This window comes from Pseudomonas sp. IPO3774 (genome assembly GCF_013386835.1).
Lineage (GTDB): Bacteria > Pseudomonadota > Gammaproteobacteria > Pseudomonadales > Pseudomonadaceae > Aquipseudomonas.
Map to the genome: position 1 here is coordinate 1 of NZ_JACAQY010000030.1, position 49,066 is coordinate 49,066.

Genomic DNA, 49,066 nt, shown 5'->3' on the forward strand with positions numbered 1-49,066 from the left:
CGTTTTGCTTACTTTTGCGCTCTTCAAAAGTGAGCCGCTGTAAGAGCGGAACCATAAGTGGCCGTTACCTAAATAACGGATATACACCCAACCCCTGCGGGCTACTTCAAATTCCCACTCAAAAACTGCTGCAACCGCTCGCTCTTCGGATTACCCAGCACATCCTCCGGCGCACCCTGTTCCTCCACCAACCCCTTGTGCAAAAACAGCACCTGGCTCGACACCTTGCGCGCAAAGCTCATCTCATGGGTCACCATGATCATCGTCCGGCCTTCCTCAGCCAAACCCTGGATCACCTTCAACACCTCACCCACCAACTCCGGGTCCAGCGCCGAAGTCGGCTCGTCAAACAGCATCACCTCTGGCTCCATCGCCAGCGCCCGGGCAATCGCCACCCGCTGTTGCTGGCCACCCGACAAAAACGCCGGATATTGACCGGCCACCCGCGCCGGCAACCCCACCTTGTCCAGATACCGGCGAGCGCGATCCTCGGCGTCCTTCTTGCTGCAACCCAGCACCCGGCGCGGCGCCATGGTGATGTTCTCCAGCACACTCATGTGGCTCCACAGATTGAAATGCTGAAACACCATCGCCAACCGCGTACGCAGGCGCTGCAACTCAGCATCATCCGCCACGCGCATCCCATGGCGGTCACTGACCATGCGAATCTGCTGCCCATCCAGCGTCATCGCGCCATCATTGGGCTGTTCAAGAAAATTGATACAACGCAAAAAGGTACTCTTGCCCGAGCCACTGGCGCCGATCAAGCTGATCACATCACCGGTCCTGGCCTTGAGCGAGACACCTTTGAGCACCTCATTGTCGCCATAGCTTTTATGCAGGCCTTCAACGGTCAATTTGTACATGGGGCGTGCATCCTCAAGGCGAAAGTAGGTAGCCGCTGCGATAGGCTTCAGTGCCTGCGACATGGGCAATGACCATCCCGGCAGTGGCCATGCGCCGCAGCGAACGAGCGTAAAGCAGCCCGGCATTGCGGCAATGCACTGGCGTTACGCGGTCGGAAATGGGGTCGATGATTTCGGCGATCAGTTGCCCGGCGTCCACGTATTCCCCAGGCAGCGCGCTGAATACCAGCAAACCGCCCACGGCTGTGGCCACCGGCTCGACGCCCGCCAGCGGTGTGGCGGGGTAGGGCAATTCCGGTAGCGGTGCCGGCTCGCCGCTGATTGCGCCGAAGTGAATCAGGTAATCGATGATCGCCTGGCAGTCGAGGCTGGCCAGGCCGTGGTTGACGTCGCCCTGGCCGCGCAACTCGACGGTCACCGAAAAGCTGCCCATCGGAATCGGGAAGCGCTCGCCAAACCGTTGTTGCAATTGCCACCACACCAGCGTGAAACACTCATCGAACGACTGCCCACCGGAATCGGTAGCCAACAGGCTGGCTTCCGAACCGATATAGCGCGCCAGCGGCTCCACCTGCGGCCACGCCTCGGGGGTGGTGTACAGGTGTGCAACGGCTTCGAAGTCGCAGTGCAGGTCCAGCACCATGTCGGCATCACACGCCAGTCGTTGCAGCACCAGGCGTTGGGATTCCAGTTGTGTGACGGGCGTTTGCGCCGCCAGGGCCATGGTCAGCGCATCGCGGATCAGTTCGACGTTGTGCGCAGGATCATCTCCCAGCAGGCCTTCGACTTGATTGCCAACCTCGTCGGACAGGTCGACAAACAGGCGGTTGAAGTTCTGCCCGCTTTCCAGCTCATAGCGGCCCAGGGGGATGTCCATCAACACCTGTTCCAGGCCGGTCGGGTTGGCGATCGGCACCAGCACGATCTCGCTGCGCAGGCGGCCGGCCGCAGCCAGCTCCGCCAGGCGCGCCTTCAAGTGCCAGGCCACCAGCATGCCCGGCAATTCGTCGGCGTGCAGTGACGACTGGATGTAGACCTTGCCTTCGGCCTGCTCCGGCTCGAAGTGGAAACTGTGGATTTGTCGCTCCGTGCCCGGCACCGGCGCCACAAGTGGATGAATCTGATGACGCATGAAGGCTCCTTAGTGGCTGGGGCCGAGAAAGGCCAGCCAGCGACGCTCCGCCAGACGAAACAGACCGACCAGGGCAAAGGTCACGGTCAGGTAGATCAGCGCAGCGATACCGAATGATTGAAAGGTCATGTAGGTGGCCGAGTTGGCGTCCCGGGCGACTTTCAGGATATCCGGGATGGTCGCGGTGAAGGCCACCGTCGTCGAGTGCAGCATCAGGATCACTTCATTACTGTAGTACGGCAGCGAGCGGCGCAGGGCCGACGGCATGATCACGTAGGCATACAGCTTCCAGCCGCTGAGGCCGTAGGCTTTCGCCGCTTCGACTTCGCCGTGGGCCATGCTGCGGATCGCGCCGGCAAAAATCTCCGTGGTGTAGGCGCAGGTGTTGAGGGCGAAGGCGAGAATCGTGCAGTTCATCGCATCACGAAAGAACGCGTCCAGCACCGGCTGCGCGCGAACCGCCGCGATGCTGTAGATCCCGGTGTAGCAAATCAGCAACTGGATATACAGCGGCGTGCCGCGAAACAGGTAGGTGTAGAACTGCACCGGCCAGCGCACCCAGCGATTGCGCGACACCCGCGCAATGGACAGCGGGATCGATACCAGGAAGCCGATGAAGATCGACGCGCTGAGCAGCCACATCGTCATGGCCAACCCGGTGATGTGCTGGCCGTCGCTATATAGGAAGGGGCGCCAGTATTGCTGGATAAGTTCGATCATCGCACTGCCTCCCGGGAGCCTGCGGAGTAGCGCCGTTCGAGGCGGCGCAGGACGAAGTTGGACGCGCTGGTGATCAACAGGTAGATAAACGCGGCGATCACCAGGAAATAGAACAGCTGATAAGTACTCTTGCCGGCATCCTGCGCGGCCTTGACCAGGTCGGCCAGGCCGATGATCGACACCAGGGCGGTGGCCTTGAGCATCACGCACCAGTTGTTGTTAATGCCCGGCAGGGCGAAGCGCATCATCTGCGGGAAGGTCACGAAGCGAAACCGCTGGCCACGCGTGAGCCCGTAGGCCGTGGCGGCCTCCAACTGGCCACGGGGCACGGCGAGGATCGCGCCGCGAAAGGTCTCGGTGAAATACGCACCGTAGATAAAGCCCAGGGTGATGACCCCGGCGCTGAATGGGTCGATCTCGATGTAGTCCCATTCCATAAAGTCGGTAAAGCTGGTCAGCCAGATTTGCAGGCTGTAGAAAATCAGCAGCATCAGCACCAGGTCGGGCACGCCGCGAATCAGGGTGGTGTAGATCTGCGCGGGAATCCGCAGGAACGGCAGGCTGGACAGTTTGGCGGTAGCCCCGAGCAGGCCCAGCAACACGCTGACGGCCAGGGAGAACACTGACAACTTGACGGTCATCCAGGTGCCTTGCAGCAACAGCGGGCCGAAACCCTTCAAGCTGAAGGCACTGAGCCCCAGGGTTTGCAAAAGATCTTCGAACATAAATCAGGACCTATGGCGATAAAAAAGCGCCCCTCCAGAGGAAAGGCGCCCCAGGCATTATTTGCCGCTGTACAGGTTCAGATCGCCAAAGTGTTTCTTCTGGATGGTGGCGTAGGTGCCATCATCGTGTAACGCTTTGATACCTTTATCCAACAAGGCCTTGAGGTCTTTGTTACCTTTTTTGATACCGACCGCAGTTTTGGACGGCAGCAGTGGATCGTCGATGGCCTTGCTGACTTCGTAGTCAGCACCGGCTGGCGACTTCAAAAAGCCCAGTTCGGCTTGCAGCATGTCCTGCACGGAAGCGTCCAGGCGGCCGGAAGTCAGGTCGGCGTACACCTGGTCCTGGTTGGCGTAGGCCTTGGTGGTGACACCGGCCTTGTCCAGTACGGCCTTGGCGTAGGCTTCCTGGATGGTGCCTTGCTCGTAGCCAACGCTTTTGCCCTTGAGGGACTCAGGCGTGGAGTAGTTCGCGCCCTTTTTGAACACCAGGGAAGTTGGGCCGGAGAACAGCTCGTTGGAGAAGTCGATCGCCTTTTCACGGGCTTCGGTCACGGTCATCGAGGAAATCACGCCGTCAAACTTGTTGGCGTTGAGGCCTGGAATCATGCCGTCGAAATCACTTTCGACCCACTTGCACTTGACCTTCAGCTCGGCACAGATGGCATTGCCCAGGTCGATATCGAAGCCCACCAGGCTGCCGTCAGCGGCTTTAGACTCAAACGGCGCGTAGGACGGATCGACACCAAAACGCAATTCCTTGTATTCCTTGGCCAGCGCGGAACCGGCGGCCATGCACAGAGCCAGTGCAGAAAGGGTCAGCAATGCTTTTTTCATTATGTAATCCCTGGAAACCAAGATAAGCGCTTGTGGCGCGGTTAGGACTGTTACTGAACGGTGTCAGACCGGACTCAAGTAGCAATTTCTGCACCATAGTTCCGAATGGTCGTTTTAAAAGGTGAGATTAAGGAGTTGTGCCAGTAGGAAATGCCCGAAAATGGGCATTGATCAATCTATGCATTATTTTGGGGCGTGTGAGGTTTTCAAATGTGGGAGCGGGCTTGCTCGCGAATGCGGTGGATCAGTCGGTACATGTATTGACTGACACACCGCATTCGCGAGCAAGCCCGCTCCCACATTGATCGGTGGCGTTCGTGAGAGGCGTGTCAGGCCAGTAAATCCTGCAGGGTCGCCAGGTTGTCGGCTTCCTCGACGGCCTTGTCCTGGCGCCAGCGCAACATCCTCGGGAAACGCACCGCAATCCCGCTCTTGTGCCGCTTGGACAGGGCAATCCCTTCAAAACCCAGTTCAAACACCATGCTCGGCGTGACGCTGCTCACCGGGCCGAATTTCTCCACGGTGGTCTTGCGCACGATGGCGTCGACCTTGCGCATTTCCTCATCGGTCAGCCCCGAATACGCCTTGGCGAACGGCACCAACGTACGCTCAGTACCGGGCGGGCCGTCCCACACCGCAAAGGTATAGTCGCTGTACAGGCTGGCGCGCCGGCCATGGCCGCGCTGGGCGTAGATCAACACCGCATCGACGCTGAACGGGTCGACTTTCCACTTCCACCACACGCCCATGTCCTTGGTCCGGCCCACGCCGTAGAGCCCGTCCCGGGCCTTGAGCATCATGCCTTCCACGCCCAGGCTGCGGGACGCCTCACGCTGCTCTGCCAAGTCTTGCCAGCTATCGCCGATCAGCACTGGCGACGTGCGCAACGTTGGCTGGTCGCAGTCGCTGACCACCAGCTCCAGTTGCGCCCGGCGTTCGGCCTGGGTGTGGTTGCGCCAGTCTTCGCCGTGGTGTTCCAGCAGGTCATAAGCCAGCACGGCGACCGGCGCGTCTTCGAGGATTTTCTTGCCCAGGGTCTTGCGGCCAATGCGCTGTTGCAGCAGGGCGAAGGGTTGCACCGAGTCCTTCCACACCACGATTTCGCCGTCGATCACCGTGCCATCGGGCAGGCTGTTTTCCAGGTCATGAAGCTCCGGAAAGCGCTCGGTGACCAGTTCTTCGCCCCGAGACCAGACCCACAAGCGGCCTTCGCGCTTGACCAGTTGTGCGCGGATACCGTCCCACTTCCATTCCACTTGCCAGTCAGCAGGGGAGCCGAGCAAGGCATCGAACTGCTCCACCGGCTGGGCCAGGCCATGGGCCAGGAAAAACGGATAAGGCTGCCCGCCACGCTGGGCGTGTTCGTCGGACGATTCGGCGGCAATCAGCTTCAAGTAGCCTTCGGCCGTCGGACGGTTCGACAGGTCGGTGTAGCCCACCAGCCGCTGGGCCACGCGTTTGCTGTCCAGCCCGGCCATGGCGGCCAGGGCGCGGGTGACCAGCAACTTCGACACACCGACCCGGAAGCTGCCGGTGATCAGCTTGATGCAGAGCATCAGGCTCGGCTGATCCAGCTGTGCCCACAACGCGGGCAGGCGTTCTGCCAGTTCTTCTGGCGGCAGGCCACGCAAGGGCAGGAGTTTTTCTTCCAGCCACGCGGCCAGACCATCGTCCGAGGTGTGGGGCGATTCCGGTAACAGCAGGGAAATGGTTTCCGCCAGGTCGCCTACCGACTGATAACTCTCTTCGAACAGCCACGGCTCAATGCTCGCGGCTTCGGTGGCCATGTCCCGCAGCAACCGGGTGGGCACCAGTTGTCGGGGCCGGCCTCCGGATAAAAAGTACACCGCCCACGCAGCATCTTCCGCGGGCGCCTGTAGGAAATAAGCCTGCAAGGCGGCGAGCTTGGCGTTGCTGGAGGTGGTGGCGTCGAGGTTGGCGTACAGCTCGGCGAACGCTTTCATGACGTGGCCTCCTCTTCGTCATCGCCGTATTCGGTGGTGAATCCCTGGGCATCCAGGCCCTTTTCCCGCAGGTGCCTGACCAATACGCCCACAGAACCGTGGGTGACCATTACCCGCTCGGCACCGGTTTGCTCAATGGCCCATAACAGTCCGGGCCAATCGGCGTGGTCCGAGAGCACAAAGCCGCGATCCACGCCGCGCCGCCGCCGGGTGCCGCGCAGGCGCATCCAGCCGCTGGCGAAGGCGTCGCTGTAGTCGCCGAAGCGGCGAATCCAGGTGCTGCCACCGGCGGAGGGCGGGGCGATGATCAGGGCCTGGCGCAATAAAGGGTCGGTCTTTTTGAAGTCGCCGGCGTAGAGGGTTTCAGGGATATAGATGCCAGCTTCGCGGTACACCCGGTTCAAGGGTTCGACCGCGCCATGGCTGAGGATCGGGCCGATGCTGGCGTCGATGCCGTGGAGAATCCGCTGGGCTTTGCCGAAGGAATAACAGAACAATACGCTGGCCTTGCCGGCGGCGATATTGGCCTGCCACCAGTCGTTGATCCCGGCAAAAATCTGCGCCTGGGGCTGCCAGCGGTAGATCGGCAGGCCGAAGGTCGATTCGGTGATAAACGTATGGCAGCGCACCGGTTCGAACGGCGCGCAGGTGCCGTCGGGCTCGACTTTATAGTCGCCGGAGGCGACCCAGACTTCACCCTGGTATTCCAGGCGCACCTGGGCGGAGCCGAGGACATGGCCGGCGGGGTGGAAACTCAAGGTGACGCCGTGGTGGCGCAGGCTTTCGCCGTAGGCCAGGGTTTGCAGGTTGATGTCCTGGCCGAGGCGCGAGCGCAGGATGCCTTCGCCGGGGGCTGCGGCCAGGTAGTGTTGGTTGCCGGTGCGGGCGTGGTCGCCGTGGGCGTGGGTGATGACCGAACGTTCCACCGGGCGCCAGGGGTCGATGTAGAAATCCCCGGCGGGGCAGTAGAGGCCTTCGGGCCGGGCGATAACAAGGTCCATGGGCGTGCCGTGGAGGTGGGCTTGTTAATTATGAGGCGGGGGCGGGTGGAGAAGTTCTATCGGAATGCATGCAATCAAATGTGGGAGCGGGCTTGCTCGCGAATGCGGTGTGTCAGTCAATAGCTCTGGTGACTGATCCGCCGCTTTCGCGAGCAAGCCCGCTCCCACATTTTGATCCGGTTGAGTCAGGGAAACCGGGTTACTTGCCCGGCACCAGCGTCAACCGCGTCTTCCCGTACACCCCGTCAAAGTTCTGTGGCTGCATCGGGAAGCTCAGGTATTGCGCCTTCAGCCACGGGTCGATGCCATTGGCATAGTTCGGGCTGGCCGGGTTGCCGGATTGGCCGATGCCGCTTTGGCCCATCATCGGTTCCGCCAGGCCGAAGTCGACAATCATCCGCAGCGCCGGCACCTGGGTCGTGTCGAAACTCTGGCCCCAGCTATACGGTGCGCTGTTCAGGGTGTTGTGATCGCCGCCCGCGGCCAGTGGGCCACGAATGGCCTGGCCGCTGGTGTTCTTCCAGGTGTAGCTGTGCAGTTTGCCCCACTGCCAGGCCTTGTGATCGGCGCCCAGCGCGCTGTCGCCTGCGGTGATCGCGGCGGCCAGGCTGCGGGCGAGTATCGCCGGCTTGTCGGTTTTCTGCCCGGTGCGGGCGTCATTCCAGAACGGGCTGTCTTCGCGCCCCAGCAAGTGGTCGGCCACCGCCGAGTACGACAGGTTGGCGTTACCGATAAAGGCTTTCCAGGTGGCGCTGTTTTCCGGACCGAGTTCGTCGAGGAAAATCTGCTTGGCGCTTTCCTGCAGGAACAACTCATAAATCGCCGCGTCGGCGGAGGTGGGTGCCAGCCGACCGTCGAAGGCCATCAGGCGGCTCAGTGCTTCCCGCGCCTTGGCCTGGTCTGCCACCGGCAATCCATCGATCGCCTGTTTCAGCGGCTGGGCCATGCCCGGCGCCTGGAACATGCTCTTGAGCTTGGCGGCAAACGTGGTGGTCTGGTCGTACTGCATGGCAATCATGCTGCGGCTGTCATGCTTGCTGCTGCCGGCCAGTTGCGCGATACGTTCGGCGCGTTCCGGCGCGGCCCACGAGTTGGACAGTTGCATGCCGTAGCCACGGGGAATGGTGCGCTGGTTGGCCGTGCCGATCCAACCCTGGGCCGGGTCCTGATCGTAGGGGTGCAGCATCGCGTCGGCGTAGCCATCCCAGTCGAAACGCCCGTCCCAGCCCGGCGATGGCACCAGGCCTTCGCCTTCACGGCGGTTGGGGAACCGCCCGGTCACTTGCCAGCCAATGCTGCTGGCGTCGGCGAAGACCATGTTCAAGGCAATTGCGCGAATTTCCCGGGTGGCGTCAGACGCTTTACCGGCGGTTTGCGCACGTGACAGGTCGAAGAACGCGTCCAGGCTCTTGTCGTCCTTGAAATCGGCGGTTTGCAACGCCAGGCCGTAGCCGCTGGTCAGCGACTGGGCACTGTTGAGCAGCGGCCCGTGGCGGGTTTCGTACACCGCTTCGCGAATCGGCCGCTGGCCCTTGGCGAAGTAGGTTTCATTGCGCACGATGGCGGGCAGCCATTTGCCGTTGTTTTCGTAGTACAGCGCGTTGCCCTGGCGCTTGACCTTCTCCAGGAATACGTCCTGGGTGTCACCCGAGACCTGGCTCATGCTCCAGGCCACCTTGCCGTTGAAGCCGGAAAGCAGGGTTGGCAAACCGGCGATGGACACACCGGCGGCCTGGTATTTCGGCGAGCGGATCTGCACGTAGTTCCACAGCGACGGGGCCTGCATCGAGGTCGACAGGTCATTGGCCAGCAGGCTCTTGTTACTGCGGCTGCGCTGCGGGCCGATCGCCCAGTTGCTGGAGCTGGACGTGCCCAGGGTGTTGAGGGTGTCGAGGTGCTCGCTGAGGCTGGTCAGCGCAGCGAGGCCCGGGATCTGGCCCAGGTTGATGCCCTTGAGCTTGTCGGACTCGGCCACTGGCAGCGGTTCATCCGGGTAGCTCGGGGTCAGCCAGGCGAGTTTGTCGGCACCGACTTTTTGCGCGAGCACCAATGACGACAGCTCTTCCTGCAAGTTGGTCGACTCGCTGAAATTCAGCAGGCAGAACAGCAGCGCCGAATCTTCCGGCTTCCAGTATTCAGGCTTGTAGCCAGTCTGGGCCAGGTCTGGCGGCAGCTTGTCGCGGTAGCGGAACAGGTAGGCGTTGACCCCGCGCGCATACACCTCAAAGAAGCGCTTGAGGCGCGGCGACGAGGCGTTATATAGCTCGCCGGCGCTTTTGCGCAGGTTGACCGCCCGCATGAAACGGTCGACATCCAGCACATCCGGCCCGGACATTTCCGCCAGGCGGCCCTGGGCCAGCAGGCGCAGGGTGACCATCTGGGTGATGCGGTCGCTGGCGTGCACGTAGCCCAGGGTGAACAGCGCATCGTGGAAGGTGCTGCTTTCAATCAGCGGGATGCCCTGGCTGTTACGGCGCACCGAAACGTTCTGCGCCAGGCCCTTGATCGGCTGTACGCCGGAAACCGGAGGCAGGGTGTCTTGGGTGCTCTGTAACTGGCAACCGGCCAGGCCCAAGGCACTGGCAATTGCCGCGGCAACGCCGAACCGGGGAAGAAAATGTGAGAGGGCTGGCGAGGCCATGGCAAAGCTCCTGCGGGGGGTAGCGTCAGTAAAGGCGCTACGTTAGTGAGCGCGGCGAAACGACGCAAGCGGGAGGCGATGCTTATTTCAGGATTTGCGTAAGGTTTCTAGTCGGGCACAAATCAGTGTGGGAGCGGGCTTGCTCGCGAATGCGGTGTATCAGCTAAAAGAGTTGTGGCTGATCCACCGCATTCGCGAGCAAGCCCGCTCCCACATTTTGATCCCGTTGACCTTCAGGATTTTGGCGGATTGACCTTCTGCACCAGCTCATAGGCACGCACCGTCGCCGGGCGTTGCTTGATGTGGTTGAACCAGCGTTCTACATGTGGGAAGTCTTCCAGCTTCTGGCTCTGCCACTTGTGGGAAACGATCCACGGGTAGATCGCCATGTCGGCAATGCTGTATTCCTCGCCGGCCACGAACGTGCGGTCGGCCAGGCGCCGGTCCAGCACGCCATACAGGCGGGCGGTCTCATCCACATAGCGTTTGATCGCGTAGGGAATCTTTTCCGGGGCGAACTGGCTGAAGTGGTGATTCTGGCCGGCCATCGGGCCCAGGCCACCCATTTGCCAGAACAGCCATTGCAGCGCTTCCTGACGACCACGCAGGTCCTGGGGAATGAACTTGCCGGTTTTTTCCGCGAGGTACAGCAGGATCGCACCGGATTCGAACAGGGAAATCGGCGCGCCGCCGTCGGTCGGGTTCTGATCGACGATGGCCGGGATGCGGTTATTGGGGGCGATCTTCAGGAAGTCGGGCTTGAACTGATCGCCCTGGCCGATGTTGATCGGGTGTACCTCGTAAGGCAGGCCGGCTTCTTCCAGGAACAACGACACTTTGTGACCGTTGGGGGTGGTCCAGTAATACAGGTCGATCATGAAGCTCTCCAAGGGTGGTGACGCTTGAGCGAATGCCTGTAGGTATAGGTGATGTTAGGGTGACGAAAATTCAATGAAACATTTGGGTCTATCGATATGGAAATTCGTGCGGGCGCAGCGTTGATTCTGATTGACCAGCAAAAAGGCATTCATCATCCCAGGCTGGGACGGCGCAATAATCCGCACGCCGAGGCGCGCATGCTGGCGTTGCTGGCGCATTGGCGGCGCGAAGGCTGGCCGGTGATTCATGTGCAGCATCTGTCCCATTCACCGGAATCGGTGTTCTGGCCGCAGCAGTCGGGGGTGGAGTTTCAGGATGCATTTATTCCGCAGGCGGGTGAGCAGTTGATCCAGAAACGGGTGCCGGACGCATTTTGTGGGACGGGGCTGGAAGCGAGGTTGCGTGAGGCCGGGCTTCGGCAAGTGGTGCTGGTGGGCGTGGCCACCCATAACTCGGTGGAGGCCACGGCCCGCAGTGCCGGCAACCTGGGGTTTGAGACGTGGGTTATCGAAGATGCCTGCTACACCTTCGACAAGGCGGACTTTTTCGGGCAGATGCATTCGGCGCAGGCGGTACATGCCATGTCGTTGGGCAACCTGCACGGCGAGTACGCCACCGTCATCTCTTCAGAAACCCTCCTCCCGTAGGGAGGTCAGGTTACGGCGCCGTCCACCAACACCTGCAACGTTTGTTGTGAGCATCGCTCGATGCGTACCCGCACACCATAGACTTCGGCAAACAGCGCCGTATCCAGCACGTCATCCGCCGCGCCACTGGCGTACAGCCGGCCCTGGCGCAGCACCGCGATATGGTCGGCATAGCGCGCCGCGAGGTTGATGTCGTGCAGCACCACCACGGCGATCAGGTTGTGTTCCCGCACCAGGTCGCGCACGCAATCCATGACCTTCAACTGGTAGTTCAAGTCCAGCGCACTGGTGGGTTCATCCAGCAGCATCACCTGTGGCCGACGCGCAATCAGTTGCGCCAGGCTGACCAGTTGCCGCTGGCCGCCGGATAACGTGCTCAATAGCTGATCCGCCAGATGAGCGATGCCAATCCTTTGCAACGCATCAAAGGCCTCGCGCATGCACGCGTCGCTTGAAAGCGCAATGCCCTCGACGTTCGCCACCCGCAGCGCCGCGATCACGCTTTCCATCACACTCAGGCTCAAGCCCGGCGGAAGGTTTTGCGGCATATAGGTCACACGCCGGGCGCGTTCACCGACGGACATTTTCGTCAGGTCCAGGTCACCCAATCTGACAACGCCCTGCATCTTTTCCAGCCCCGCCACCGCCCTCAGCAACGTCGACTTGCCCGCACCGTTCGGCCCGATCAACGCGGTCAGGCTGCCGTGGGCCAAGGTTGGCAAACTCAGGTCATGCACAATCTGGCGCCGGCCATAGCTGACCTGGGCGTTCTGAATCGACAGCCCGCTGCTCATAACTGCCTCCCGCGCTTGAACACCAGCAACACGAAAATCGGCACGCCCACCAGCGCGGTGACGATACCCACGGGTACGATCACCCCGGGCATGATCAGCTTGCTGGCGATGGATGACAGCGACAACAGTAACGCGCCGACAAGCGCGCTGGCCGGCAGCAGGAAGCGCTGGTCTTCACCCACCAGAATCCGCGCGATGTGCGGACCCACCAGGCCGATAAATCCGATGGTTCCCACAAACGCCACGGCGGTGGCCGACAGCAGGCTGATGCGCAACAACGAGAAAAACCGCAGGCGCTTCACATCGACACCGAAGCTTTGCGCGCGGTCTTCGCCCATGCGCAACAGGGTCAGGCGTGGCGCGGCCGCGAAGGAAAAGGGCATGACCACGGCGACCACCAACGCGAGGATGCCGAGCTTGTCCCAGTTGGCCCGGGTCACGCTGCCCAGGGTCCAGAACACCAGTTGTTGCAGCACATCTTCGGTGGCGACCAGTTGCAACAGGGCGACCACCGCGTTGCAACTGAACACCAGGGCAATCCCGAACAGCACCAGGCTTTCCACCCCGGCTCCGCGCAGGCGCGACATGGCCTGCAGCAAAAAGACCGAGGCGGCGGCAAACACAAAGGCTGAAATGGAAATCGCCGTATTGACCGACACCCACAGCGTCGTCACCGGAAACACAATCACCAGGGACGCGCCCAACGCCGCCGCCGAGGAAACCCCCAGGGTGAATGGACTGGCGAGCGGGTTGTTAAGGATCGCCTGCATCTCGGCGCCCGCCAGCGACAGCGCACAACCGACCAACACCGCCATCAAGGCGTAGGGCAGGCGCACGTTCCAGATGATCACCTGGTCGGTGGCGCTCAGGTGGGCCGGGTGCAGCAAGCCATCGAGCAGGGCGCCAAGGCCCATGCCCGACGGGCCGCTGGCCAGGTCCACGAGGATCGCGCACATCAGCGCGCCACCCAGCAGGGCCAGCAGCCAGCAACGACGCGCGAGCAGGCGGCGATAGCCTTGGCTGGCGGTGGCGAGGTCGAGGGTTTGAGTGGTCATTGGATTACACAATCTCGAAAACGATGGAGATCAAAATGTGGGAGCGGCGGTGCGACGATTCGACTTGCTCGCGAATGCGGTGCACCCGTCAGCGAATATGTCGACTGATACACCGCATTCGCGAGCAAGCCCGCTCCCACACTTACCGTGTTCCTACAGAAGAATTACTTGGGTTTGCCATCAATCCAGTAAGCACCCTGCAGCGGCATGCCGAGGAACTGTTGGTTCATCGCTTCCATGGTCGCCTTGGGATCCAGCTTGGCGAACAATTCCGGATGCACCCACTTGGCCAGCGCTTCAATCGCCAGCAGGTTGTACGGCGAGTTGTAGAAGTCATGCCACAGACCGTGGGAATTGCCCTCACGAATCGCCCGAAGGTTCACAAACTCAGGGCGGGCCAGCACGGCGTCAAACGCGGCACGCGCGTCTTCGTTGCTCACGCCAGCACCCAGAATCAACCCGGGCTTGTGATTGCCGGTGGCCACATACACATCCGGGTCAGCTTTCAGCGCGTACTCGACACTGATATCTCCCAGCGCCCCCGGCACCACGTCGGCGGCGATGTTACGCCCGCCCACCAGCTTGATCACTTCACCCATGCCGCTCTTGCCAGTGGTGTGCCCCGGTGCCTGCCAGGCGCCGGCGAGCAATTCCAGGAACACGCTCGGGCGCGGCCCGGCCGGCAAGGTGGCGACGGCGTCGGTGATCACCTTGATGTGCTGGTCATAAAAGTCGAGGAACGCCTTGGCCTGGGTTTCCCGGCCCAGGGCCTGACCCAGGGCGGTCATGCTGGCGTGGGTGCCTTGCACCGGGTTGATGCGGAAGTCGACGAACAACACTGCAATGCCCGCCTTGGCCAACACGTCCGCCACCGGGCTGTGTTCAGTCGGGCCATGGCCGGAAATGCTGAACACCGCCAGGTCCGGTTTCAGCGAAAGAATTTCCTCGGCGCTGACGCTTTGCTCCGACGCCTGGCCAATCAGCGGAATGTCTTTTACCGTCGGAAATTTCGCCACGTAGGCGTTATAGGTGTGGGCGTCCAACAGTTTCAAATCATTCTGCCAGCCGACAATCCGTTGGAATGGCGCGTCCTTGTCCAGCAAGGCAAAGGCCGAAATCAGCCGGCCTTCGCCGAGCACCACGCGCTGCACGTGGTCTGGCACCTCGACCTTGCGGCCCAGCACGTCGGTGACTTCATGGGCGGCGGCGGTTTCGGCGTGGCCGAGGATCAGCACGGCAAACAGCGCGCCCAGCTTGAGGAAGTTGCGGGGTTTCAGCATGGCGAGAACTCCAGGTGAAGGCGGCGCATCAGACATCGCTCCAGCGCCGCAAAAGGTTGTGATAGGCGCCGCTCAGTTGCAGCAACGCGTGGTCGTCGGCGTGTTGCGCGGTGAGGCGTTGAATAGCCACGTCCATGTCCAGCAGCAGTTGGCGCTGGCTGTCTTCGCGCACCAGGCTTTCGACCCAGAAGAAACTGGCGATGCGCTCGCCGCGGGTGACCGGGTTGATCTTGTGCAAACTGCTGCCGGGATAAATCAGCAGGTGCCCGGCGGGCAGCTTCACCGCGTGCTCGCCGAAGGTGTCGCGGATCACCAGTTCGCCGCCGTCGTAGCTGGCCGGATCAGCCAGGAACAAGGTGGCGGAGATGTCGGTGCGCACCCGTTCGCGCACGCCCTTGAGGCCGCGAATCGCATTGTCGATATGCCAGTCGAAGGCCTCGCCGCCGCTGTAGCGGTTGAACAGCGGCGGGTAGATTTTCTTCGGCAGGGCGGCGGACATGAACAGCGCGTTGTCCGACAGCCGAGACAGAATCTGCTCACCCAGGCGAATCGCTACCGGCGCATCTTCCGACAGCTGCCGGTTGTTTTTCGCCCTGGCCGAGCGTTGCCCGGCGGTGACCTTGCCGTCGACCCACGGTTGATCGAGCAGGGTGGCGACGGCCACCTCGACTTCTTCGGCACTCAACAGGCCGGGGATTTCGATCAGCACGGCTTAAAACTCATAGTCGACACTGGCGGTGAGCGTGCGCCCGGCGCCCGGAATGCCGTAGAGCTGGAAGCCGTCCAGGGACGCGCCGATCTGGCTGTAGTAGAACTTGTTAAACACGTTGTTCAGGTTGAGGTTGACCGTGGTTTGCCTGGTCACTTTGTATTGCGCAGCCACGTTGTTGAGCCAGTAGCCGGGGGCCTTTTCGTGGTCACGGGTGTAGATCGCGTACACGCCGGACGGGCCGGTGGCGTAGCTGCTGTTGTTGTTCAGGCCGCCGACGTATTTGTTGTCGCTGTAGCGGCGGCGTCCTACGTATTGCGCGCCGTAACTCAGGCTCAGGTCGTCGGTGACGGCGTAGGTGGTCCACAGGTTGGCGGTCAGGTCGGGAACATTCTTGGCTTCCTCGCCTTTGTTGGCCCCTTTGGTCTGGGTGCTTTTCAGCGCGGAGAACCCGCTGTACACCGTCCAGCGCGGGCTGATATTGCCTTGCAGGCCCAGTTCCACACCGTCTACGCGCTTGGCGGGGAGGGCGCGTACCGGAGCGCTTTCGCCGTCCTGGTATTCCCAGGAGTTGTCCAGTTCGGTGCGGAAGATCGCGGCGGTGACGTTCAGCAGGTCGTGGGCAATGTCCCACTTGGTGCCGATCTCGTAGGTCTTCGACTTGGCCGGGGTGTAGTTGCTGGTGCTCGCGGCGCCGTAGATCTGGTTGTTGGTCGACGCGCCCAGGGCTGACGGTTGTGCCGCTTCGCTGTAGGACACGTAGATGCTGCCGTTAGGCAACGGCTTGTACACCGCGCCGACCCGGCCGCTCACGGCACCGTCGGTGCTGTCGATGGACGCTTGGCCACGCTGGGTGGTTTTGGCCTGCCAGTTGTCGTAGCGCAGGGAGCCGAGCACTTGCCACTGTTCATTCAGGGTGATGGTATCGCCCAGGTAGATGCCGGCGTTGTCGATCACTGAGCGTGGCTGGCCTTCACCCTTGGTCACTTCGGTGCTGGCGAAGCTGTGGTTCGGGTCGTTCATGTCGAAGAACAGATCGCCGGCCGGCACTTCGGCGTTGCGTTTCAGGCCGCCGTAGGTCTCGTGATAGAACTCGAGCCCGCTGACCAGCGCGTGTTCCAGCCCGCCGGTATTGAGCTTGAAGGCGAAGTCGGTCTGGTTGTCGAGGATGGTGTAGCGCGTCGACTGACCGAAGTCGCTCCCTCGCAAAATACCGTAGGCGGTGTTACCGCTGTTGGCGTATCCCGGGTAGGCATTTACCGTGCTGCCGGGCACTTGGCTGATCGGTCCTACGCCGGTGTAGCCCAAGGTCGCACAGCGCGTGCCGGTGCAGGTTTTTTGGCCATTGCCGTTGGCGGCGAAGAAGCGCGCGGGCGAGAGCACCGCGAAGTTGTCGGTACGCTCCCACTTGGTCTGGTTCTTCAGGGTCGCTTCGTTCCAGTCGAAATCATGCTCGAAGCGGGTGGTCAGCGAAGTGGTTTTGGTCTGCTGGGTGTACAGGTGCGAGTCGCCATACCAGTTGGAGCGCTTGACTCCCGGCATGCGGTCGCCGTCGGTGCCGCGCTGGATCGGCACACCGCCGTCCGGCGTGTTGTCGTCCTTCTGGTAGAAGGTGTCGATAAACAGGCGGGTGTCGGTGCCCAGGCCGAAGCCGAGGGAGGTCGCGATGCCCCAGCGGTCGTAGTCCACGTCGTCACGCTCGGCCACCTGGTTGTAGTGCTTCATCAGGTTGATGCGCAGGGCGGTGGTGTCATTCAGTTGTTGGTTGAAATCGCCGGTGAGGCGGCGGTAGCTGTCGGTGCCGATGCCGGCCGAGAGTTTGTTGGCATCCCCCAGGTGCGCCTCTTTACTCACCAGGTTGACGCTGCCGCCTACCGCGGAAACGCCGGATTCGATCGAGCCGGTGCCCTTGAACACTTCTGCCTGTTGCAGGTTGAAAGTGTCGGTGCGGGTCGATTGGCCGGCATCGCGCACACCGTCGACGGTCAGGCTCTGCTCCGAGGAAAACCCGCGAATCGAAAACAGGTCGCCCCAGCCCAGGTTGCCTTCGCCGGACATGAAGGTGATGCCCGGCACGTTGCGCAACACTTCCTGCAAGGTCTGCGCGTTTTGCTCCTTGAGCACTTGCTGCGGGACGATGGTTACGCTTTGCGGGGCATCAAGCAGCGGCTGGCTGATTTTTGCCGAGGTCACCCGGTCGACTTTAAAGGCGGAAGTGGCTTCACCGTCGATCTTGATTTCCGGCAGGCTCAGCACTGAATCATTCGACGCCGCCACCGGCGCATCGGCCCAGGCGGTGGGAGAAACGCTGCCGGCGGCAAGCAGGCCGAACATCGGCGCAAGGGTAGATTGCAGCGACAGGGCGCGAGGGGTAGGCAATGGCATTCGGAGTGACCTAGGCTAAATTACAATTAATCTCATTTAGATTCGGTAGTCTAAAGACCGATACCGGCCGCCATGCCGTGGCTTTGTAATGTGGATGCGTGATTACCGCTTCCCACAACATTCCATTACATTTGCGCGTACTCCTGGCTGAAGTTTCGGCTATCTCCTGCCTTTTGAGTTTCGGACGAATTGCCCCATGGCCAAGCAAGACCACCTGCTGATCGTTGATGACGACCCGCAAATCCGCCAATTGCTGTGCGACTACCTGAGTGACGCCGGCTTCCAGGTGTCCACCGCCGGCGACGGCAAGGAAATGCGCCGCCGCCTGGCGCTGAATGTCATCGACCTGATCGTCCTCGACCTGATGTTGCCCGGCGAAGACGGCCTGAGTTTGTGCCGCGAATTGCGCGTCAGCTCCAACACGCCGGTGATCATGCTCACCGCCAAGGGCACGCTGATCGACCGGATCGTCGGCCTGGAAATCGGCGCCGACGATTACCTGCCCAAGCCGTTCGACCCGCGGGAGTTGCTGGTGCGGATCAAGGTGGTGCTGCGCCGGGTGCAGAGTTTTCCGGACCGGGCGCGGCTCGATGAAGCACCGAGCATCAGCTTTGCCGGCTGGCAGCTGGACACCCGGGCCCGCCAATTGCTTTCGCCGGAAGGCGTGGTGGTCAGCCTCGGCAACTCCGATTACCGGGTGTTGCGCCTGTTGTTGCAGCATCCCAACCGGCCGCTGAGCCGCGACTTTTTGCTCAACCACGTGTTCGACAAAGACAGCACGCCGTTCGACCGCTCGATTGATGTGTGCGTCAGCCGACTGCGCTCGCAGTTGCCGGCCGGGTTGATCAAGACCGTGCGCAACGAGGGTTACATGCTCACCGCCGACGACGTGGCGCTGCAATCGTGAAACTGCTGCCGCGTTCGCTGTTCGGCCGGCTGGTGCTGATCCTGGTCAGCGGCATGCTCGCGGCCCAGGCCCTGACCAGCAGCATCTGGTACGACATGCGCCACGGCCAGGTGCTGGAAATCCCCAGCCGGCTGATCGCCACGCGGCTGGCGGACGTGGTGCGGCTGGTACACAGCGATCCGGCGCAGGCGGATGTGCTGATCAAGCTGCTCGATACGCCGCGCTTTCGCCTGACCCTGAGTGACCAGGCCAGTGATGTGACAAGCAGCATCAGCGACAGCGACCAGGCCACCGAGCGCTTGCTGAATAAAGTGCTCTCGGAGAAAACCGGCTACACCCAGAACCTGCATCTGTTGAGCCTCAAGTTGCTGGATGCCGAGGGCCAGCATGCCGGGCTGTCGACTCTGCTCAGCTCCAGGCCTGTGGTGGGGCAATTCCTGATTGACCTGCGTTTGCCGGACGGGCGCTGGCTGCAAGTGCAGGCCACCGAGGAACAAGGCTGGACCAGTACTTCGCCGATGGACTTGCTGTTCGATTACGTGATGCGCATTTATCTGCTGCGGGTATTGGTGCTGGTGATCATTGCCCTGGTGGCGGTGCGCCTGGCCATTCGCCCGCTCAACGCCCTGGCCAAGGCTGCCGAAGCCTTGGGCCGGGACATCCAGCGGCCACCGCTGGCCCTCGATGGGCCCACCGAAGTGCGCCGCGCCGCCCAGGCGTTCAATGCCATGCAGCAGCGGCTGATCGCCAATATCGCCGAGCGCACGCGCTTCCTGGCGGCGATTTCCCACGACCTGCGCTCGCCCATTACGCGCCTGCGGTTACGTACAGAAATGCTCGACGACAACCGCACCAAGGAACGTTTTCGCAGCGACCTGGAAGAAATGGAGCACATGGTTTCCAGCACCCTGGACTTCGTCAGCAGCGGCGAAATCAACGAGAAGCGCCAGAACATCGACATCAACGCCTTGCTGCAAAGCTTGCAGGCGGACCTGCAGGACGTGGGCGAGACGGTGACGATAGAAGGGCGGGCCAAACAGCCATTGCCGGGGTATGCCCGCAGTCTCAAGCGTTGCGTGCAGAACCTGCTGGAGAACGCGGTGCGTTATGGCTCCGAGGTGGTGGTGCGGGTAGAGGACAAGGCGGACAGCTTGAAGATTGTCATCAGCGACCGTGGGCCGGGGATTCCCCAGGAACAACTGGAACAGGTGATGGAGCCGTTTTACCGGGTGGAAGGCTCACGCAATGTGGAAACCGGTGGTTACGGGCTGGGGCTGAGTATCGCGCATACGATCGCCAGTGCCCATGACGGGCGGTTGGGCTTGAGCAATCGGGAGGGTGGGGGATTGGAGGTGGTGTTGGAGTTTCAGCGCAAATCCTGGCCTTGAAATGCAGGCTAAATGTGGGAGCGGGCTTGCTCGCGAAAGCGGTGTATCAGTAACAGAGAGGTTGACTGACACTGCGCTTTCGCGAGCAAGCCCGCTCCCACATTTGGATGTGCAGTGTTTCGAGAATCGGGTTTCTTAACTCAAGCCCCGTGGCACTTCTTGAATTTCTTCTCGCTGCCGCACGGGCAAGGATCGTTACGACCCACGTCCTTCAACGTATTGCGCACCGGCTCCTGGTGAGCGTGGCCGCAGTTCGGGCCGTGGACATGGCCGTGGTCGTGATCATGATGATCGTGATCGTGGTTGCAGTCGGGACCATGGACATGGGGTTGCTGAGTCATCGATGTCGCTCCGGAATATAATCGCCGGGGATTATCTCGCCATTGCGCAACACCTGCACGTCGTTCCCGATAAATAAACCGGTTTTCAACTCGCCTTCAAGACGATAGGGCACGGGATCGCGCGGATTTTTCAGCATGTCGACCACATCGCGGATCTGCGGCCACAGGTTGGTGCGCACCGATACCCGGAAAAAAGCGTGGCTGTGGGGTGGCACGGTCAGCCATTCGTTGGACTCGCCTTCGGTCAGCACCATCGTGCCGAGGCTGACCTTGTAAACCAGGCCGCGTACGGTCAGGTCGTTGTCGTCACGGTTATCCACGCGGAAATACAGCTTGAACTTCTGCTCCAGCAACTTGACCCGCACGGGGTCGACCTTGACCAGACGCACCTCGGGGGCGGGCGTATCGTCGGCGAACCACGACGCGCAGCCGGAGAGCCCCAGCATCAATGCCAGCAGAAGGCTGTAAGTCCTGAATACCCGCGCCTGAGAAACCATGCCGTTACTCCGTGTGAAGAGTCAGCATAGCAAGCGAGAGCCTGTCGGGTATCAATGAATGTCAGAGGTAGCCGGAACAGCACTTCTTGAATTTCTGCCCGCTGCCACACACGCAGGCGTCATTACGCCCGGCCTTCACGTCCACTGTCGGGTCGATAAAGTACCAGTGCTCATTGTTCTGTACGAAAGATGAGCGCTCGCGGTGGCTGTGTTCGCCGGTGCTGTCATGCCAGCGAGCGGTAAAGGTCACGAAGGCGTGTTCCGGCTGGCCGCCGAACACCTCGGAGCTTTCCACTGAAAGGCCCAGCCAGGTGCTTTGGGCGCTCCAGGCGCCGATGGCGGCCGTGTCCAGCCCGGCTTGCTGCGCAGGCAGGGTGGTTGCCACCAGGTAGTCCACCAGGCCCAGCACATAGGCGCTGTAGCGCGAACGCATCAACGCTTCGGCGCAGGGGGCCGGGTGGCCGGCGTGATAATGACCGCAGCAGGCATCCAGCAGGTTGCCGCTGCCGCAGGGGCAAATGGATGTACTCATCGGGTTACCACCAATACTTTCCGAAATTTTGCGGGTTGGCCCAGAAGCGGGCGTTCAGCCAATCCGGCACCTGTTTATAGTCAAGCAGATCATAGGTAAACAGCGTCAAAACCTGATCGTCGCGCTGGAAACGCTCGCTGGCTTGCAGGGCCAGGGAGAAGAAATCGGTGTCTTTCCAGTGGCAGGCCTCCAGGTCCACCAGCACCGCAATGCGACTGGCATTGAGGTTGCGGATGCCCCCCAGCAGGGTCAGGCCCGCAGGTTTTGACAGGTGTTCCAGGCAACCGACCGCCAGTGCCAGGTCAAAACGCTGGGCCGCGAGGTCGGTGGGCAAGGGACCGGGCTCGGCGAAGGACACCACGGTATCCGGGTGTGCTTCCTTAAAGGCATCCAGCGCCGGGAACTGGCTGGCGCCCAATAACAACAGGCGTTTGGGCGCGTGAAGATCAAGCAGCGCAGCGAGCGCTTGCTGGGGTGTACGGGAAGAAATACCGGCAGTCATCGAAGATCCTCACATCAGGACCGTAGAGACTAGCCTGCCTGAGCGTGCGGGCCTAGAGCGGGCGGCGAGAATAAACCGCTCGGCCCAATGAATACTGGGGTGTGACACGCTGGCGCAGATGAAAAGAGCCGTCTTTACTCCACTCGTCGGCCCCCGCCGATCCCCTCAGGAGAAAGTCAGATGAGCATCATGCGGACAGCTCTACCCTTGGTTCTGCTAACCGGAGTATTGACAGGTTGCGCAGGCTTGCAAAAAACCGACTGGCCCACCTGTGCCGCCGTCGGCGGTGTGACCGGTGCTGCCATTGGTGCGACCCAAAGCTCGTCCTATGCAGGCTACGGCGCACTGCTGATTGGCGGCATGGCTGGCGCCTATTGCTGGGTGCATGGCGACGGTGACGAGGACGGCGATGGCGTACCGGACAGCCGCGACAAGTGCCCTGGCACGCCAAAAGGCGTGCAGGTCGACGCCAATGGCTGCCCTCCGGTGCCGGTAGCGGTGGTTCAAGAGGAAGTGGTGGTGGTCAAGGAAGAAACCATCGTGATTCGTGACGTGCACTTCGAGTTCGACTCCGCGACGCTCACGGCTGCCGACAAAACCAAGCTCGACGTGATTGCCACCCGCCTGAAAAAAGAGGCCCCGAGTGCGCAGCTGCGCGTCAGCGGGCATACCGACAGCGTCGGTAAAGATGCCTACAACCAGAAACTCTCTGAACGACGCGCTCATTCGGTGACCGACTACCTGGTCAGTTCCGGCATCCCGCGCAGCAGTTTTGTCTCCGTGACCGGCGCCGGCGAAAGCCACCCCGTAGCCGATAACAAAACCGCTGATGGCCGCGCGCTGAACCGCCGCGTGGAAATTCAGATCAACCGCTGACCCCGCCTCAAGGCCCCTGTGGAATCCCCAGGGGCCCCTTCATCAATTTTTTAATCCTTCACTGGCACAACGCCTGTAGAAGTCGTTACTGTGCGCCCAAAGAATAATGTGCAAGGGGAGCGTGCGGGATGAAGGTGTTTTGGGGGCTGGGTAAATTCTTGACGTTGCTGTTCTGGGTCGTGGTGGTGGTCAACCTGATCACACCGCTGATCAACCCGTTCCACCTGTTGGTCAACCTGGCCGGCAGCCTGTTGTTGCTGACCCATGTTCTGGAACTGCTGTTGTTCAACGGCAGTGTGAAAACCCGTGCCCATCCCTGGCGTGACCGCTTACAGATCCTGCTGGTGGGTATGTTCCATGTGCAGAGCTTTTCGACGCCGACACCGACTAATGATGTAAACAAGGAGGCCAATCATGCGTAAGGTTTTTCTGTTGGCCCTGCTGGTCAGCCCCATTGCCCTGGCCCAGAGCGTCAGCGTCGAGACCAACTCCTTGATGCGCCTGCCCAACAGCAGTGGTGTGTTGCAACTGGAGCGACTGGACGTGGCGGATTACGGCACCTTGCTGATTCCCGCCAATATCACCCAGGTGACCGTGGATGAACTGCACCTGGGCCGCGACGCGCGAATCGCCATCGTGCCCGGTAGCACCACGTTGCAACTGCAGGTGCGTCAGGCGCAGCTGGAGCAGGGCAGCCAGATCACCTCACGCGGCGCTCCCGGTACCCATGAGCGCCCGGCCAAGGCGGGGCGTGACCTGGTGTTGCGGATTAACTCGCTGACGGCCGATGAGCTGTCGGTGGATGCCCGCGGTGGCGCGGGTGCCCAGGGTTATGCCGGGCTGGATGGTGCCAACGGCGAAGACCCGGGCTGCACCTGGGGTTCGGCCGGGCGCGGTGCCAATGGCGACAACGGCGGCGACGGGCTGCCGGGCGCGGCGGGCGCGCAGGTTCGTGTGGAATTGCCGCAGGACTTCCCGGGCGAGAAAATCAAGGTCTGGGTGGACGGCGGAGCCGGTGGTTTGGCGGGCACGGCGGGCAAGCCGGGTAAAGGCGGGCAGTCCAAGGGGTGCCTGGTGTACCGCGCGGATGGCGGCGAAAAGGGCCGGGCCGGGTTGGAAGGGCAGCCGGGGCCAGCGGGGCCTGCGGGTGCTGTGACCATTCAGAGGCTCTGAGGCGACTGGCCTGACGCTTTCGCGAGCAAGCCCGCTCCCACATTTGAAACGCATTCCAAATGTGGGAGCGGGCTTGCTCGCGAAAGCGGTCTACTAGGCGCTTTAGAACATCGGCCGTGCCGAAGCAATCGCCACCAGCACCAACCCCACTATCAAGTTAATCCCCACCAATTTACGAATCTGCCCCAAGGCCGCAGCCCCGGCCGGCCAATCCTCAGCCGCCACCGCCACGCGCAGCTCCGGCAACTTCAGCGCCTGAATCCGGATAAACAGCGCCGTCATCACCACATACAACCCCATCATGACCTGTACATAACGCGGCGCGGTCTCAAACCCGCTGAAGCGCAGTTGCAGCAGGCCGACACCGCTGATCGGCAACACCAGCACCGCCACCCAGACCCACACGAAAAAACGTTGAAACACATTTACCCAGAGTTTCAGCCGGGCCGGCCCGTCCAGCGCGGCCATGGCGGCGGGGCGCAGGATCATCCAAGCGAAAAACATACCGCCGACCCAGATCAGGGCGGCCAGTACATGCAGGGTGTAAGCGAAGCTAAAGACGGTCATTGGGGTACTCCGTTCTGCGCGGGATTAATTAGCGGGGTATGATAGCGGCCGATCCGAACCACTGAAAATTTATCCAGCGTTTTTTGCGCCCGACTATCCATGATCAGCACTGAACTCAAAACCACGATCCAGGGCGCCTACTCGCGTTTTCTCGAAGCCAAGAGCTTGAAACCGCGGTACGGCCAGCGCCTGATGATCGCCGAAGTCGCCAAGGTCCTCGGGGATATCGACACCGACGACGAAGGTCGGCGCAGTGGCGACCCCGCCGTGGTGGCCGTCGAGGCCGGCACCGGTACCGGTAAAACCGTGGCCTACAGCCTGGCGGCGATCCCCACCGCCAAGGCCGCCGGCAAGCGCCTGGTGATTGCCACCGCCACCGTCGCCCTGCAAGAGCAGATTGTCTACAAAGACCTGCCCGACCTGATGCGCAACAGCGGCCTGAATTTCACCTTCGCCCTGGCCAAGGGCCGTGGGCGCTATATGTGCCTGTCCAAGCTCGACGTGCTGTTGCAGGAAGGCCACGCGCAAACCGCCACTGCCTCGCTGTTCGAAGAAGAAGGCTTCAAGATCGAAGTCGATGAGGTCAGTCAGAAGCTGTTTACCAGCATGATCGAGAAACTGGCGGGCAATAAATGGGACGGCGACCGCGACAGCTGGCCCAATGCCCTGGAAGACGCCGACTGGGCACGGCTGACCACCGATCACAGCCAGTGCACCAACCGTCATTGCCCCAACTTCGGCCAGTGCGCCTTCTACAAGGCCCGGGAGGGCATGGGCAAGGTCGACGTTATTGTCACCAACCATGACATGGTCCTCGCCGACCTGGCCCTGGGGGGCGGCGCCGTGTTGCCCGACCCGCGCGACACACTCTACGTGTTCGACGAAGGCCATCACCTGCCCGACAAGGCCATCGGCCACTTTGCTCACTATACGCGGCTGCGCTCCACCGCCGACTGGCTGGAAACCACGGCCAAGAACCTCACCAAGTTGCTCGCCCAGCACCCGCTGCCGGGCGACCTGGGCAAGTTGATCGAGCAGGTGCCGGAGCTAGCGCGGGAGATCAAGACCCAGCAGCAATTCATGTTCAGCGCCTGCGAGCAGGTGGCAGACTTCAAGCCCGGCGAAGATGTGGAAGGTCGCGAACGGCCGCGCCATCGTTTCGTTGGCGGGCTGATCCCCGAGCACATGCGCGAAATGGGCGTCGAGCTGAAAAAGGGCTTTTCGCGCCTGACCGACTTGTTCACCCGTCTCACCGATTTGCTCAAGGAAGGCATGGATGGCGAGGTCAATATCGGCATCGCCAGCAATCAGGCTGAAGAATGGTACCCGCTGTTTGGCAGCCTGCTGTCCCGGTCCCAGGGCAACTGGGAGTTGTGGACCGCCTTTACCGTCGAAGACCCGGAAGACAACCCGCCCATGGCCCGTTGGCTGACCCTGTCGGAAAGCGGTGCGCTGTTCGATATCGAGGTCAACGCCAGCCCGATCCTGGCGGCGGAAATGCTCCGACGCAATCTGTGGAACGTGGCCTACGGTGCCTTGGTCACCTCGGCTACGCTGACGGCCCTGGGCACCTTCGACCGCTTCCGCATGCGCGCCGGGCTGCCGAAGAAGGCCGTCACCGCCGTGGTGCCCAGCCCGTTCCATCACGCCGACGCCGGTGTGCTGCGGGTACCGGACCTCAAGGCCGACCCACGGGATGCGCCGGCCCATACGGCGGCGATCATTCGTGACCTGCCATCATTGGTGGAGGGCTCACGGGGCACGCTGGTGTTGTTCTCGTCCCGCAAACAGATGCAGGACGTGTTCGACGGCCTCGACCGTGACTGGCGCAAGCAGGTGTTTATCCAGGGCAACCTGTCGAAACAGGAAACCCTGAACAAGCACAAGGCGCGGGTGGATGGCGGCGATTCCAGCGTGCTGTTCGGCCTCGCGAGTTTCGCCGAGGGTGTGGATTTGCCCGGTGCCTACTGCGAACACGTGGTGATCGCCAAGATCCCGTTCTCGGTGCCGGATGATCCGGTGGAAGCCGCGTTGGCCGAATGGATCGAAGCCCGGGGCGGCAATCCGTTCATGGAGATCTCGGTGCCGGACGCTTCCTTGAAACTGGTCCAGGCCTGCGGCCGCCTGCTGCGTACCGAAGAAGATCGCGGCACCATCACCTTGCTTGACCGGCGTCTGGTTACCCAGCGCTATGGGAAAGCTATCCTGAATGCTTTACCGCCGTTTCGGCGGGAAATTTCTTAAGGCTCAGTGGGCGAATTCGCCCACTTTGTGGTCTATCTCACCATCGCTTCACGTCATCAGGCCAGTCACCGGCCGTTTGGGAGAACCTTGTTCACATGATTCGCACGCTGCCCGCTGTTTTTGCCCTGTTGTTTGCCGCGCCATTGCTGGCTGCGCCTGCCGGGCAACAAACCTTGTTCAACTTTGTACGGCCCGCCGATGTGGTCAAGGTGGCGACCCAGGACGCCAGCCTGCCGCAATACAACGCCGAACAAACCGCTGAAGGCGAAGTGCTGCGCCGTATCACCTTCAACCCGGCGGCCGAACCGAGCCTGGTGCTCAGCCCGCAGACCGGCGCCTGGGACTGGTCGCAATCCGGTGCCATGAGCCTGCGTATTCAAAGTGCGATGGACTGGGCGCTGACCCTGTACGTCAAGGTGCAGAGCAATGACGGCCGAACGCTGTTCAGCCGTATCGACCTGCCAGCCGGTCCCGCGCAAACGCTGTTGATTCCGCTGCAAGCCAACTCGCCGCTGAGCCAGGGGATGAAGGCCGGCCCGCCGATGCCGATCACCGTCGATGGCCAGCGCGTGCTGCTGGCCAGCAGCGAAGGGGAGATCGACCGCAGCCAGATCGTGTCGGTGACCCTGTCGATGATCAAGCCGAACGTCGCCCAAAGCATCTTGCTCGAACGCTTTGGCGTGCAGGACATCGCGCCGGTACTCAAGGCTACCTACAGCGATCTGGTGGACGCCTATGGGCAGTCCACCCGCGCCCGGTGGCCGGAGAAAGTCAGCAGCGACGAGCAGTTGAGGGCCGCAGCGGTCAAGGAACAGCAACAGCTCAAGGGCTGGCTGGCCGAGCGCGACAAGGCCTCCCTGGACAAATTCGGCGGCTGGAACAAGGGCCCGGCCTTTGACGCCAGCGGCTTCTTCCGCACCGAGAAGCGCGACGGGCGCTGGTACCTGGTGACACCGGAAGGCCATCCGTTCTACTCCCTGGGCGTCAACACCGTCGCCCCGGACAACAGCCAGACCTACGTAGCGGGCCGCGAATGGATGTTTGCCGCGCTGCCCAAGGCCGGCGAGCCTTTCGACAAATACTACGGCAGCGGTGACAGCCGCAGCGGCAATGGTGCCGATCAGGGGCGCAGCTTTAATGTCGGCCGCTGGTACGACTTCTATGGCGCCAACCTGCAGCGTACCTATGGCCAGCCGTGCGTGCCGCCGGCACCTTGTGCTCCGGAAGGTTTCGACCAGAAACGCTGGGTCAGCCACACCCTCGACCGCCTGCGGGCCTGGGGTTTCAATACTGTCGGCAACTGGAGTGCGCCGCAGCTGGCGACCGCCGACCGCGTGCCTTACACCTTGCCACTGTCGATCGTCGGTGATTACGCGAGCATCAGCACCGGCACCGATTGGTGGGGCGGCATGCCCGACCCGTTCGACCCGCGCTTCGCCATGGCCACCGAGCGTGCGGTGGCAATTGCCGCCCGTGACCATCGCGACGACCCGTGGCTGATCGGCTTCTTTGCCGACAACGAACTGGCCTGGGCCGGTCCCGGTGATGATGCGAAATCCCGCTACGCCCTGGCCTACGGCACCCTGCGCATGACCACCGACGTGCCGGCCAAGCGCGCGTTTCTCAAGCAATTGCGCGACAAGTACCGCAACCAGGAGGGGCTTTCCAGGGCCTGGGGCATCGAGCTGCCCGCCTGGGAACTGATGGAAGACCCGGGCTTTGTGCCGCCAATGCCAAGCCCGGAGCACCCGGAAATCGAAGCGGACTTCAAGTACTTCCAGAAGACCTTTGCCGACGCCTACTTCAAGACCATCTCCGATGCATTGAAATGGCATGCGCCCAACCAGCTGTTGCTGGGTGGCCGATACGCGGTCAGCACGCCGGAAGCGGTGGCGTCCTGCGCGCAATATTGCGATGTGCTGAGCTTCAATATGTACACCCTCAAGCCTCAGGACGGCTACGACTTTGCGGCCCTGCGGACGTTGGACAAGCCGGTGCTGATCACCGAATTCAACTTCGGCTCGGCGGACCGCGGCCCGTTCTGGGGCGGCGTGACGCAGTTGGCCCGGGAAGAGGATCGTGGGGTTGCCTACGCCAACTTCCTGAAGCAGGCCATGGCCGAGCCGTCGATCGTCGGCGTGCATTGGTTCCAGTACCTGGACCAGCCGGTTACCGGCCGTTTGCTTGACGGCGAAAACGGCCACTTCGGCCTGGTCGGCATCACCGATGTGCCGTTCCAGGGGTTTGTCGACAGTGTGCGCAAAAGTAACCTGGCTGCCGTCGATCAGCTGGGCAAGGAGGCCGAAAAGGCCAAGGCTGCCGCAGCGGTCCACGCCGGTGAGGGCGGCAAGCCCGGGCGTGAAGGCAATGCAGCAGCGCCGGGTGCAGAGCATTCCGGCGGGCATTCCGGCAAAGGTCATTGATGGGGGCTGATCGACGAGAGCGGGTTCACAAATCGCTCAATGGCTGGAACAATGTCGGCCACTTTCTGTAGTACTTTTCCAAGGGGGCTTAGGTGCAGATTCAGGGTCATTACGAGCTTCAATTCGAAGCGGTGCGTGAAGCCTTCGCCGCGCTGTTCGACGACCCTCAGGAACGTGGTGCCGCGCTGTGCATCCAGATTGGCGGCGAAACCGTCGTCGACTTGTGGGCCGGTACCGCCGACAAGGACGGTGCCGAGGCCTGGCACAGCGACACCATTGCCAATCTGTTCTCCTGCACCAAGACCTTTACGGCCGTCACGGCGCTGCAACTGGTGGCCGAAGGCAAGTTGCAGCTGGATGCGCCGGTCGCCAAGTACTGGCCGGAGTTTGCTGCCGCGGGCAAGGAAGCCATCACCCTGCGCCATCTGCTCTGCCACCAGGCCGGGTTGCCGGCCCTGCGTGAAACGCTGCCCGCCGAAGCCCTGTACGACTGGCAGATGATGGTCGACGCCCTCGCCGCCGAAGCGCCATGGTGGAAGCTCGGGGAAGGGCACGGTTATGCGGCGATTACCTATGGTTGGCTGGTGGGCGAGTTGCTGCGCCGCGCCGACGGTCGTGGGCCGGGCGAGTCCATCGTGGCCCGGGTTGCACGGCCACTGGGCCTGGATTTTCATGTGGGGTTGGCGGATGAAGAGTTTTATCGAGTTGCCCATATAGCCCGAGGCAAGGGCAATGTTGGCGATGAGGCGGCACAACGTTTACTTCAAGTAACGATGCGCGAGCCGACGGCGATGACTACCCGTGCATTTACCAATCCACCGTCTATTCTGACCAGCACTAATAAACCCGAATGGCGGCGTATGCAGCAGCCAGCGGCAAATGGTCACGGTAATGCGCGAAGTCTGGCGGGTTTTTATAGTGGGCTGCTCGACGGTAGTTTGCTGGAAGCCGATATGCTCGAAGAGTTGACCCGCGAACACAGTATCGGCCCGGATAAAACCTTATTGACACAAACCCGGTTCGGGCTGGGTTGCATGTTGGATCAACCGCACGTGCCAAACGCCACGTTCGGCCTTGGCCCACGGGCCTTTGGGCATCCCGGGGCCGGTGGTTCGGTGGGGTTTGCCGATCCGGAACATGATGTAGCCTTTGGTTTCGTGACCAATACATTGGGCCCTTATGTACTTATGGACCCGCGGGCGCAAAAGTTGGTAAGAATATTGGCCGGTTGTCTGTAAATAGCTTGCTGTCTTGCGTTTTTTTGTTACAAAGGCACATACAAAAAGACGCTAGGCAAAATGTTGTAACTTTAATGTTCCAAAAGCGTCTGTTTAACGGGTCATTCAGGCCCCTGGTTTTTTCTCATTTTGTGGATATCTCATGTTATCGAACAAGTCCTTGGCACTGGCGCTATGCCTCACTATTACTGGCTGTGCACAAACCCCACAAAATGATGCCGAGGGCGGGCATTGGTGGTCATTTGGCTCCGATAAGGCTGCTACCAAGGACGCAGTGAGCCAGGCCGACACCAAACCGGATGCCAAGCCGGCGGTCGCGGCCAAGGCGCCAGCGCCGGTAGCACCGGCTGCTGCACCTGCACCTGCACCGGTTGCGAAGGCGGATACCGGCTCGAGCTGGTGGCCGTTCTCGTCGAAAGCCGACGACGCCAAGGCAGACCTGAAGGCCGACCTCAAGGCGGCAACGCCTGCCTCCGGCGCCCCGGCTGATGCACCGGCCGCTGCACCTGCCGTTGCCAAGACGGATACCGATACCAAATGGTGGTGGCCGTTCGAAAGCAAGCCAAAGCCATTGGCCAAGGTCGACGTCGCCAACATCCCGATGCCTGATCCAAAAATCACCCAGGCCTGGCTGGACGACTACGAGCCACGCCTGCGTCTCGCGATCAAGGACAGCAACCTGCAACTGGAACGCCGTGACAACGTATTGGTGGTGATTGCCCCGGTTGATGGCTCCTACAACCCGAAACGCCCGGCGATGTTGCTGCCCGTGACCCTGGGTCCGTTCACCCGTGTTGCCAAGGCCGTTGAAGGCGATCCGAAGACCGCCGTACTGGTCCTGGGCCATGTAGATACCTCGGGTGCCGAGCCGGTGAGCCAGGCCCTGACCAAGGAACGTGCACAGTCCATCGCTTCGATCTTCAGCCTCAGCGGCCTGAAGCAGGACCGCCTGATGCTGCGTGGCATGGGTGACCTGATGCCGCGTGCCGCCAACGACAGCAACCAGGGCCGCGCCCTGAACCGTCGCATGGAAATCATGTTCACCCAGCGCACCACCATGCTGGCCTTGTTGAGCAAGTACAACTCGGCCAATCCGCCGAAGGCTGAAATGGTCGCTGTGCAGGACGTTCCTGCTCCAGCCGCTGCTCCGGTCAAAAAAGCTGCCGCTCCGGCGAAAAAAACCGTCGCCAAGAAAGCTGCCGCCAAGCCGGCTGCCAAAAAGGCCCCGGCCAAGCCTGCTGCTAAAAAGCCAGCACCTGCCAAGGCCGCCGCTCCAGCTGCTACCAACGACCAGGCGAAGAACTGATTATTTGAGCAAGAAGGATAAAGCCGCATGACCCAGGCACTGGCCGATATGCGCCGTGACTACACACGGGACGGTTTGAGCGAGGCCCAGGCCCCGGATGAACCGTTTGCCTTGTTCCACCAGTGGTTCGCCGACGCGGTGAAAACCGAACAGCCACCGGTGGAGGCCAATGCCATGACCCTGGCTACGGTGGACCAGGACGGTCGCCCGCACTGCCGGATTCTGCTGCTCAAGGGCCTGGATACACAGGGCTTTACCTTCTTCACCAATTATCAGAGCGCCAAGGGCGAACAACTCGCGGCGCGACCGTTTGCCGCCATGACCTTCTTCTGGCCGACCCTGGAGCGCCAGGTGCGCATCGAAGGTCGGGTGGTCAAGGTCTCGCCCGAGGAGTCGGATGCTTACTTCCAGGTCCGTCCCCTGGGTAGCCGCCTGGGTGCCTGGGCTTCACCGCAAAGCCGGGTAATCAGGGACCGCGAAGAGTTGCAGGCGCTGCTCAAGGCCACCGAACAACGCTTCAGCGATACCCAGCCTGATTGCCCCGAACACTGGGGTGGTTACCGCCTGCTGCCGGAGCGCATCGAGTTCTGGCAAGGCCGCGCGAGTCGTTTGCACGACCGCTTGAACTTCCGCTTGCAGGGGGCCGACTGGACCCGTGAGCGCCTGGCGCCCTGAGCCCACCTTTCGTCACCTCGCCTGAATGTAGCGCTGCACGCCGAAGTCTCTAGTCAGAGGCCTTGGATGGGTAGCGCTGCGCTGCGTTATGCGGCCGTTAGCTACAATGATGACAGCGTCCATCGAGATCCTGAGGGAGGTGGGATTGCTACCGTTCGTCGAGTTTTTCGGTACAGGTTCTCTGTACTAAGGCTGAATGAAAACAATTTTCTGCCCGGCATGCCGTGACAGGCGGCAAGCCACAGCGGTTTAATGGATACCTGTCCTTTGGAGTTGATGCTATGCGTAAGTCCGTTTTACTAGTTGCCTGCTTTACCACCCTGTCGCTGCTGCTGGGTGGCTGCGCCTCGAGTCTGACCGGCGACTCGTACTCCCGTGACGAAGCTCGTCGTGTACAGACTGTTCGCATGGGCACCATCGAATCCCTGCGTCCGGTGAAAATCGAAGGCACCAAGACCCCAATCGGCGGCGCTGCGGGCGCAGTCATCGGTGGCGTTGGCGGCAGCGCCATCGGCGGTGGCCGTGGCAGCATCGTGACCGCCGTTATCGGCGCAGTCGCCGGCGGCCTGCTGGGCTCGGCCACCGAGGAAGGCCTGACCCGCACCCAGGGTGTTGAAATCACCGTCCGCGAAGATGATGGCAGCATGCGCGCCTACGTCCAGGCGGTTCAAGAGAACGAAATCTTCCGCATCGGCGACCGCGTCCGCATCATGACGGTGGACGGAACCAGCCGCGTTACTCGCTAAGGGTAAGGTTGCAGGAAAAGAAAAACCCCAACCGGGTGGCCGGTTGGGGTTTTTTGTTGGGGGAGCGATTGTTCTTAACGGTCAGGCTTGTACGAGCGCCTGCTTGCGACTGGCCATCGCCGTCACTGCATACCCGATCAGCGCCGCCAGTATCGACCCGGTCAGGATGCCCATCCGGTCCATACCCGCGTATTCACTGCTGCCCGGCACAAACGCCAGGGAGCCGACAAACAGGCTCATGGTGAAGCCGATGCCGCACAGGACCGCCACGCCCAGCACCTGGCCCCAGTTGGCGCCGGCGGGCAGTGCGGCAAGGCCGGTTTTTACCATGACCCAGGTGAAACCCAGTACGCCAACGGTCTTACCCAGCAGCAGGCCGGCGGCGATGCCCATTGGCACGTGGTGGGTGAAGCTTTCCAGGTTGACGCCCACCAGCGAGACGCCGGCATTGGCAAAGGCAAACAGCGGCAGGATCGCGTAGGCCACCCAGGGATGCAGGGCGTGTTCCAGGGTCAGCAGCGGCGATGGCTCGGCGTTTTTGGTGCGCAGCGGGATGCAGAACGCCAATGTCACGCCCGCCAGGGTGGCGTGTACGCCGCTCTTGAGCACGCAGACCCACAGGATCAGCCCGACAATCATGTAGGGCCCCAGCTTGACGACACCCAGCCGGTTCATGGCTATCAAGGCGATCAGGCATGCCGCTGCGCCGGCCAATGACGCCCCGGACAGGTCGGTGGAGTAGAAGATGGCGATCACGATGATTGCGCCAAGGTCGTCGATGATGGCCAGGGTCATCAGGAACAACTTCAGCGAAACCGGCACGCGCTTGCCCAGCAGGGCCAATACGCCCAGGGCGAAGGCAATGTCGGTGGCCATGGGGATTGCCCAGCCACCCAGGGCGGCCGGGTTGTCCTTGTTCAGCGCCCAATAGATCAGCGCCGGCACGACCATGCCGCCGATGGCTGCCGCTCCCGGCAGTACTACTTGCGAAGGCTTGGACAGTTGGCCGTCGAGCAACTCGCGTTTGACCTCAAGGCCGATCAGCAGGAAGAACAGGGCCATCAGGCCGTCGTTGATCCACAGCAGCGCCGGCTTGGCGATTTTCAGGGCGCCGATTTGTGCGACCACCGGCACGTCGAGAAAACTCGCGTAGAGGTGCGACAGCGGTGAGTTGTTGATGATCAGCGCCAAAGCGGCAGCAGCGATCAGGAGCAGACCGCTGGCGGCTTCCAGCTGGAAGAAACGGGTGAAAGTGCTACGCAGAGGCAAGGGATGCTCTCCAATCAAAGTTCAATAGGTGGGTACCCTAACCCGTACCGTTAGTTGTTAAAACAAAAGTTATATTCTTATTTGTTATAAGGGATCGGTCTGATCACTTGCGCGCCAGACCCCGGAAATTGTGTGTCCAATTGAGTCATGACTGTATCTGTGTGGAGTGTAGGAAACATCCTAAGATCAGGACTGAAATCCTTAGAGAAACCGATCATGAGCGACAACCGCCAATGGGCCCGCGAAGCCATTCGCATTATTGAAGCGGACTTCCAGCGCAGCGCCGACACCCACCTGATCCCCTTGCCAATGCAGGGTTTGCCAGGTATCGAGTTGTATTTCAAGGATGAGTCCAGCCATCCCACCGGCAGCCTGAAACATCGGTTGGCGCGTTCGTTGTTCCTCTATGCGTTGTGCAACGGCTGGCTCAAGCCCGGTGCACCGGTGATCGAAGCCTCCAGCGGTTCCACGGCGATTTCCGAGGCGTACTTCGCCAGGCTGCTGGGCTTGCCGTTTATTGCGGTGATGCCGGCCACCACTTCCCAGGAAAAGATTGCGCAGATCGCGTTCTACGGGGGCAAGAGCCATCTGGTGCAGGATCCGACGCAGATCTACGCCGAATCCGAGCGCCTGGCGCAGGAAAGCGGTGGTCATTTCATGGACCAGTTCACCTATGCCGAACGTGCCACTGACTGGCGCGCGAACAACAACATCGCTGAATCGATCTTCCAGCAACTGCGCTTTGAGCGTTATCCGGAGCCGAGTTGGCTGATTTCCAGCCCCGGCACGGGTGGCACCACGGCGACGTTGGGGCGTTATGTGCGTTATCGCCAGCACTGCACCCGAGTGTTGTGCGCGGACGCGGAGCGTTCGGTGTTTTTCGACTACTACCTGAGCGGCGACGCCAGCCTGCGCCTGGACTGTGGCTCGCGCATCGAAGGTATTGGCCGGCCACGGGTTGAGGCGTCGTTCCTGCCGAAAGTGATTGATGCGATGGTCAAGGTGCCGGATGCGCTGTCCCTGGCGGCCATGCATTACCTGGCGCAGCGCTTGGGGCGACGAGTAGGCGGCTCAAGTGGCACCAACCTGATCGGTGCGTTGATCGCGGCGCAGCAGATGAAGGCGGCAGGGGAGTCGGGCTCGATCGTGGCGATCTTGTGCGACGGCGGTGAGCGCTATGCCACGACCTATTACGATCAGGCCTGGCTGGCAGGGCAGGGGTATGAGTTGGAGGGTTTGATTGCGGCCGTTGCGGCGAGTGTCGAGCGGGGGCAACCGTTGCCGGAAAGCATCCTGCGCGCCAATATCTAAAACACCGCATTATCAATGTGGGAGCGGGCTTGCTCGCGAATGCGGAGTGTCAGCCAATACATGATTCGGCTGATCCACCGCATTCGCGAGCAAGCCCGCTCCCACATTTGATCTGCTGCGTTTTCAGCGCAGTGGTTAAGCCTCGATACCCAACATATCCCGCGCCAGCGCCTCGGCAATCCGAATCCCGTCGACACCCGCCGACAAAATCCCACCGGCATAACCGGCACCTTCGCCCGCCGGGAACAGGCCTTTCACGTTCAGGCTCTGCATCGACTCGTTACGGGTAATCCGCAGCGGCGAAGAAGTGCGGGTCTCGATCCCGGTAAGGACCGCGTCGTGCAGCGAGTAGCCCTTGATCTGCTTCTCGAACGCCGGCAACGCTTCGCGGATGGCTTCGATGGCAAACTCCGGCAACGCCAGCGCCAGGTCACTCAGGGCTACGCCGGGCTTGTAGGATGGCTCCACGGTACCGATGGCGGTGGACGGCTTGCCGGCGATGAAATCACCCACCAGCTGCGCCGGTGCTTCGTAGTTGCTGCCGCCGAGGATGAACGCGTGGGATTCCAGGCGTTCCTGCAACTCGATCCCGGCCAGCGGGCCGCCCGGGTAATCCACTTCCGGGGTGATGCCCACCACGATCCCGGAGTTGGCGTTGCGTTCGTTACGCGAGTACTGGCTCATGCCGTTCGTTACTACGCGGTTCGGCTCTGATGTCGCCGCGACCACGGTGCCGCCCGGGCACATGCAGAAGCTGTACACCGAACGGCCGTTCTTGGCGTGGTGCACCAGTTTGTAATCGGCGGCCCCGAGTTTCGGGTGGCCGGCGTACTTGCCCAGGCGTGCAGCGTCGATCAGCGACTGCGGGTGTTCGATACGGAAACCCACCGAGAACGGCTTGGCTTCCATGTACACGCCACGGCCATGCAGCATGCGGAAGGTATCGCGGGCGCTGTGGCCGAGGGCCAGGATTACGTGCTTGGACAGGATCTGCTCGCCGCCATCCACCACCACGCCATTCAACTGGCCGTCTTCGATCAGCACGTCGGTGACCCGCTGCTCGAAGCGCACTTCACCGCCCAGGGCGATGATCTGCTGGCGCATGTTTTCCACGACGCCGGTCAGGCGAAACGTACCGATGTGCGGCTTGCTGACGTAGAGGATTTCGTCTGGCGCACCGGCCTTGACGAACTCGTGCAGCACCTTGCGACCGTGGAATTTCGGGTCCTTGATCTGGCTGTAGAGCTTGCCGTCGGAGAAGGTCCCGGCGCCGCCTTCACCGAACTGCACGTTGGATTCCGGGTTCAGCACATTCTTGCGCCAAAGGCCCCAGGTGTCCTTGGTGCGCTGGCGCACTTCGCGGCCGCGCTCGAGGATGATCGGCTTGAAACCCATCTGTGCCAGCAACAGCCCGGCGAAGATCCCGCACGGGCCAAAACCGACGACGATCGGCCGCTCGGTCAGGCCTTCCGGCGCATGGCCCACGACCTTGTAGCTGATGTCCGGCGCCGGGTTGACGTTGCGGTCGTCGGCGAACTTGAGCAGCAGGGCCGCCTCGCCTTTGACTTCCAGGTCGATGGTGTAGATGAAGCACAGCTCCGACGATTTCTTGCGGGCGTCGTAGCTGCGTTTGAACAGGGTGAAATCGAGCAGGTCATCACTGGCGATGCCCAGGCGTTGCACAATGGCAGGCCGCAGGTCTTCTTCGGGATGGTCGATGGGCAGCTTGAGTTCGGTGATTCGTAACATGACAGGAATCCGGTAGGCGGCGGGCAAAGAGGCCGGCTGTTTTGCAAACCGGCGATTATAAGCCCCAACAGCGGTTTCCCGTCATGCTAAAACAGCGCAGGGCGCAATCAGTCGTCTCGCGAACCGCCGAACGACGCGCAACCGCGTTGCACCTGGCCGTTGACCCGAAGCTCAGCGGACATGTGCTGCAGGCTGCCGCTGGCGCTGTCGACACAGCGTTGCGGGGCCACCCAGAGTTCGATGTGCTGGTTATTCGCTTCGGTCATCAGGTTGAACCGTCCGTCGCCCGATTGCTCTTCCACATACGGCACGGCCAATGGTGGCTGGCCTTCACGCTCCAGCACCATGCCCTTGGCGGTGACGTTCATCGCCCAGGCCGGTTTGTGGCCGTTGGCCCGCAGGATCATGCGCTTGAAGTCCGGGTCATCACAGGCCGAGGTCGAGCGCTCGACACGGTACACCTGTTGCAGGTCCACCGTGCCCTGGGTGCCGCTGGCGACGCCGGAGAACTTGCCACGCAGGTCGGCAAACAGTGCGCCTTGCTGGCCGGCCAGGGAGGCGGCCTCCTGCAGGATGCTGGTGCCACCGGTGTCGTTGACCACGTAGTTGCGTTTGTCGTTGCAGGGCTGGAACAGCAGTTTGTCACCCTGGGCCGTCAACTCGCCCTGCATGCGGGTCATCCCGGCGAGAGAGGGCTTGGCCGGCTCGTTATCGAACATCTGGCAGGCGGCGAACAGGGGCAGCAGGGCAAACAAGGCTAGGGTACGGGCGGCACGCATCATCGGGTCTCCTGATAAGTGCCGCCACGTTACGCAGGCTGGCGGTGCATCACAAGCCCGGGACACAGGTTGAATAAGGTGTGCCGGGGGCGATCATCCCTGCTGGGACTTTTCCTATAGAGGGATGTGAACGGTCATGGGAACGTCTTTCTCTTTTATTCGGAAAGCCGCGATGACTATTCGATGGAATCTGTGGGGGCTGTTACTGGTGACGGGTTCTGCACTGGGCAGTGAACCGGCGCGGCTGGAGTACTCCTCTGCCACTGACTTTACCGAGATCTCGATCACCGTGAAGAGGACGCCTGACAGTAGCCCGGACTTTATTTCGGTCAATGTCACGCTGAGCCCGGAGGCCAGGGCCCGCACGGCTGCAATTACTTTACTGGCTTACAACAAGCAGGTTTCGACATACGTAGACGGCTACAACGTGAGTGATGGCGCCACTGTCATGGGTGTGCTGAACACACGAGAAATACAGTTTTCCGTCCCCCAGGACATGCTCCGTAAATGGATGCCCTGGGTTCAACGGTGACGGCTTTTCAGGCTGGTCAACCAACGATAAACGTCTGCCCGGTCTGCAAGCCTTCCACGCTTTTCGCGTAGGCCAACGCCACTTCTGCACCCGGAGCCGGTTTGTACCCACGGAAGTACGGCGCGTAGCTGCCCATGGCTTCCAGCAGGACGGTAGGGCTGACCGAGTTGATGCGCAGGCCGCGGGGCAGTTCGATCGCAGCGGCTTTCACGAATGCATCCAGCGCGCCGTTGACCAGGGCAGCCGAAGCACCGGTGCGAATCGGATCGCGGTTGAGAATGCCGCTGGTGAAGGTGAACGACGCGCCGTCATTGGCGAACTCGCGGCCAATCAGCAGCAGGTTGACCTGGCCCATCAGCTTGTCTTGCAGGCCCAGGTCAAAATCGGTTTCGCTCATGTCGCCCAGGGGCACGAAGTTGACGCTGCCGGCGGCGCAGATCAGTGCGTCGAATTTGCCGGTCTGTTCGAACAGTTTGCGGATCGAGGCGCTGTCGCTGATATCGACCTGGAAGTCGCCACTTTTGCGACCGATGCTGATCACTTCATGCCGTTGGGACAGTTCTGCCTTCACCGCCGAACCCACGGTACCGCTTGCGCCAATCAACAGGATTTTCATCGTGCCTTCCTCCAGATGTGTAGGTGAGGTTTCAGTCTAGAGTGATTTTTTGCGCGGATAAGTGCACTAATAGGCAACCTTTGGTTTTCAATTGGAAACAATCCATGAGCGAAATGGATGACCTCGCCGCGTTTGCCGTGTTGATCGAAGCCGGCAGCTTTACCTTGGCGGCCCAGCAACTGGGCTGCAGCAAAGGGCAACTGTCCAAGCGCATCAGCCAGTTGGAAGCGCAGTTTTCGGTGGTGTTGTTGCATCGCACCACCCGCCGCCTGAGCCTGACGGCGGCGGGTGCGGCGCTGTTGCCGCAAGCCCAGGCGTTGGTGGTCCAGGTGGAGCGGGCACGTCAGGCGTTGGCCAGGCTCAAGGATGATCTCGTCGGCCCGGTGCGTATGACGGTTCCGGTGTCCCTGGGCGAAACCTTCTTCGACGGTCTGTTGCTGGAGTTTTCCCGGGAGTACCCACAGGTGCAGATCGAGTTGGAACTCAACAACCAGTACCGGGACCTGGCGCGGGATGGCTTCGACCTGGCGGTACGTTCGGAGGTCGCCAACGACGAGCGTCTGGTCGCCAAGCCGTTGCTCGCCTGGCACGAGATGACCTGCGCCAGCCCGGCTTACCTGGAACAGCACGGCGAGCCGCTGACGCCGGCGGAACTGGTGGGCCACAACTGCTTGCTGAACAGCCACTACAGTGGTCGTGAAGAGTGGCTGTATCACCAACAGCATGAGCTGCTGCGGGTTCGGGTATCCGGGACCTTTGCCTCCAACCATTACAACTTGTTGAAGAAGGCTGCATTGGTGGGGGCGGGCATCGCGCGCTTGCCGTCCTACGTGCTGCACGCGGAATTGGCTGACGGTCGCCTGCGCTGGCTCCTGCGGGATTATCAGACCCGCAGCATGCCGATGTACCTGGTCCATCCGTATCAGGGCGGCCTGCCGCGCCGCACCCAGGTACTCGCAGATTATCTGGTGGGCTGGTTCAAGCGCAGCGGCGAAGCCCTCGATCGCCTTTAGCGGTAGCGCCGGGCGATCAGATGATCAATCGAGAAGCTGCCCGGCCCCTTGGCCATCAACAGCAGCAGCAATGCGATCCAGGTGCCGTGGGTCGGGTAGGCGTCCGGGTAGACGAAAAGCTGGATGGTCAGGGTCATGCCCAGCAGCGCCAGCGCCGAGAATCGCGTGGCAAACCCCACGAGGATCAGCACCGGGAAGAAATGCTCGGCGAACGCAGCCATGTGCGCCGCCACTTCCGCAGACAGCAGCGGCACGTGGTATTCGCTGCGAAACAGCGGCAGGGTGGACGGCGCCAAGTGCGGCCAGCCCAGTTGGAAGGTCCCGCCGATCAGGTCCACGGCAAGGCCTTCCACTTTGGTCTGGCCGGATTTCCAGAACACCGCTGCGATAGAGAAGCGTGCGACAAAGGCGATCAGGCTGTAGGGGATTTTCTCGAAGCACTGGATGATCCGTTGGATCAGCCCGGGAGCGGTGGTGTTCATGGCGATACCTTGGGTTCTGTGTGCAAGTGGGTGATGGCGCCGTGACCGATCAGCAGGGCCAGGCATTGGTGCAGGTCAAATTCGGCGGCCGCATCGAGGGCGTAGGCCACGGCCATTTCCAATGGCCAACCGTTGTTCAGGCTGTTGATAAACGTCGCTGAGCCGCTGTCGATGTGAAATACCTGCACGTGCAGGCCATTGCGTAGTACCAGCGCGCTTTGGGCATGGAAGGGGTCGAGGGTGGCGAGGGATTCGCCGGTCTGATGCGCCGCCCATAAAGCCACCACGGCGTAGGCCGAGTTCAGGGTGGCCAGGGATGGATGCAGTTGCAGGCGCAGTTCGCCCAGGTCCGACTGTTGTTGCAGGGTGGCGATGACCTCCTGTTGATCCAGTGGCTGTGCGTCCGCCGCGTGGTAGGCCCTCACCCGCAATCGCTCCAGGCGCGCCACGTCAGCCAGGTAAGGCACGCTGGCGGCGGGGGCGAAGCCCTGGATAAAGTCCGCCAGGTCGCTGCCGTATTCATTGATCAGAGGGCTTGTCGGCGGGAAACCCTGGACATACACACCGGCCATCGCCCGAAAAAACTCATCGCCCACCAGTTGCAGGGTGACCGGGTAGCCGGCGGCCAGCGCGTTGATCAGCGAGCTATGGACATTGTTGCGATACACCGCAAAACGACCGGCCGGATCGGCGCCGTTGCGGCTGAACAAGCCTTGCGGGCAGTTTTCCTCGGGGGACAGCAGGGCGCGGCTAAAGACGTCCTGGCGGCTCATGCACGCACCTCCAGCAGAAACCGGTCGGCCTCGCGTGCTTCAGCGTGCAGCACGCTGAACGCCGGCACCTGGTTGTCGCGCTCGATCAGCGTGGCGACCGGCCCGGTGCGGCTGAGCACGTGCTGGTAGAGCTGCCATACCGCGTTGTCGATGGGGGCGCCGTGATCGTCAATCAGCAAACGGTCGCCGAGGCTGTCGGTGTCTTCGGCAAACCCTGCCAGGTGAATCTCGCCCACGGCGTGCAACGGCAAGGCCTCGATGTACTTCAGCGGGTCTTGCTGATGGTTGATGCACGACACATACACATTGTTCACGTCCAGCAGCAGCCCGCAGCCGGTGCGGCGAATCGCTTCGCTGATGAAGTCGGTCTCTTCCAGGGTGGAGCACTGGAATTGCAGATAGGTCGACGGGTTCTCCAGCAGCATGGTCCGCTGTAGGCGGGTTTGTACCTGGTCGATGTGTTCGCACACTCGCTTCAGGGTTTCATCGTCATACGCCAGCGGCAGCAAATCATTGAGAAACACCGGGCCGTGGCTGGACCAGGCCAGGTGTTCGGAAAAGGAGTGGGGTTGATAGCGTTCGATCAGCATGGCCAAGCGCGCCAGGTGCTCGTCGTTCAGCGGACCTTCACCGCCAATGGACAGGCCTACACCGTGCAGCGACAGCGGGTACTGTTCGCGGATCAAGCCCAGGTAGTGATGGAAAGGCCCGCCGGCCACCATGTAGTTTTCGGCGTGGACTTCAAAAAAACCGATATCGGGGGACGTCTCGAGCACTTCACTGAAGTGCTCGTTCTTGAGCCCCAGCCCGGCCCGACGGGGGAGGCCGGGCGCCTGAGCCTGGGAGATGGAGTGGGTGAATGAGAGCGTCATCGTCAGTACTCAGGCTGTGCAGGGTTTCAGGACTTGGCGGTGAAGGCTGCTTCCTGGCCGAAGCCGGTTGGCGAGGTGGTGCTTGGGGTTTTCAGGCAGGTACCGGCCGGGACCAGTTTCCAGGCGTTGGCCTGATCCTTGACCTTCGAGGTGCCCGCGCAGGAAGTGCCCGCGCCTGCGGCGCAATCGTTCTTGCCGGCTTCGGCTACACCGAAGCATTTCTGCATGTCATCGGCGGCGTGGGCGGTGGTGGTCAGGGCGGACAGGCTCAGGGCCGAACCCAGGGCCAGGACGAGGGTGGCGGCGGACAGCGAGCGGGTTTTGGTAGTCATGGTGTATCTCCAGCAGTGGGTTGAGTTGGCAAGCATGTTCGCCTGCTTACACCACTAGAGAAAGGGGGAAGGGATTCGTTACAAAGCCGGGGAAAATAATTTCAGGTTTCGCCAAAGTCTTTGGTTCACACCAAACAAATGTGGGAGCGGTCTTGCTCGCGAAGGCAGTGGGTCAGTCACCCAACAAGTTGGCTGATCCACCGCCTTCGCGAGCAAGCCCGCTCCCACAAAAGCCCGCTCATACATTGACCAGATGGGCATCAACCGCCCAAATAAGCCTCACGTACTTTCGGATCGGTCAGCAGTTGTTCGCCGCTGCCCTGCATCACCACGCGGCCGTTTTCCAGCACGTAGGCGCGGTCGGCAATCTTCAGCGCTTGGTTGGCGTTCTGCTCCACCAGGAACACCGTCACACCGTCCTTGCGCAGCTGTTCGATGATGTCGAAGATCTGCTGGATGATGATCGGCGCCAACCCCAGAGACGGTTCGTCCAGCAACAACAGCTTGGGCTTGCTCATCAGCGCGCGGCCGATGGCGAGCATTTGCTGTTCGCCGCCGGACATGGTGCCGCCGCGCTGGCTGAAGCGTTCCTTGAGCCGCGGGAACAGGTGCAGCACCTTGTCCATCTGCTCCTGGTAATCGCCCTTGTCGGTGAAGAACCCGCCCATGGCGAGGTTCTCTTCCACGGTCAGGCGGGCAAATACCCGGCGGCCTTCCGGAACCACGGCAATGCTCTTGCGCATGATCTCGGAGGAGGCCTGGCCCACCAGCTCCTCACCCATGTAGCGGATGCTGCCGCTGTGAGCCTGGGGCGAACCGCACAGGGTCATCAGCAGCGTGGATTTACCGGCACCGTTGGCGCCGATCAGGGTAACGATTTCGCCCTGGCGCACCTCCACGTTGACGCTGTGCAGCGCCTGGATCTTGCCGTAGAAAGTGGAAACGTTTTCGAATTGCAGCATTTTACGCTTCCCCCAAATAGGCTTTGATCACTTCCGGGTTGTCGCGGATCTGCTCCGGCGTACCGTCGGCCAGTGGCGTGCCCTGGTTGATCACCACGATATGGTCGGAAATGCTCATGACCAGTTTCATGTCGTGTTCGATCAGCAGCACGGTGGCGTTGTTTTCTTCACGCAGCACACTGATCAGCGCCTTGAGGTCTTCTGTTTCCTTCGGGTTCAAGCCGGCGGCCGGTTCGTCGAGCATGAGGATCCGCGGGCGGGTCATCATGCAGCGGGCGATTTCCAGGCGCCGTTGCTGACCGTAGGCCAGGGTGCCGGCAGGACGGTTGGCAAACTCGGTGAGGTTGACCTTGTCCAGCCAGTATGCTGCATATTCCATGGCCTCGCGCTCGCTCTTGCGGAACGACGGCGTCTTGAACAGGCCGGCAAAGAAGTTGGTGTTCAGGTGGCGATGCTGGGCGATCAACAGGTTCTCGACCGCCGTCATGTCCTTGAACAACCGCACGTTCTGGAAGGTGCGCACCACGCCCTTGCGGGCGATCTCGTGGCCGGCCAGGCCCTGGATCGGCTGGCCGTCCAGCAGGATGGTGCCGCCAGCCGGCTTGTAGAAGCCGGTCAGGCAGTTGAACACCGTGGTCTTGCCGGCGCCGTTGGGGCCGATCAGGGCCACGACTTGTTTCTCTTGCACGGTCAGGGCCACGCCGTTGACCGCCAGCAAACCGCCGAAGCGCATGCTCAAGTTTTCGACTTTCAGGATCTCGCGGCTCATTTGCGCAGCTCCATGTGGGGACGTTGCATGGGCAGCAGGCCTTGAGGTCGCCAGATCATCATCAGCACCATCATGGCGCCGAACATCAACATGCGGTATTCGCTGAATTCACGCATCATTTCCGGCAGCAGGATCATCACGATCGCCGCGAGGATCACGCCGAGCTGCGAGCCCATGCCGCCCAGTACCACGATGGCGAGGATGATTGCCGACTCGATGAAGGTGAACGACTCCGGGGTCACCAGGCCTTGGCGCGCGGCGAAGAAGCTGCCGGCAAAACCGGCGAAGGTGGCCCCGAGGGTGAATGCCGAAAGCTTGATGACGGTCGGGTTCATGCCTAGTGCACGGCAGGCGATTTCATCTTCGCGCAACGCTTCCCACGCGCGACCGATCGGCATGCGCAGCAGGCGGTTGATCACGAACAGCGCCGCCAGTGCCAGCAGCAGGGCCACCAGGTACAGGAACACCACTTTGCTCACCGGGTTGTAGTCGATCCCGAAGTACTCATGGAACGTCTGCATGCCTTCGGCCGCGGTGCGGTCGAACGTCAGCCCGAAGAACGTTGGCTTGGGAATGCTGCTGATGCCATTGGGCCCGCCGGTGATATCGGTGAGGTTACGCAGGAACAGACGGATGATTTCACCGAAGCCCAGGGTCACGATCGCCAGGTAGTCACCGCGCAAGCGCAGTACCGGGAAGCCCAGCAGGAAGCCAAATGTGGCCGCCGCCATGCCGGCCAGTGGCAGGCAGATCCAGAAGCCCCAGCCCAGGTAATGCGAGAGCAGCGCGTAGGTGTAGGCACCCACCGCGTAGAAGCCCACATAGCCCAGGTCGAGCAGGCCGGCGAGACCCACCACGATGTTCAGGCCCAGGCCCAGCAACACGTAGATCAGGATCAGCGTCGCGATATCCACCGCACCACGGGAGCCGAAGAAAGGCCAGATCAACGCGGCCACGATCAGGCCGATGATGATGTAGCGCTGGGTGCGCGGCAGGGTCAGGAACTGGCTGACCTTGGGCGATACCAACGGGCCACGGTTGGACTTGAGGAGTGCCCCGACCTGTTGGGTGAACAGCACGCGCAGGAACATCAGCACCGAGCACAGGGCAATGATGGTCAACGTCACAGGACCGGTGCCATGCACTTCGAGGTTGATCCCGACAATGCTCAACTTGAGCCCGAGTACCGGGAAGGCCACGGCCCAGACCAGCAAGGCGCTGAAAAACGCCGATTTAAGATATCTGCTCATACTTTCTCAACCTCCGGACGGCCCAGAATGCCGGTCGGCCGGAACAACAGCACCAGAACCAATAGACCGAATGCCACCACGTCCTTGTACTGGTCACCGAATACGTCGGCGCCAAAGGCTTCAGCCACCCCCAGCACCAGCCCGCCGAGCATCGCGCCCGGAATGCTGCCGATGCCGCCCAATACCGCCGCGGTGAAGGCCTTGAGGCCCACCAGGAAACCGGCGTTGGGGTTGATCACGCCGTACTGCATGCTCAGCAACACGGCAGCGATAGCCGCCAGTGCGGCACCGATGACGAAGGTCAGGGCGATGATGTTGTTGGTGTTGATGCCCAACAGGTTGGCCATCTTGATGTCTTCGGCGCAGGCCCGGCAGGCGCGCCCCAGACGGGAGCGGGAGATGAACAGGGTCAGGCCGAGCATCGCCACCAGGGTGACGACGAAGACCAGGATCTGCATATAGGAAATCAGCACTTCCTGTGCGCCGCCTGGGCCGAAGGAGATGCTCCCCGGGATCAGGTTGGGAATGGATTTGTCCTTGGAGTCCTGGGACAGCAATACGGTGTTCTGCAGGAAAATCGACATGCCGATCGCGGAGATCAGCGGGATCAAGCGGTTGCTGCCACGCAAGGGGCGGTACGCAACGCGTTCGATACTGTAGCCATAGGCACTGGTTACGACGATGGACGCCAGGAATGCGGCGGTCATCAACAGCGGCAGGGAATGGATACCCAGCATGGCCAGCCCGGCAAGGGCGATGAAGGCCACGTAGGAACCAATCATGTACACCTCGCCATGGGCGAAGTTAATCATTCCAATGATGCCGTAAACCATTGTGTAGCCAATGGCTATCAAGGCATAGGTGCTGCCAACGGTCATGCCGTTAACCAGCGTTTGGAAAAAATGATAGATCTCAGGCATTACAGCGCTCCTAAAAACCCGATACGCATTTCACTGGTGGAGTCAATTTCCGGCTCGGTGCCCTGTTCTGTGATCAGGTTGCACAAAGCGTTTGCCAGCGAACCGCTGGTGACGGTTTTAAGATTTTCAGGTGAGCCAGCGCCCGGATCGCGGGTGACAGGCCCATAAACCTCGTAAAACAAAGCCCACTGCTTGCACAGTGGGCTTGTTGACCAGTAACGCCTGGCTTACTGAGGGGAAACTTCGGTTTTTGGTTTGCCGAAGTGCCATTCGTAGACCACGAACTTGAAGTCCTTCAGGTCGCCCTTGGCGTCGAAGCTCAGGTCGCCGGTCGGGGTCTTGAAGGTACCGGCGTGGATGGCCGCTGCCACCTTGGCGGTGTCTTCGCTCTTCGCGGCAGCGATACCGCCGGCGATCACTTCAACTGCCGAGTAGGCCGGGAACACGAACGGACCGGTTGGGTCCTGCTTGTTCTTGGTGAACTCTTCAACGATTGCCTTGTTGGCAGGATCGGTGTCGAAGGATTTCGGCAGGGTAACCAGCAGGCCTTCGGACGCGTTCTGGGCGATTTGCGAGATGGAGTCGTTGCCGACGCCTTCAGGGCCCATGAACTTGGCGTTCACGCCTTTTTCCTTGGCTTGGCGCAGGATCAGGCCCAGCTCAGGGTGGTAGCCGCCGTAGTAGACGAAGTCGACGTTGGCTTGCTTGAGCTTCTGAATCAGCGAACCGAAGTCTTTGTCGCCAGCGTTGATGCCTTCGAAGAGGGCAACTTTCACGCCTTTCTTCTCGAGGGTTTGTTTAACGGCAGTGGCGATGCCTTCACCGTATTGCTGTTTGTCGTGGATAACGGCTACGACTTTCGGCTTCACGTGGTCGGCGATGTAGTTACCGGCGGCAGGGCCCTGGGCGCTGTCCAGGCCGATGGTACGGAAGACCAGCTTGTAGCCACGGGACGTGATTTCCGGGCTGGTGGCAGCCGGGGTGATCATGATCACGCCTTCGTCTTCGTAGATGTCGGATGCTGGCTGAGTGGAGCTGGAGCAAAGGTGACCGACCACGAACTTGACGCCGTCGTTGACCACTTTGTTGGCTACGGCCACGGCTTGTTTTGGATCGCAAGCGTCGTCGTATTCCTTGGCTTCGAGCATTTTGCCATCTACGCCGCCCTTGGCGTTGATGTCGGCGATGGCCTGCTTGGCACCCATGAACTGCATGTCGCCGTACTGGGTCACAGGGCCGGTTTTAGGGCCGGCAATACCGATCTTGATGGTGTCAGCTGCGAACGAATGGCTGGCAACCCCGGCCAGGACCATAGCGGCAAACAGTTTGGAAATCTGCTTAGTAGCCTTATTCATAGTGCTCCACTCTTACTGTTGTATTTTTTATAGTTCTAGCGGCCTTGTGAGCTGCAGAACCGGATCAGATATCTCGGATATCCCCCGGCAGCGGCCTGGCAACTGTACCGGTACAGTGTAGAGCGCCGGTTGATCGCTTGAAAAGCTGGCTGCTGGGGGCAAAACCCGGGTATGTCGCTTAAATGAAAGAAAAAGACAGAATTGCGGCGGGGTGATGCCAGAGTTTCGGGCAATCCTTGGCTTTCCTGACACTTTCGTTCGGTGCCTCATTTGCAACTGGGTTTTTCTGCCTGGGGCTCGACGGTATGATTGCGCCGATTTTTTCTTCAGGTGAACTCCCATGACGCAAGAACCTAGCACCCTCTATGCCAAGCTGCTTGGTGAAACTGCCGAAATTTCCTGGAAGGAGCTTGAGCCGTTCTTTGCCAAGGGTGCCCTATTGTGGGTCGATGCCGGGCTGGATTTGATCGAGGCCGCCGAGGGCATGGCTGAGGACAACCGTGAGAAAGTCGCTGCCTGGCTGGCTGCGGGGAGTCTTGGCGAGGTGTCTGCGACGCGGGCATTGGACCTGGTTGAGCGGGATCCGAGTTTGTGGGCGGTGGTGGTTTCGCCGTGGATTCTGATCCAGGAAAGGGCAGTGTAGGAAATGCATGCGCGAAAAAGGTGCGTGATTTTTCCGAGTTTAAGTGTGTAGGCGGGTAACTGCATTTGCGGTGATGGCACCTTGCCGTAGAGAAAGGTCACAGGCGAGGGTTACGTGCGCGTCATGGGAACAGTTTTGGTAGCGGCGGAGTGCGGGGGGAATTGTTTCTGGGTGTGAGTTTTTTTGAGTAAATATCCGTTATTTAGGTAACGGCTACTTATGGTTCCGCTCTTACAGCGGGTCACTTTTGGCAAACGCCCCAAAAGTAACCAAAAGGTCTTTGCCCCACCACTCGGTGCCTCGCCTAGGCTCGGCATGCCCGCACTCCGGCACGGTTCCGCGGGCCGCCGCGACGGGCCATCCATGGCCCGGCGCGGCTAAATCGGCAT

The 49,066-nt window shown here is 61.3% G+C and carries 49 protein-coding genes; 16 read left to right on the top strand and 33 right to left on the bottom strand.

Annotation, left to right across the window (positions count from 1 at the left end; all coding sequences use genetic code 11):
• Positions 1-101: 101 nt before the first annotated feature.
• From HYE77_RS17590 to HYE77_RS17630, 9 genes are all read right to left on the bottom strand, one after another.
• Positions 102-866 carry an ABC transporter ATP-binding protein gene (locus HYE77_RS17590; protein ID WP_008432141.1) on the bottom strand — a complete coding sequence of 255 codons (765 nt, stop codon included), beginning with the start codon at positions 864-866 and terminating at the stop codon, positions 102-104.
• 13 nt (positions 867-879) lie between these two features.
• Positions 880-1,998 (bottom strand): succinylglutamate desuccinylase/aspartoacylase family protein, encoded by a 1,119-nt coding sequence (locus HYE77_RS17595; protein WP_177069058.1) that lies wholly within the window; start codon positions 1,996-1,998, stop codon positions 880-882.
• A gap of 9 nt (positions 1,999-2,007) precedes the next feature.
• On the bottom strand, positions 2,008-2,718 hold the full coding sequence (locus tag HYE77_RS17600) for an ABC transporter permease (RefSeq protein WP_003209532.1): 711 nt from the start codon (positions 2,716-2,718) through the stop codon (positions 2,008-2,010).
• Positions 2,715-3,443, bottom strand: a complete 729-nt coding sequence (locus HYE77_RS17605; RefSeq protein ID WP_134325837.1) for an ABC transporter permease — start codon at positions 3,441-3,443, stop codon at positions 2,715-2,717. Before HYE77_RS17605 ends, HYE77_RS17600 begins: the two co-directional genes overlap by 4 nt.
• Positions 3,444-3,500: 57 nt before the next feature.
• Positions 3,501-4,280 carry a transporter substrate-binding domain-containing protein gene (locus HYE77_RS17610; RefSeq protein WP_003213667.1) on the bottom strand — a complete coding sequence of 260 codons (780 nt, stop codon included), beginning with the start codon at positions 4,278-4,280 and terminating at the stop codon, positions 3,501-3,503.
• A 329-nt stretch (positions 4,281-4,609) separates the two neighbouring features.
• Positions 4,610-6,244, bottom strand: coding sequence for an ATP-dependent DNA ligase (locus tag HYE77_RS17615; RefSeq protein ID WP_177069059.1), 1,635 nt, complete (start codon positions 6,242-6,244; stop codon positions 4,610-4,612).
• Entirely contained in the window at positions 6,241-7,245 is a 1,005-nt protein-coding gene (locus HYE77_RS17620) for a ligase-associated DNA damage response exonuclease (protein WP_008432130.1), read from the bottom strand. The genes HYE77_RS17615 and HYE77_RS17620 overlap by 4 nt, the downstream gene beginning before the upstream one ends.
• Before the next feature lie 199 nt (positions 7,246-7,444).
• Entirely contained in the window at positions 7,445-9,886 is a 2,442-nt protein-coding gene (locus HYE77_RS17625; RefSeq protein ID WP_177069060.1) for a penicillin acylase family protein, read from the bottom strand.
• A 233-nt stretch (positions 9,887-10,119) separates the two neighbouring features.
• Complete coding sequence (locus HYE77_RS17630; protein WP_003213676.1) at positions 10,120-10,764, bottom strand: glutathione binding-like protein; 645 nt, start codon at positions 10,762-10,764, stop codon at positions 10,120-10,122.
• A 96-nt stretch (positions 10,765-10,860) separates the two neighbouring features.
• On the opposite strand from HYE77_RS17630, the gene HYE77_RS17635 reads away from it, so the two are divergent.
• Positions 10,861-11,412, top strand: coding sequence for a cysteine hydrolase family protein (locus HYE77_RS17635; protein ID WP_003213677.1), 552 nt, complete (start codon positions 10,861-10,863; stop codon positions 11,410-11,412).
• 5 nt (positions 11,413-11,417) lie between these two features.
• Here the strand turns inward: HYE77_RS17635 and HYE77_RS17640 are convergent, their stop codons facing one another.
• From HYE77_RS17640 to HYE77_RS17660, 5 genes are all read right to left on the bottom strand, one after another.
• Entirely contained in the window at positions 11,418-12,206 is a 789-nt protein-coding gene (locus HYE77_RS17640) for an ABC transporter ATP-binding protein (protein WP_003213680.1), read from the bottom strand.
• Positions 12,203-13,261 (bottom strand): iron ABC transporter permease, encoded by a 1,059-nt coding sequence (locus HYE77_RS17645; protein ID WP_087694269.1) that lies wholly within the window; start codon positions 13,259-13,261, stop codon positions 12,203-12,205. The genes HYE77_RS17640 and HYE77_RS17645 overlap by 4 nt, the downstream gene beginning before the upstream one ends.
• 164 nt (positions 13,262-13,425) lie before the next feature.
• On the bottom strand, positions 13,426-14,541 hold the full coding sequence (locus tag HYE77_RS17650; RefSeq protein ID WP_177069061.1) for an ABC transporter substrate-binding protein: 1,116 nt from the start codon (positions 14,539-14,541) through the stop codon (positions 13,426-13,428).
• Positions 14,542-14,569: 28 nt separating this feature from the next.
• Positions 14,570-15,250 (bottom strand): Fe2+-dependent dioxygenase, encoded by a 681-nt coding sequence (locus tag HYE77_RS17655; protein ID WP_177069062.1) that lies wholly within the window; start codon positions 15,248-15,250, stop codon positions 14,570-14,572.
• A 3-nt stretch (positions 15,251-15,253) separates the two neighbouring features.
• Positions 15,254-17,635: a TonB-dependent siderophore receptor gene (locus HYE77_RS17660; RefSeq protein WP_177069063.1), complete on the bottom strand. Its 2,382-nt coding sequence runs from the start codon at positions 17,633-17,635 to the stop codon at positions 15,254-15,256.
• Positions 17,636-17,831: 196 nt separating this feature from the next.
• Here HYE77_RS17660 and HYE77_RS17665 point away from each other — a divergent pair, with 196 nt between their 5' ends.
• Both HYE77_RS17665 and HYE77_RS17670 read left to right on the top strand, forming a co-directional pair.
• Complete coding sequence (locus tag HYE77_RS17665; RefSeq protein WP_003213692.1) at positions 17,832-18,542, top strand: response regulator; 711 nt, start codon at positions 17,832-17,834, stop codon at positions 18,540-18,542.
• Positions 18,539-19,930: an ATP-binding protein gene (locus tag HYE77_RS17670; RefSeq protein WP_003213693.1), complete on the top strand. Its 1,392-nt coding sequence runs from the start codon at positions 18,539-18,541 to the stop codon at positions 19,928-19,930. Before HYE77_RS17665 ends, HYE77_RS17670 begins: the two co-directional genes overlap by 4 nt.
• Positions 19,931-20,070: 140 nt before the next feature.
• Here the strand turns inward: HYE77_RS17670 and HYE77_RS17675 are convergent, their stop codons facing one another.
• The 4 genes from HYE77_RS17675 to HYE77_RS17690 all read right to left on the bottom strand — a co-directional run bounded on the left by HYE77_RS17675 (position 20,071) and on the right by HYE77_RS17690 (position 21,802).
• On the bottom strand, positions 20,071-20,271 hold the full coding sequence (locus HYE77_RS17675; RefSeq protein WP_003213695.1) for an SEC-C metal-binding domain-containing protein: 201 nt from the start codon (positions 20,269-20,271) through the stop codon (positions 20,071-20,073).
• Positions 20,268-20,768, bottom strand: coding sequence for an LEA type 2 family protein (locus HYE77_RS17680; RefSeq protein WP_177069064.1), 501 nt, complete (start codon positions 20,766-20,768; stop codon positions 20,268-20,270). Before HYE77_RS17680 ends, HYE77_RS17675 begins: the two co-directional genes overlap by 4 nt.
• A 61-nt stretch (positions 20,769-20,829) precedes the next feature.
• Positions 20,830-21,300 carry a YchJ family protein gene (locus HYE77_RS17685; protein ID WP_003213699.1) on the bottom strand — a complete coding sequence of 157 codons (471 nt, stop codon included), beginning with the start codon at positions 21,298-21,300 and terminating at the stop codon, positions 20,830-20,832.
• A 4-nt stretch (positions 21,301-21,304) separates the two neighbouring features.
• The gene (locus HYE77_RS17690; protein WP_008432105.1) at positions 21,305-21,802 is read right to left on the bottom strand and encodes a DUF6231 family protein; all 498 of its coding nucleotides are present in this window, start codon (positions 21,800-21,802) and stop codon (positions 21,305-21,307) included.
• Between the two features lie 180 nt (positions 21,803-21,982).
• Between HYE77_RS17690 and HYE77_RS17695 the strand changes: the two genes are divergently transcribed.
• From HYE77_RS17695 to HYE77_RS17705, 3 genes are all read left to right on the top strand, one after another.
• On the top strand, positions 21,983-22,678 hold the full coding sequence (locus HYE77_RS17695) for an OmpA family protein (RefSeq protein WP_177069065.1): 696 nt from the start codon (positions 21,983-21,985) through the stop codon (positions 22,676-22,678).
• A gap of 128 nt (positions 22,679-22,806) precedes the next feature.
• Positions 22,807-23,100 (top strand): DUF1145 domain-containing protein, encoded by a 294-nt coding sequence (locus tag HYE77_RS17700; protein ID WP_102368245.1) that lies wholly within the window; start codon positions 22,807-22,809, stop codon positions 23,098-23,100.
• Positions 23,093-23,851, top strand: coding sequence for a hypothetical protein (locus tag HYE77_RS17705; RefSeq protein ID WP_003213707.1), 759 nt, complete (start codon positions 23,093-23,095; stop codon positions 23,849-23,851). The genes HYE77_RS17700 and HYE77_RS17705 overlap by 8 nt, the downstream gene beginning before the upstream one ends.
• Before the next feature lie 102 nt (positions 23,852-23,953).
• Here HYE77_RS17705 and HYE77_RS17710 read toward each other — a convergent pair whose 3' ends face one another.
• Entirely contained in the window at positions 23,954-24,418 is a 465-nt protein-coding gene (locus HYE77_RS17710) for a CopD family protein (protein WP_003213709.1), read from the bottom strand.
• A gap of 99 nt (positions 24,419-24,517) precedes the next feature.
• On the opposite strand from HYE77_RS17710, the gene dinG reads away from it, so the two are divergent.
• The 6 genes from dinG to HYE77_RS17740 all read left to right on the top strand — a co-directional run bounded on the left by dinG (position 24,518) and on the right by HYE77_RS17740 (position 33,050).
• Positions 24,518-26,662, top strand: coding sequence for an ATP-dependent DNA helicase DinG (gene dinG, locus HYE77_RS17715; RefSeq protein ID WP_008432096.1), 2,145 nt, complete (start codon positions 24,518-24,520; stop codon positions 26,660-26,662).
• Positions 26,663-26,757: 95 nt separating this feature from the next.
• Entirely contained in the window at positions 26,758-29,085 is a 2,328-nt protein-coding gene (locus HYE77_RS17720) for a beta-galactosidase (protein WP_008432094.1), read from the top strand.
• 92 nt (positions 29,086-29,177) lie between these two features.
• Positions 29,178-30,323: an EstA family serine hydrolase gene (locus HYE77_RS17725; RefSeq protein WP_003211696.1), complete on the top strand. Its 1,146-nt coding sequence runs from the start codon at positions 29,178-29,180 to the stop codon at positions 30,321-30,323.
• Positions 30,324-30,465: 142 nt separating this feature from the next.
• A complete protein-coding gene (locus HYE77_RS17730) occupies positions 30,466-31,629 on the top strand; it encodes an OmpA family protein (RefSeq protein ID WP_134325848.1) in 1,164 nt (387 codons plus the stop codon).
• Positions 31,630-31,656: 27 nt separating this feature from the next.
• The gene (pdxH, locus tag HYE77_RS17735) at positions 31,657-32,304 is read left to right on the top strand and encodes a pyridoxamine 5'-phosphate oxidase (protein WP_003211693.1); all 648 of its coding nucleotides are present in this window, start codon (positions 31,657-31,659) and stop codon (positions 32,302-32,304) included.
• 281 nt (positions 32,305-32,585) lie between these two features.
• Complete coding sequence (locus HYE77_RS17740) at positions 32,586-33,050, top strand: glycine zipper 2TM domain-containing protein (protein WP_003189251.1); 465 nt, start codon at positions 32,586-32,588, stop codon at positions 33,048-33,050.
• Between the two features lie 81 nt (positions 33,051-33,131).
• On the opposite strand, the gene nhaA is transcribed toward HYE77_RS17740, so the two are convergent.
• On the bottom strand, positions 33,132-34,319 hold the full coding sequence (nhaA, locus tag HYE77_RS17745; RefSeq protein ID WP_003211688.1) for a Na+/H+ antiporter NhaA: 1,188 nt from the start codon (positions 34,317-34,319) through the stop codon (positions 33,132-33,134).
• A gap of 213 nt (positions 34,320-34,532) precedes the next feature.
• Between nhaA and HYE77_RS17750 the strand changes: the two genes are divergently transcribed.
• Positions 34,533-35,630, top strand: a complete 1,098-nt coding sequence (locus tag HYE77_RS17750) for a PLP-dependent cysteine synthase family protein (RefSeq protein WP_173406096.1) — start codon at positions 34,533-34,535, stop codon at positions 35,628-35,630.
• A 135-nt stretch (positions 35,631-35,765) separates the two neighbouring features.
• Here HYE77_RS17750 and HYE77_RS17755 read toward each other — a convergent pair whose 3' ends face one another.
• Both HYE77_RS17755 and HYE77_RS17760 read right to left on the bottom strand, forming a co-directional pair.
• Entirely contained in the window at positions 35,766-37,379 is a 1,614-nt protein-coding gene (locus tag HYE77_RS17755) for an NAD(P)/FAD-dependent oxidoreductase (RefSeq protein ID WP_177069066.1), read from the bottom strand.
• 107 nt (positions 37,380-37,486) lie between these two features.
• Positions 37,487-38,158 carry a COG3650 family protein gene (locus tag HYE77_RS17760; protein ID WP_003211681.1) on the bottom strand — a complete coding sequence of 224 codons (672 nt, stop codon included), beginning with the start codon at positions 38,156-38,158 and terminating at the stop codon, positions 37,487-37,489.
• A 136-nt stretch (positions 38,159-38,294) separates the two neighbouring features.
• Between HYE77_RS17760 and HYE77_RS17765 the strand changes: the two genes are divergently transcribed.
• The gene (locus HYE77_RS17765; protein ID WP_008432073.1) at positions 38,295-38,690 is read left to right on the top strand and encodes a hypothetical protein; all 396 of its coding nucleotides are present in this window, start codon (positions 38,295-38,297) and stop codon (positions 38,688-38,690) included.
• Between the two features lie 16 nt (positions 38,691-38,706).
• On the opposite strand, the gene HYE77_RS17770 is transcribed toward HYE77_RS17765, so the two are convergent.
• Positions 38,707-39,306, bottom strand: a complete 600-nt coding sequence (locus HYE77_RS17770; protein WP_003211677.1) for a short chain dehydrogenase — start codon at positions 39,304-39,306, stop codon at positions 38,707-38,709.
• A 104-nt stretch (positions 39,307-39,410) separates the two neighbouring features.
• On the opposite strand from HYE77_RS17770, the gene HYE77_RS17775 reads away from it, so the two are divergent.
• Positions 39,411-40,319 (top strand): LysR family transcriptional regulator, encoded by a 909-nt coding sequence (locus HYE77_RS17775; RefSeq protein WP_003211675.1) that lies wholly within the window; start codon positions 39,411-39,413, stop codon positions 40,317-40,319.
• Here the strand turns inward: HYE77_RS17775 and HYE77_RS17780 are convergent.
• The 10 genes from HYE77_RS17780 to HYE77_RS17825 all read right to left on the bottom strand — a co-directional run bounded on the left by HYE77_RS17780 (position 40,316) and on the right by HYE77_RS17825 (position 48,034).
• Positions 40,316-40,801, bottom strand: a complete 486-nt coding sequence (locus tag HYE77_RS17780; RefSeq protein WP_003211673.1) for a DoxX family protein — start codon at positions 40,799-40,801, stop codon at positions 40,316-40,318. The two genes, HYE77_RS17775 and HYE77_RS17780, sit on opposite strands and share 4 nt — an antisense overlap.
• A complete protein-coding gene (locus HYE77_RS17785) occupies positions 40,798-41,574 on the bottom strand; it encodes a DUF2063 domain-containing protein (protein WP_003211670.1) in 777 nt (258 codons plus the stop codon). Before HYE77_RS17785 ends, HYE77_RS17780 begins: the two co-directional genes overlap by 4 nt.
• A complete protein-coding gene (locus tag HYE77_RS17790) occupies positions 41,571-42,446 on the bottom strand; it encodes a DUF692 domain-containing protein (RefSeq protein ID WP_177069067.1) in 876 nt (291 codons plus the stop codon). The genes HYE77_RS17785 and HYE77_RS17790 overlap by 4 nt, the downstream gene beginning before the upstream one ends.
• Before the next feature lie 26 nt (positions 42,447-42,472).
• On the bottom strand, positions 42,473-42,778 hold the full coding sequence (locus HYE77_RS17795; protein WP_003211666.1) for a DUF2282 domain-containing protein: 306 nt from the start codon (positions 42,776-42,778) through the stop codon (positions 42,473-42,475).
• A 260-nt stretch (positions 42,779-43,038) separates the two neighbouring features.
• Positions 43,039-43,740: an ABC transporter ATP-binding protein gene (locus tag HYE77_RS17800; protein ID WP_003211664.1), complete on the bottom strand. Its 702-nt coding sequence runs from the start codon at positions 43,738-43,740 to the stop codon at positions 43,039-43,041.
• 1 nt (position 43,741) lies between these two features.
• The gene (gene livG / locus HYE77_RS17805; protein WP_003211663.1) at positions 43,742-44,509 is read right to left on the bottom strand and encodes a high-affinity branched-chain amino acid ABC transporter ATP-binding protein LivG; all 768 of its coding nucleotides are present in this window, start codon (positions 44,507-44,509) and stop codon (positions 43,742-43,744) included.
• Complete coding sequence (locus HYE77_RS17810; protein WP_003211661.1) at positions 44,506-45,759, bottom strand: high-affinity branched-chain amino acid ABC transporter permease LivM; 1,254 nt, start codon at positions 45,757-45,759, stop codon at positions 44,506-44,508. Before HYE77_RS17810 ends, livG begins: the two co-directional genes overlap by 4 nt.
• Positions 45,756-46,679: a high-affinity branched-chain amino acid ABC transporter permease LivH gene (gene livH / locus HYE77_RS17815; protein WP_003211659.1), complete on the bottom strand. Its 924-nt coding sequence runs from the start codon at positions 46,677-46,679 to the stop codon at positions 45,756-45,758. Before livH ends, HYE77_RS17810 begins: the two co-directional genes overlap by 4 nt.
• Positions 46,679-46,861: a hypothetical protein gene (locus tag HYE77_RS17820; protein WP_003211657.1), complete on the bottom strand. Its 183-nt coding sequence runs from the start codon at positions 46,859-46,861 to the stop codon at positions 46,679-46,681. The genes livH and HYE77_RS17820 overlap by 1 nt, the downstream gene beginning before the upstream one ends.
• A gap of 45 nt (positions 46,862-46,906) precedes the next feature.
• The gene (locus HYE77_RS17825) at positions 46,907-48,034 is read right to left on the bottom strand and encodes a branched-chain amino acid ABC transporter substrate-binding protein (RefSeq protein WP_087693197.1); all 1,128 of its coding nucleotides are present in this window, start codon (positions 48,032-48,034) and stop codon (positions 46,907-46,909) included.
• Between the two features lie 340 nt (positions 48,035-48,374).
• Between HYE77_RS17825 and HYE77_RS17830 the strand changes: the two genes are divergently transcribed.
• Positions 48,375-48,677 (top strand): DUF2288 domain-containing protein, encoded by a 303-nt coding sequence (locus HYE77_RS17830; RefSeq protein ID WP_003211652.1) that lies wholly within the window; start codon positions 48,375-48,377, stop codon positions 48,675-48,677.
• The last annotated feature ends 389 nt before the right edge of the window (positions 48,678-49,066 follow it).

Bases quoted from the DNA above. Each gene is read 5' to 3' on its own strand.
- HYE77_RS17610 (WP_003213667.1), bottom strand. From the start codon at position 4,280: ATGAAAAAAGCATTGCTGACCCTTTCTGCACTGGCTCTGTGCATGGCC.
- HYE77_RS17795 (WP_003211666.1), bottom strand. From the start codon at position 42,778: ATGACTACCAAAACCCGCTCGCTGTCCGCCGCCACCCTCGTCCTGGCC.
- HYE77_RS17680 (WP_177069064.1), bottom strand. From the start codon at position 20,768: ATGGTTTCTCAGGCGCGGGTATTCAGGACTTACAGCCTTCTGCTGGCA.
- HYE77_RS17825 (WP_087693197.1), bottom strand. From the start codon at position 48,034: ATGAATAAGGCTACTAAGCAGATTTCCAAACTGTTTGCCGCTATGGTC.
- HYE77_RS17600 (WP_003209532.1), bottom strand. From the start codon at position 2,718: ATGATCGAACTTATCCAGCAATACTGGCGCCCCTTCCTATATAGCGAC.
- HYE77_RS17590 (WP_008432141.1), bottom strand. From the start codon at position 866: ATGTACAAATTGACCGTTGAAGGCCTGCATAAAAGCTATGGCGACAAT.
- HYE77_RS17665 (WP_003213692.1), top strand. From the start codon at position 17,832: ATGGCCAAGCAAGACCACCTGCTGATCGTTGATGACGACCCGCAAATC.
- HYE77_RS17625 (WP_177069060.1), bottom strand. From the start codon at position 9,886: ATGGCCTCGCCAGCCCTCTCACATTTTCTTCCCCGGTTCGGCGTTGCC.
- HYE77_RS17615 (WP_177069059.1), bottom strand. From the start codon at position 6,244: ATGAAAGCGTTCGCCGAGCTGTACGCCAACCTCGACGCCACCACCTCC.
- HYE77_RS17785 (WP_003211670.1), bottom strand. From the start codon at position 41,574: ATGAGCCGCCAGGACGTCTTTAGCCGCGCCCTGCTGTCCCCCGAGGAA.
- HYE77_RS17620 (WP_008432130.1), bottom strand. From the start codon at position 7,245: ATGGACCTTGTTATCGCCCGGCCCGAAGGCCTCTACTGCCCCGCCGGG.
- HYE77_RS17710 (WP_003213709.1), bottom strand. From the start codon at position 24,418: ATGACCGTCTTTAGCTTCGCTTACACCCTGCATGTACTGGCCGCCCTG.
- HYE77_RS17770 (WP_003211677.1), bottom strand. From the start codon at position 39,306: ATGAAAATCCTGTTGATTGGCGCAAGCGGTACCGTGGGTTCGGCGGTG.
- HYE77_RS17660 (WP_177069063.1), bottom strand. From the start codon at position 17,635: ATGCCATTGCCTACCCCTCGCGCCCTGTCGCTGCAATCTACCCTTGCG.
- HYE77_RS17705 (WP_003213707.1), top strand. From the start codon at position 23,093: ATGCGTAAGGTTTTTCTGTTGGCCCTGCTGGTCAGCCCCATTGCCCTG.
- HYE77_RS17775 (WP_003211675.1), top strand. From the start codon at position 39,411: ATGAGCGAAATGGATGACCTCGCCGCGTTTGCCGTGTTGATCGAAGCC.
- pdxH (WP_003211693.1), top strand. From the start codon at position 31,657: ATGACCCAGGCACTGGCCGATATGCGCCGTGACTACACACGGGACGGT.
- HYE77_RS17730 (WP_134325848.1), top strand. From the start codon at position 30,466: ATGTTATCGAACAAGTCCTTGGCACTGGCGCTATGCCTCACTATTACT.
- HYE77_RS17645 (WP_087694269.1), bottom strand. From the start codon at position 13,261: ATGACCACTCAAACCCTCGACCTCGCCACCGCCAGCCAAGGCTATCGC.
- HYE77_RS17740 (WP_003189251.1), top strand. From the start codon at position 32,586: ATGCGTAAGTCCGTTTTACTAGTTGCCTGCTTTACCACCCTGTCGCTG.
- HYE77_RS17595 (WP_177069058.1), bottom strand. From the start codon at position 1,998: ATGCGTCATCAGATTCATCCACTTGTGGCGCCGGTGCCGGGCACGGAG.
- HYE77_RS17650 (WP_177069061.1), bottom strand. From the start codon at position 14,541: ATGCTGAAACCCCGCAACTTCCTCAAGCTGGGCGCGCTGTTTGCCGTG.
- HYE77_RS17640 (WP_003213680.1), bottom strand. From the start codon at position 12,206: ATGAGCAGCGGGCTGTCGATTCAGAACGCCCAGGTCAGCTATGGCCGG.
- HYE77_RS17605 (WP_134325837.1), bottom strand. From the start codon at position 3,443: ATGTTCGAAGATCTTTTGCAAACCCTGGGGCTCAGTGCCTTCAGCTTG.
- HYE77_RS17830 (WP_003211652.1), top strand. From the start codon at position 48,375: ATGACGCAAGAACCTAGCACCCTCTATGCCAAGCTGCTTGGTGAAACT.
- HYE77_RS17720 (WP_008432094.1), top strand. From the start codon at position 26,758: ATGATTCGCACGCTGCCCGCTGTTTTTGCCCTGTTGTTTGCCGCGCCA.
- HYE77_RS17755 (WP_177069066.1), bottom strand. From the start codon at position 37,379: ATGTTACGAATCACCGAACTCAAGCTGCCCATCGACCATCCCGAAGAA.
- HYE77_RS17780 (WP_003211673.1), bottom strand. From the start codon at position 40,801: ATGAACACCACCGCTCCCGGGCTGATCCAACGGATCATCCAGTGCTTC.
- livH (WP_003211659.1), bottom strand. From the start codon at position 46,679: ATGCCTGAGATCTATCATTTTTTCCAAACGCTGGTTAACGGCATGACC.
- HYE77_RS17810 (WP_003211661.1), bottom strand. From the start codon at position 45,759: ATGAGCAGATATCTTAAATCGGCGTTTTTCAGCGCCTTGCTGGTCTGG.
- HYE77_RS17800 (WP_003211664.1), bottom strand. From the start codon at position 43,740: ATGCTGCAATTCGAAAACGTTTCCACTTTCTACGGCAAGATCCAGGCG.
- HYE77_RS17630 (WP_003213676.1), bottom strand. From the start codon at position 10,764: ATGATCGACCTGTATTACTGGACCACCCCCAACGGTCACAAAGTGTCG.
- HYE77_RS17790 (WP_177069067.1), bottom strand. From the start codon at position 42,446: ATGACGCTCTCATTCACCCACTCCATCTCCCAGGCTCAGGCGCCCGGC.
- HYE77_RS17690 (WP_008432105.1), bottom strand. From the start codon at position 21,802: ATGACTGCCGGTATTTCTTCCCGTACACCCCAGCAAGCGCTCGCTGCG.
- HYE77_RS17700 (WP_102368245.1), top strand. From the start codon at position 22,807: ATGAAGGTGTTTTGGGGGCTGGGTAAATTCTTGACGTTGCTGTTCTGG.
- HYE77_RS17635 (WP_003213677.1), top strand. From the start codon at position 10,861: ATGGAAATTCGTGCGGGCGCAGCGTTGATTCTGATTGACCAGCAAAAA.
- livG (WP_003211663.1), bottom strand. From the start codon at position 44,509: ATGAGCCGCGAGATCCTGAAAGTCGAAAACTTGAGCATGCGCTTCGGC.
- HYE77_RS17675 (WP_003213695.1), bottom strand. From the start codon at position 20,271: ATGACTCAGCAACCCCATGTCCATGGTCCCGACTGCAACCACGATCAC.
- HYE77_RS17685 (WP_003213699.1), bottom strand. From the start codon at position 21,300: ATGAGTACATCCATTTGCCCCTGCGGCAGCGGCAACCTGCTGGATGCC.
- dinG (WP_008432096.1), top strand. From the start codon at position 24,518: ATGATCAGCACTGAACTCAAAACCACGATCCAGGGCGCCTACTCGCGT.
- HYE77_RS17760 (WP_003211681.1), bottom strand. From the start codon at position 38,158: ATGCGTGCCGCCCGTACCCTAGCCTTGTTTGCCCTGCTGCCCCTGTTC.
- HYE77_RS17765 (WP_008432073.1), top strand. From the start codon at position 38,295: ATGGGAACGTCTTTCTCTTTTATTCGGAAAGCCGCGATGACTATTCGA.
- HYE77_RS17695 (WP_177069065.1), top strand. From the start codon at position 21,983: ATGAGCATCATGCGGACAGCTCTACCCTTGGTTCTGCTAACCGGAGTA.